49 protein-coding genes (1 of these 49 running past the window's edge) are annotated in these 57,671 nt (G+C 52.8%); 22 read left to right on the top strand and 27 right to left on the bottom strand.

Going from position 1 to position 57,671, the window contains the following annotated elements:
- The 4 genes in view from VFO10_RS13115 to VFO10_RS13100 are tightly spaced (at most 9 nt apart) and all read left to right on the top strand, a layout consistent with a single transcriptional unit that may run on beyond the window.
- Nucleotides 1-2,692: the 3' end of an SDR family NAD(P)-dependent oxidoreductase gene (locus tag VFO10_RS13115; RefSeq protein WP_325140814.1), read on the top strand. The gene continues 6,023 nt to the left of window position 1, outside the view; only the last 2,692 of its 8,715 coding nucleotides appear in the window; its start codon lies off the left edge, out of view; its stop codon occupies nucleotides 2,690-2,692.
- 9 nt (nucleotides 2,693-2,701) lie between these two features.
- Complete coding sequence (locus VFO10_RS13110; protein WP_325140813.1) at nucleotides 2,702-5,221, top strand: beta-ketoacyl synthase N-terminal-like domain-containing protein; 2,520 nt, start codon at nucleotides 2,702-2,704, stop codon at nucleotides 5,219-5,221.
- Nucleotides 5,208-6,017, top strand: coding sequence for a thioesterase II family protein (locus VFO10_RS13105; protein ID WP_325140811.1), 810 nt, complete (start codon nucleotides 5,208-5,210; stop codon nucleotides 6,015-6,017). Before VFO10_RS13110 ends, VFO10_RS13105 begins: the two co-directional genes overlap by 14 nt.
- A complete protein-coding gene (locus VFO10_RS13100; protein WP_325140809.1) occupies nucleotides 6,011-7,051 on the top strand; it encodes a 3-oxoacyl-ACP synthase III family protein in 1,041 nt (346 codons plus the stop codon). Before VFO10_RS13105 ends, VFO10_RS13100 begins: the two co-directional genes overlap by 7 nt.
- 302 nt (nucleotides 7,052-7,353) lie before the next feature.
- Here the strand turns inward: VFO10_RS13100 and VFO10_RS13095 are convergent, their stop codons facing one another.
- Nucleotides 7,354-7,530: a hypothetical protein gene (locus tag VFO10_RS13095; protein ID WP_325140807.1), complete on the bottom strand. Its 177-nt coding sequence runs from the start codon at nucleotides 7,528-7,530 to the stop codon at nucleotides 7,354-7,356.
- An 18-nt stretch (nucleotides 7,531-7,548) separates the two neighbouring features.
- Here VFO10_RS13095 and VFO10_RS13090 point away from each other — a divergent pair, with 18 nt between their 5' ends.
- The 5 genes from VFO10_RS13090 to VFO10_RS13070 all read left to right on the top strand — a co-directional run bounded on the left by VFO10_RS13090 (nucleotide 7,549) and on the right by VFO10_RS13070 (nucleotide 12,159).
- Nucleotides 7,549-8,886, top strand: a complete 1,338-nt coding sequence (locus tag VFO10_RS13090; protein WP_325140805.1) for an HAD-IIIC family phosphatase — start codon at nucleotides 7,549-7,551, stop codon at nucleotides 8,884-8,886.
- Nucleotides 8,887-8,897: 11 nt separating this feature from the next.
- On the top strand, nucleotides 8,898-9,128 hold the full coding sequence (locus tag VFO10_RS13085; protein WP_325140804.1) for an acyl carrier protein: 231 nt from the start codon (nucleotides 8,898-8,900) through the stop codon (nucleotides 9,126-9,128).
- Between the two features lie 226 nt (nucleotides 9,129-9,354).
- A complete protein-coding gene (locus tag VFO10_RS13080) occupies nucleotides 9,355-9,882 on the top strand; it encodes a 2-oxo acid dehydrogenase subunit E2 (protein ID WP_325140802.1) in 528 nt (175 codons plus the stop codon).
- Nucleotides 9,883-9,901: 19 nt separating this feature from the next.
- Complete coding sequence (locus tag VFO10_RS13075) at nucleotides 9,902-11,137, top strand: FAD-dependent monooxygenase (RefSeq protein ID WP_325140800.1); 1,236 nt, start codon at nucleotides 9,902-9,904, stop codon at nucleotides 11,135-11,137.
- 68 nt (nucleotides 11,138-11,205) lie between these two features.
- Nucleotides 11,206-12,159 (top strand): NAD-dependent epimerase/dehydratase family protein, encoded by a 954-nt coding sequence (locus VFO10_RS13070; RefSeq protein ID WP_325140798.1) that lies wholly within the window; start codon nucleotides 11,206-11,208, stop codon nucleotides 12,157-12,159.
- Nucleotides 12,160-12,188: 29 nt separating this feature from the next.
- On the opposite strand, the gene VFO10_RS13065 is transcribed toward VFO10_RS13070, so the two are convergent.
- The 12 genes from VFO10_RS13065 to VFO10_RS13010 form a co-directional block, all read right to left on the bottom strand.
- Nucleotides 12,189-15,209, bottom strand: coding sequence for a response regulator (locus VFO10_RS13065; protein WP_325140796.1), 3,021 nt, complete (start codon nucleotides 15,207-15,209; stop codon nucleotides 12,189-12,191).
- Nucleotides 15,210-15,224: 15 nt separating this feature from the next.
- On the bottom strand, nucleotides 15,225-16,052 hold the full coding sequence (locus VFO10_RS13060; protein WP_325140795.1) for an alpha/beta hydrolase: 828 nt from the start codon (nucleotides 16,050-16,052) through the stop codon (nucleotides 15,225-15,227).
- A gap of 3 nt (nucleotides 16,053-16,055) precedes the next feature.
- Nucleotides 16,056-16,973 carry a hypothetical protein gene (locus tag VFO10_RS13055; protein ID WP_325140793.1) on the bottom strand — a complete coding sequence of 306 codons (918 nt, stop codon included), beginning with the start codon at nucleotides 16,971-16,973 and terminating at the stop codon, nucleotides 16,056-16,058.
- 13 nt (nucleotides 16,974-16,986) lie between these two features.
- The gene (locus VFO10_RS13050) at nucleotides 16,987-17,685 is read right to left on the bottom strand and encodes a hypothetical protein (RefSeq protein ID WP_325140791.1); all 699 of its coding nucleotides are present in this window, start codon (nucleotides 17,683-17,685) and stop codon (nucleotides 16,987-16,989) included.
- A gap of 31 nt (nucleotides 17,686-17,716) precedes the next feature.
- Nucleotides 17,717-18,580 (bottom strand): hypothetical protein, encoded by an 864-nt coding sequence (locus VFO10_RS13045; protein WP_325140789.1) that lies wholly within the window; start codon nucleotides 18,578-18,580, stop codon nucleotides 17,717-17,719.
- Between the two features lie 7 nt (nucleotides 18,581-18,587).
- The gene (locus VFO10_RS13040; RefSeq protein ID WP_325140787.1) at nucleotides 18,588-18,815 is read right to left on the bottom strand and encodes a DUF3802 family protein; all 228 of its coding nucleotides are present in this window, start codon (nucleotides 18,813-18,815) and stop codon (nucleotides 18,588-18,590) included.
- Nucleotides 18,805-20,241, bottom strand: a complete 1,437-nt coding sequence (locus VFO10_RS13035; RefSeq protein WP_325140785.1) for a sigma-54-dependent transcriptional regulator — start codon at nucleotides 20,239-20,241, stop codon at nucleotides 18,805-18,807. The genes VFO10_RS13040 and VFO10_RS13035 overlap by 11 nt, the downstream gene beginning before the upstream one ends.
- A gap of 357 nt (nucleotides 20,242-20,598) precedes the next feature.
- Entirely contained in the window at nucleotides 20,599-21,540 is a 942-nt protein-coding gene (locus VFO10_RS13030; RefSeq protein WP_325140784.1) for a hypothetical protein, read from the bottom strand.
- Between the two features lie 154 nt (nucleotides 21,541-21,694).
- A complete protein-coding gene (locus VFO10_RS13025) occupies nucleotides 21,695-23,686 on the bottom strand; it encodes an acetyl/propionyl/methylcrotonyl-CoA carboxylase subunit alpha (RefSeq protein WP_325140782.1) in 1,992 nt (663 codons plus the stop codon).
- Between the two features lie 11 nt (nucleotides 23,687-23,697).
- Nucleotides 23,698-25,503, bottom strand: coding sequence for an acyclic terpene utilization AtuA family protein (locus VFO10_RS13020; protein ID WP_325140780.1), 1,806 nt, complete (start codon nucleotides 25,501-25,503; stop codon nucleotides 23,698-23,700).
- A gap of 74 nt (nucleotides 25,504-25,577) precedes the next feature.
- Nucleotides 25,578-27,182 carry a carboxyl transferase domain-containing protein gene (locus VFO10_RS13015; protein ID WP_325140778.1) on the bottom strand — a complete coding sequence of 535 codons (1,605 nt, stop codon included), beginning with the start codon at nucleotides 27,180-27,182 and terminating at the stop codon, nucleotides 25,578-25,580.
- A gap of 15 nt (nucleotides 27,183-27,197) precedes the next feature.
- Entirely contained in the window at nucleotides 27,198-27,878 is a 681-nt protein-coding gene (locus VFO10_RS13010) for a 3'-5' exonuclease (RefSeq protein WP_325140776.1), read from the bottom strand.
- Between the two features lie 207 nt (nucleotides 27,879-28,085).
- Between VFO10_RS13010 and VFO10_RS13005 the strand changes: the two genes are divergently transcribed.
- From VFO10_RS13005 to VFO10_RS12985, 5 genes are all read left to right on the top strand, one after another.
- Complete coding sequence (locus VFO10_RS13005) at nucleotides 28,086-29,099, top strand: amino acid ABC transporter substrate-binding protein (RefSeq protein ID WP_325140774.1); 1,014 nt, start codon at nucleotides 28,086-28,088, stop codon at nucleotides 29,097-29,099.
- 11 nt (nucleotides 29,100-29,110) lie between these two features.
- A complete protein-coding gene (locus tag VFO10_RS13000; RefSeq protein ID WP_325140772.1) occupies nucleotides 29,111-30,277 on the top strand; it encodes an ABC transporter permease subunit in 1,167 nt (388 codons plus the stop codon).
- 18 nt (nucleotides 30,278-30,295) lie between these two features.
- Entirely contained in the window at nucleotides 30,296-31,327 is a 1,032-nt protein-coding gene (locus tag VFO10_RS12995) for an amino acid ABC transporter permease (protein WP_414697032.1), read from the top strand.
- Between the two features lie 12 nt (nucleotides 31,328-31,339).
- Nucleotides 31,340-32,071 (top strand): amino acid ABC transporter ATP-binding protein, encoded by a 732-nt coding sequence (locus VFO10_RS12990; RefSeq protein ID WP_325140768.1) that lies wholly within the window; start codon nucleotides 31,340-31,342, stop codon nucleotides 32,069-32,071.
- Between the two features lie 88 nt (nucleotides 32,072-32,159).
- Complete coding sequence (locus VFO10_RS12985) at nucleotides 32,160-32,684, top strand: glutathione peroxidase (RefSeq protein ID WP_325140766.1); 525 nt, start codon at nucleotides 32,160-32,162, stop codon at nucleotides 32,682-32,684.
- Nucleotides 32,685-32,693: 9 nt separating this feature from the next.
- Here VFO10_RS12985 and VFO10_RS12980 read toward each other — a convergent pair whose 3' ends face one another.
- The 3 genes from VFO10_RS12980 to VFO10_RS12970 all read right to left on the bottom strand — a co-directional run bounded on the left by VFO10_RS12980 (nucleotide 32,694) and on the right by VFO10_RS12970 (nucleotide 36,023).
- Nucleotides 32,694-33,404 (bottom strand): hypothetical protein, encoded by a 711-nt coding sequence (locus VFO10_RS12980; protein WP_325140764.1) that lies wholly within the window; start codon nucleotides 33,402-33,404, stop codon nucleotides 32,694-32,696.
- Between the two features lie 100 nt (nucleotides 33,405-33,504).
- Nucleotides 33,505-34,767, bottom strand: a complete 1,263-nt coding sequence (locus VFO10_RS12975; RefSeq protein WP_325140762.1) for a phthiocerol/phthiodiolone dimycocerosyl transferase family protein — start codon at nucleotides 34,765-34,767, stop codon at nucleotides 33,505-33,507.
- A gap of 89 nt (nucleotides 34,768-34,856) precedes the next feature.
- On the bottom strand, nucleotides 34,857-36,023 hold the full coding sequence (locus VFO10_RS12970) for an MFS transporter (RefSeq protein WP_325140760.1): 1,167 nt from the start codon (nucleotides 36,021-36,023) through the stop codon (nucleotides 34,857-34,859).
- A 206-nt stretch (nucleotides 36,024-36,229) separates the two neighbouring features.
- Between VFO10_RS12970 and VFO10_RS12965 the strand changes: the two genes are divergently transcribed.
- From VFO10_RS12965 to VFO10_RS12955, 3 genes are all read left to right on the top strand, one after another.
- Nucleotides 36,230-36,409: an SEC-C metal-binding domain-containing protein gene (locus VFO10_RS12965; protein ID WP_325140758.1), complete on the top strand. Its 180-nt coding sequence runs from the start codon at nucleotides 36,230-36,232 to the stop codon at nucleotides 36,407-36,409.
- A gap of 46 nt (nucleotides 36,410-36,455) precedes the next feature.
- The gene (locus tag VFO10_RS12960) at nucleotides 36,456-36,815 is read left to right on the top strand and encodes a hypothetical protein (RefSeq protein WP_325140756.1); all 360 of its coding nucleotides are present in this window, start codon (nucleotides 36,456-36,458) and stop codon (nucleotides 36,813-36,815) included.
- 90 nt (nucleotides 36,816-36,905) lie between these two features.
- On the top strand, nucleotides 36,906-37,334 hold the full coding sequence (locus tag VFO10_RS12955) for an OsmC family protein (protein WP_325140754.1): 429 nt from the start codon (nucleotides 36,906-36,908) through the stop codon (nucleotides 37,332-37,334).
- Nucleotides 37,335-37,395: 61 nt separating this feature from the next.
- On the opposite strand, the gene VFO10_RS12950 is transcribed toward VFO10_RS12955, so the two are convergent.
- The 4 genes from VFO10_RS12950 to VFO10_RS12935 all read right to left on the bottom strand — a co-directional run bounded on the left by VFO10_RS12950 (nucleotide 37,396) and on the right by VFO10_RS12935 (nucleotide 42,662).
- A complete protein-coding gene (locus VFO10_RS12950) occupies nucleotides 37,396-38,232 on the bottom strand; it encodes a hypothetical protein (protein ID WP_325140752.1) in 837 nt (278 codons plus the stop codon).
- On the bottom strand, nucleotides 38,229-39,137 hold the full coding sequence (locus tag VFO10_RS12945) for a hypothetical protein (protein ID WP_325140750.1): 909 nt from the start codon (nucleotides 39,135-39,137) through the stop codon (nucleotides 38,229-38,231). The genes VFO10_RS12950 and VFO10_RS12945 overlap by 4 nt, the downstream gene beginning before the upstream one ends.
- 22 nt (nucleotides 39,138-39,159) lie before the next feature.
- Entirely contained in the window at nucleotides 39,160-39,990 is an 831-nt protein-coding gene (locus tag VFO10_RS12940) for a hypothetical protein (RefSeq protein WP_325140748.1), read from the bottom strand.
- A 227-nt stretch (nucleotides 39,991-40,217) separates the two neighbouring features.
- The gene (locus VFO10_RS12935; RefSeq protein ID WP_325140747.1) at nucleotides 40,218-42,662 is read right to left on the bottom strand and encodes an AarF/ABC1/UbiB kinase family protein; all 2,445 of its coding nucleotides are present in this window, start codon (nucleotides 42,660-42,662) and stop codon (nucleotides 40,218-40,220) included.
- Between the two features lie 393 nt (nucleotides 42,663-43,055).
- On the opposite strand from VFO10_RS12935, the gene VFO10_RS12930 reads away from it, so the two are divergent.
- Nucleotides 43,056-45,758: an ATP-binding protein gene (locus tag VFO10_RS12930; RefSeq protein WP_325140746.1), complete on the top strand. Its 2,703-nt coding sequence runs from the start codon at nucleotides 43,056-43,058 to the stop codon at nucleotides 45,756-45,758.
- Here the strand turns inward: VFO10_RS12930 and VFO10_RS12925 are convergent.
- Nucleotides 45,749-46,363, bottom strand: coding sequence for a hypothetical protein (locus tag VFO10_RS12925; RefSeq protein WP_325140744.1), 615 nt, complete (start codon nucleotides 46,361-46,363; stop codon nucleotides 45,749-45,751). The two genes, VFO10_RS12930 and VFO10_RS12925, sit on opposite strands and share 10 nt — an antisense overlap.
- Before the next feature lie 393 nt (nucleotides 46,364-46,756).
- Here VFO10_RS12925 and VFO10_RS12920 point away from each other — a divergent pair, with 393 nt between their 5' ends.
- From VFO10_RS12920 to VFO10_RS31445, 3 genes are all read left to right on the top strand, one after another.
- The gene (locus VFO10_RS12920; RefSeq protein ID WP_325140742.1) at nucleotides 46,757-49,597 is read left to right on the top strand and encodes a 7TM diverse intracellular signaling domain-containing protein; all 2,841 of its coding nucleotides are present in this window, start codon (nucleotides 46,757-46,759) and stop codon (nucleotides 49,595-49,597) included.
- Nucleotides 49,598-49,831: 234 nt separating this feature from the next.
- Nucleotides 49,832-50,071: a hypothetical protein gene (locus VFO10_RS12915; RefSeq protein WP_325140740.1), complete on the top strand. Its 240-nt coding sequence runs from the start codon at nucleotides 49,832-49,834 to the stop codon at nucleotides 50,069-50,071.
- Nucleotides 50,068-50,433, top strand: a complete 366-nt coding sequence (locus VFO10_RS31445) for a Fic family protein (protein WP_414697029.1) — start codon at nucleotides 50,068-50,070, stop codon at nucleotides 50,431-50,433. Before VFO10_RS12915 ends, VFO10_RS31445 begins: the two co-directional genes overlap by 4 nt.
- Nucleotides 50,434-50,725: 292 nt before the next feature.
- On the opposite strand, the gene VFO10_RS31530 is transcribed toward VFO10_RS31445, so the two are convergent.
- The 6 genes from VFO10_RS31530 to VFO10_RS12885 all read right to left on the bottom strand — a co-directional run bounded on the left by VFO10_RS31530 (nucleotide 50,726) and on the right by VFO10_RS12885 (nucleotide 55,681).
- A complete protein-coding gene (locus tag VFO10_RS31530) occupies nucleotides 50,726-51,010 on the bottom strand; it encodes a hypothetical protein (RefSeq protein WP_325140738.1) in 285 nt (94 codons plus the stop codon).
- 20 nt (nucleotides 51,011-51,030) lie between these two features.
- Nucleotides 51,031-51,759 carry a hypothetical protein gene (locus VFO10_RS12905; protein ID WP_325140737.1) on the bottom strand — a complete coding sequence of 243 codons (729 nt, stop codon included), beginning with the start codon at nucleotides 51,757-51,759 and terminating at the stop codon, nucleotides 51,031-51,033.
- A 53-nt stretch (nucleotides 51,760-51,812) separates the two neighbouring features.
- Nucleotides 51,813-52,214, bottom strand: a complete 402-nt coding sequence (locus tag VFO10_RS12900) for an HNH endonuclease signature motif containing protein (protein ID WP_325140735.1) — start codon at nucleotides 52,212-52,214, stop codon at nucleotides 51,813-51,815.
- Between the two features lie 51 nt (nucleotides 52,215-52,265).
- On the bottom strand, nucleotides 52,266-52,904 hold the full coding sequence (locus tag VFO10_RS12895; RefSeq protein ID WP_325140734.1) for a hypothetical protein: 639 nt from the start codon (nucleotides 52,902-52,904) through the stop codon (nucleotides 52,266-52,268).
- A gap of 322 nt (nucleotides 52,905-53,226) precedes the next feature.
- Nucleotides 53,227-53,568, bottom strand: a complete 342-nt coding sequence (locus tag VFO10_RS12890) for a hypothetical protein (protein ID WP_325140732.1) — start codon at nucleotides 53,566-53,568, stop codon at nucleotides 53,227-53,229.
- A gap of 772 nt (nucleotides 53,569-54,340) precedes the next feature.
- The gene (locus VFO10_RS12885; RefSeq protein WP_325140731.1) at nucleotides 54,341-55,681 is read right to left on the bottom strand and encodes a dGTP triphosphohydrolase; all 1,341 of its coding nucleotides are present in this window, start codon (nucleotides 55,679-55,681) and stop codon (nucleotides 54,341-54,343) included.
- An 800-nt stretch (nucleotides 55,682-56,481) separates the two neighbouring features.
- Here VFO10_RS12885 and VFO10_RS12880 point away from each other — a divergent pair.
- The gene (locus VFO10_RS12880; RefSeq protein ID WP_325140729.1) at nucleotides 56,482-57,666 is read left to right on the top strand and encodes an ISL3 family transposase; all 1,185 of its coding nucleotides are present in this window, start codon (nucleotides 56,482-56,484) and stop codon (nucleotides 57,664-57,666) included.
- Nucleotides 57,667-57,671: the final 5 nt, after the last annotated feature.

Below are 57,671 nucleotides of genomic sequence, written 5' to 3'. Positions count from 1 at the left end.
ATGGGATCACAAAGTTTACTGGCCAGAGCTGCCCAAGGCGCGCCGTATCTCCGCTCGGGGGCAGGATTTTGTCCATCTCGGCAAGCGATGGCGCCTGCCCGAGTCGCGCGATGAGGTCTTTGCTACAAGCCGGCGAAGCATGGAACCCCTCTATCTCGATGATCACAGACTCTATGGATTTGTTGTCGCTCCAGCGGCTTCGCATATTTCCATGGTGGCTTCGGCCTTCGAGCCTGAGATTTTGCAGGGTCAAGTGCTCGAACTGCAGCATGTCTCCTTTCCGCAAGCTTTGGTCCTCGATGAACAGGATGAAGCTGAGTTGCAACTTTGGATTCAACGCGGGAGCCAAAGTTCAAGCATCAAGTGTCTCAGTAATAAAGGGGACACCTGGGAAACCCATCTGCAGGCAGCGTACCTTTTGCATCCGAGGCCGCGCGCGCAGCATTTCTTCTCGATCGAGGCGTTCCAGCAGAATGCACGGTGTATTGAAGGGCATCGCTTCTATAAATATTTCACGGATCTTGGTTATACGCTGGGGCCGGCTTTCCAATGGATTGAAAGCATCTGGCAAAAAGGAACAACGTCCTTGTCTCGGCTCCGGCTCCCGGATATGCGCGAGGCGGCGGATCCCTATGCTCTTTATCCAGGACTTATCGATTCCTGCTTTCAAACTCTGGCCGGCATGATGTTTCAGGAAGGTGTTACGCAAGCTGATGCCTTGGCCATACCCTTCAGTGCTGATCTCATTCGTATCCATGGGCGGGCGGAAGGCTCCTTATGGTGTTTCGTTCAGGGTCGCAGCACCCATGGGCATGATTATGATGAAGGCGATATTCAACTTTTTGATCAGGAGGGGCGGCTCATTCTCGAAGTTGAGGGCTTTCGCATCAGGCATGCCAAACGCAGTCTGCTCGAAGCCGGTCTGAAAGCCAAGGAAGCCCCTGCTTTTGAGCTGCAATGGGAAGCTCGGCCCGATTCAATTCGGGGAGCACTCCAGCGCACAAACTGGAAGATTTTTACAGGTTCGGAAGAATGGGCTCAAAATCTTATCCAGGCTTTGGAGCAGGGTGGAGCTCTGGCAAAGGCCTGGGATGATCTATCCGCATTCGATAAGGCTCTGCAGGGCGAGAGCGCATCCTTTTCGGTTGTCGACGCTCGGTTTCTGCATGAAACAGCCCCTGCTTTTATCAGCAGCGAAAACTGTGATCAAGCGACCGCTCGGCAGTGGGAACTCTTTTCCAGCATCAAACAAGCCGTCGCGCAAGGCACATTGCAGCGCTATGTCCTGCTCACCCGATCGCGGCAGGACCCCGAGGGAGCGGTGCAGTTTGAAGCCCTCCGAGCCCTCAGTCTTGCTTTGATGGCAGAATTCAAGTCACTGTCTTGCCAGGTGATAAGTATGGAGCCGGCAGTGACGGCTGATGATCTGGCGCGTGAGCTGGATGCCATGGAAGCTGAGATCGCTCTGCAGCTAGGTCCCAGGGGAGCCTCTGTCATGCGGGCCAAGGCGGTGAAGACAGCGTGCACCGAACTTAAATTGCTTGAGAAAGCCAGCTACATCATCACGGGAGGCTTCGGCGCGCTTGGGCAGGAAACAGCACGGGATTTTATTCGGAGAGGCGGGGGGCGGATTTATCTTCTGGGACGCCGACCCTATCAAAGCGAATGGGCAGACGCTCTAGAAAAATTGGGAGGGTCACCTGAGCAAATCTGCTATCGACAGGTCGATATCAGTGAACGCTCTGCGTTGGCTCAGCTGCTGGATGAAATCGCTGCTTCATCGTATCCCCTCAAAGGCGTCGTCCATGCGGCAGGTACCTTGGCTGACAAAAGTTTGCTTGAGCTATCCGCGGATGAATTTAGGGCCGTGCTGGCCGGCAAGGTTTGGGGGGCCTTGCACCTTCATGAACTCACTCGTGATCTGCCACTCGATATGTTTGTTCTCTATTCGTCACAGAGTTCATTCTGTGGAAATGCAGGTCAGGCCAACTACGCCTTTGCCAATGGCATCCTGGATGGAATTGCGCGCATGCGTCAAGGGCAGGGCTTGCCGGGTCTGGCCATAAGCTGGAGCAGCTGGCATGGTGATGGCATGGCTCAGAGTCAGGCGCTGCAGATCCGCATGCAAAGACTTGGAATAACACCCCTGCAGCCCCACGAAGCTCTGCCTGCTTTAAAGCGTGGGCAGCCCAATAATTGTGCCCACCTGCTTGTGGCTCGACTCGATTGGGACCGTTACCTGACGGCACAGTTCCAGAAAGTTCCAAAGCTTTTTGAGGGTTTGTTGAGCCAGGATGTTCAGGGCACCCAGCAGGAAAACGAAGCAGCATGGTTGAAGCAGCTTCAGTCCATGCCAGCGAACGCACGATTGGACTGGTTAAAAAGGAATTTGCAGACCCTTGTGGCGGCCATTTTACGAGAACCGGAATCCCAGCTGTCTTTTGAATATGGTTTCAATCAGCTCGGATTTGACTCGATCATGGTGCTTGATTTGAAAGCCAAGCTTGATCATCTGTTTGCGTCCAACATGCCGGCCACTCTGGGTTTGGATTTCCCTGATATCGATAAACTGGCGAGTTATCTGCTGCAGCGCTTCGGCCTTGAAGTGCCCGTCAGTTCGCAGGCGGAACGTGCAGAACTCAGCGACGAAGAACTTATTAGAATGGCCGCTGCTGAACTCAGCGAATCATGAGGAATAACGATGACAACTGAAACGCTGCAATCCCTTGTACTGAAACAGCATAAACATATCCTTGAACTCAAGGAGCGCTTGAAAACACTTGAAGACCAAAGTGATGATGTCGCCATCATCGGAGTTGGCTTGCGTTTGCCAGGGGACATCGAAACACCTGAAGCCTATTGGCAAGCCCTGATCACCGGCCAGGATCTGACAAGTCCATTACCAGATGATCGTTGGAGCCCGGACTTCATCAATGAAAATCGCCAGGCGCCTGGTACTTTCTACTGGCAGCGAGGTGCTTTTCTACGCTGTCTGAAAGGATTTGATCCCCAGTATTTTGGTATCTCGCGGCGAGAAGCCCTAACCATGGATCCTCAGCAGCGTCTGCTTCTGATGGTGGCCACGGAAGCTTTGGAGCGAGCCGGTGTGGCTTTGGAGCGAAAAAAAGGCGCAAAAATTGGTGTGTTCACCGGAATTATGCGCTCTGAGTATGGTCAGCGTTTGTCCCAATTGCAGGGAACGGAGAGCATCGACTTTTACCAGGGCACGGGTTCAGGTCATGGTTTTACTGCCGGCCGCCTGTCTTATACGCTTGGTTTTACTGGGCCGTCGTTGACAATTGATACAGCATGTTCCTCGTCCTTGGTAGCGCTGCATCTCGCCTGTGAAAGCTTAAAGCGTGGAGAATGCAAAGCTGCCGTGGTAGCAGCCAGTAATGTGATCCTGGATCCGGAGCTGAACATTGCTCTCTGCCAGGCAGGTGCGCTTTCTCCTTCGGGACATTGTGCCAGCTTTGACGAGGCTGCTGACGGTTATACCCGCGGTGAAGGAGCTTTGGCTGTGGTGCTGATGCCCCTGCGCGAGGCGCAAGCCCAAGGTCATCCGATCCTGGGCATCGTAAAAGCCTCCAGTATGAATCATGGAGGACCTGGGAGTGGGTTGACCATACCCAATGGCGAAGCTCAAGCGGAACTCCTGGCCGATTCTTTGAAACGCAGTGGTCTATCCCAGGATGCGATTTCATATATTGAGGCCCATGGTACCGGCACTGCGCTGGGTGATCCCATTGAAATCCAGGCCCTTGCGAGCGTCTATGGATCGGCATCCCGACCTAAACCTCTATTTATAGGATCGGTGAAATCACAGTTAGGACATTTGGAGGCCGCCGCGGGCCTCGCCTCGCTGGTGAAGTGTCTTTTGATGATGCAGCATCGCCTTATTCCTGCTCAGCATGGACTGCGGCGACTGACTACGAAAGTCGATTGGAAAGCCTATCCCTTCCGATTCGCAGACGAAGCTCAGCCTTGGTCGACGGATGAAGGTCCAAGGACGGTCGGTATCAGTGCCTTTGGTATAGCAGGCACCAACGCTCATATTATCGTGAGCGAAGGACCGCGCCCCATAGACAAGGATACAGCGTCGATCGCCGCTATCCTCCCTATCTCAGCTAAAACCGAGGAGGGCCTGTTCGAGTTGCGGGATGCTTACGCGCAACTCGCGGAAGCTGGGCGCCTCGATGCTGCGGTTCTGGTGACAGCGATGTGCGGGCGGGCTCACCATAAACACAGGTTATGTGTCGTGGCAGGCGAGCTCAGAGAATTGAATGATCAAATCAGAGAGAGGCGCATCACAGATCCTGTGCCCTACGCAGGACAGCTGCGTATGACAGTGGCATGGCCTGATGCCAGTCGTATGGCGTATTACGCGAAACTCTTGAAGAGACATCCAGGCTTTAAACAAGACCTTTGCCGTCTGCTTTCTTACGATAAGGCTGACCTTCATATCGAGAAGGAACTGCTGGCATGCGCACAGAAAGGTGAGGGGCCTCAAACTTCAGATTTGGCCATGGCTTGTCTTCTGGCGGAAGCCTATTTATGGCAGGATCTTGGCTTTAAACTGGAGGCGATAGAACGTCATGAGCTGACACGATGCGTGATGTCTGCACTTCTGGATCGGCGTCAAGAAAAGCGGCTGCTGGATGCGATGAAGCAACTCATTCCGTCCCAGGAACGAAATCCTACCCAGCACGCTGATCGAGTTTCTGCTCAAATCTGTTCGATAGGGGGACGTGCGGAGAGTGCCACATACCTCTGGATGCTGAGCATCATAGCTCGGCACTATGAAGCCGGCGCCTTCATCAACTGGGACGCATTTTCTGAGGCGCATTATCCACGTTCGGCTGACAATCCTACGAGTCCTTTTCAACTCGAAGATTTTTGGGTGGATGGACTGATCCAAAGAAGGCGAGCTCAATCGCATGAGCCGGTGGCCCCTGTATCCCCATCAGCAGGGAGTGGCCAGGCGGCTGCACCGCTGCCTCAATCGTCTCCCGAGTTTATCGGCCTCCTTCGGGAGGTCCTATCGGCTGAAATGATTGACACCAGCCTAAGTTTCATTGAGCTGGGTGGTGATTCTTTTACAGCCATGCTGCTCGTACAAAAGTTATCCCAGATTGGTCTTGATGTGAGCATGGAAGAGCTCCTCAGCAGGGAGTCTATTGGCTCGATTTTGGAAAAGGAGCGCGAGAATGCCTGCATCTAGTTTACTCTTCCAGCGCTATGCCCTACGAATGCCGGCTCGTTCTCAGCCGAAGCTGCGTTTTGTCATGTTGCATCATGCGGGTGGATCTGCGGCTTCGTTTATTCGCTGGAGCGAAGTCCTGCCAGCGGACTGGGAGGGTCTGGCCCTCGATTTGCCGGGTCGACGTGCCTCGCATGCCGAACCAGCCTTGGACAGCATTCAGGATTGCGTGGAGCATCTGCAGGAAATCTTAGCCGATTCCCTTGATCTGCCCCTGGTGATCTTTGGTCACAGCATGGGTTCGACGTTAGGTTTTGAACTCACCCGTAGTTTGCTTGCTAATGGACGCGCCGATGTTCGGGCCTTTGTGCCTTCTGCGCGCATGCCTGCACACTATTTTGCAGAGCATCACGTGCGCATGCTTCATCGTCTGCCTCGGGCTGAACTCTTGCAAGAATTGACGGCGATGGGAGGACTGCCGACGGCCTACCTGCGGCACCGTGATGCCATCGATATTCTGGAGCAGCTTGTACGAGCTGATCTCAAGCTGATCGAAACCTATCTGCCTTCCCGGCCCCTGCCGACTCTCAATGTTCCGATTTGGCCATTAGGCGGCGTCAGGGATCACTGCGTGACCTATGCTGGTCTCAAGGCCTGGCAGGACCTGTCACGGCTTCATAAAGAACCTTATCTATTCTCGGGAGGCCATTTCTATCTGGATCAAGAACATAAGCAGGTAGTGCGATACATCGAGCATAATCTTCGTCAACTTGCTGAGAAAAAAATGCCAGAACCGCAAAGGATAAACGTATGTTGAAAATACTCGGACTTGCTTCCTGTCTTCCCGGAGACCCCATCACGAACTTTGATCTGGAACGCTGCTTCGGAGTGAGCGCAGGTTGGCTCAATAAGATGACAGGTAATAGCAAACGTTATTACTGTGCGAAGCTCGATGGGGGATCGACCTTATCCCTGCTTGATATCGCGGAAAAGGCGGCAGCCAAAGCTCTTATGTCAGCGCAGGTGAAGCCTGAAAGTATAGGCTTTGTGATTCTGTCGACAGCGACCCCTGATAACCTCATGCCCGCTACAGTTCACATGCTCTTGGATCGTTTAGGGCTGAATGGTATTCCGGCCTTTCAAATTCAGGGTGGATGTACGGGTGCTTTGCAGGCTTTTTATCTCGCTGAACAACTGGCGGGAAGTCTCAACTGTCGAGGTCTTGTGGTCGGCGCTGACAGCTGTCAGAAGTTCTGGAGCTTTGGCACGCAAGCGCGAGACCTGCAACCGCAGGAACTCGTGAATATGGCCATGTTTGGCGACGGAGCTGGTGCCGCCGTTGTTTCTGCTCGGTTGAGCGATAGCGGTCTGCGCATCGAGCACATACTCTGTCGTACCGAAGGTCTGGGCCGAAAACCGGGACAGATTGCGCGCTGGTTTGGAGCGAGCGGTGCGCCTCTTGTTGCTGCCCCGGGTGGCGCCATGCGAGCCGAAGCTGCCACCGAAGAGGATTATAAAGCCATTGCGGTGGAGGTTCCTCGCCTGGCTTTGCAGGTGCTGAATGAACTCATCGCAGAGTCCCTTCATACTCCAGAAGATTATGATTACTTCCTCGGTCCACAGCTCAATTACGTGATGAGCGAGAAAATTGCCGACACGCTGGCTTTTCCGGCCGAAAAACGCATCCACTGTGTGCAGGATACAGGCAACAACGGCAACGCTTTGCCGTTCATGCAGCTCGAAAAACTGGCCCGAACCATGAAGGCCGGGCAGTCCGCATTGCAGATTGCCATCGAATCCTCCAAATGGATCGTGACCGGGATGCACATCAGCTGTGAGACTGCTTTATGAGTGAACATGAATTGGAGCATTTGAAAAACCTGCGCAGCCTGTTCAAGGCACCGGTTGATGCGCAAAAAGTTGTCGCCTTTGCTCGTCTGCATGCGGATGATGCATTCCTCATGGAAGCTCTGGGTCAGAGCCTGAATCGAGCGAGGCAAAGGGGCATCCTGAGTGATGCGTGGCGACCTCTCCGCTGTCGCATTATGGCCAGTTTCAATCCCGGCTCATTTGCCAACCTTATGATAGCTCAAGGTGCGCTGTCTCAGTTCCTGGTTGCGACTGAGGAAACTGACTACAAGCAGTGGTTTTCTTCATTGATGCAGGGTTCCACGTCGCGTGATGGAGACCCCGAGTTTCAGATCCTGCTCTTCGACGATTCTGTGGTCTTTGATCGGGTCCGATCGGCTGCTTCGTTGGACGACATCAAAAGTGCCATCGACCTTTTCCTGCAGGAGCTGGATCAGGCCCTGCATCATTTTCGGTCGCATTCCGATCACGTGATAGGTATGACCAGCCTGGTTTTAAGCCCGCGCCACTATCGAAGGCTTATCGGCATCAAAGAACGCCAGAGCTTATCAGCGATGTGGCATGAATTGAATCGGCGGATCTATGAGCTCGCCGAGCGGCATAGCAATACCCTGATACTGGATATGGATCAGGTGAGCAGCAAGGAACGCTACGCTTCAGAAAATAGGCGACTGTATGCCGGTCAGATCTTTAGTCTGGATTTCCTTGCCGATCTGAGCAGAGCGTATAGGCAGCTGTGGGAGGCCATGCTTGGCAGGAGTAAAAAATGTATCATTGTCGACCTCGATCATACCCTCTGGGGAGGTGTTTTGGGCGATGATGGAATGGATGGGGTCTTGCTGGGGGGGCTCTATCCAGGAAATGCCTACAAGGAATTGCAGGCAATTTTACGGGTCTTTCGTGAGCAAGGCGTGCTGCTTGCCATCTGCTCGAAGAATGACCGTAACAATGTGCTCCAGATGCTGCGAGAACACGATGAGCAGATTCTCCGAGAAGGAGACTTTGCCTGCATCAAGGCCAACTGGTCGCCAAAATCAGCCAATATCCAGTCCATCGCCCAGAGTCTGAACCTTGGGCTGGATGCCATGGTATTCCTGGACGATAGTTCGTTTGAGAGACAGGAAGTTGCGTTCGCCCTTCCCGAACTGCAGGTGCTGGAACCAAGGATCCTTCCCGATGATTTCGCGGCTCTGCTGCTGAAGGAGGTCAATGTTCTTGCACTGACTGTAACACAGGAAGACAGGGCAAGAACCGCGCTTTATCGATCCGAATCCCAGCGCCAGGATTTGCTCCAGGCCAGCACAAGCTATGAGGACTTTCTGCATCAAATCGGCCTGCAGTTGAAGGTGCGAAGGATGCATAAGCAATCCCTGGGACGCGTGGTTCAATTGTTTCAGAGAACCAACCAATTTAACGTTTCGGGACGGCGATACACAGAAGCGGAGCTCTCCCATGCGGAAGAGCAAGGCGGAGCGGTGTATTGCGCTGAACTCAGCGATCGTTATGGGAGCAGCGGACTCATTGCGGCGGCTGTGCTGAAGCTTGGCAGCGAAGACGGGGTATTGCACCTGGAAAACATGGTGCTCAGCTGCCGTGTATTCAACCGAGGCGTCGAGCAGGCCTTTCTAGCCAAAATATGGCAGGAACTCGCGAGCGAAACGCTGGAGAGGCTCATTGTGCCCTATGTGCCGACCAGCAAGAATGGTCGTGTCCGCGACTTTCTTATGGCCCTGAAATTTGAAGAACAAGCGGATCATCACTATGCCTATCAAAGGCCTGATCCTCTGCAACATGATTCATGGATTACCTATATTTAAAGGATGGACTGATGACAGTTAACGAAATTATGGAAGTATTGGAAACTGTCCTGGATCTCGAGGAAGGCACGACGGAGATCGACCAGGACATCGCTCATCTGTCTGGTTATGACTCTGTGCAGGCGCTCCGCCTTCTGACACATTTGGAGTCGATCTCTGGCCAGAAAATTGACTTTGAACGTTACTACAAAGCACAAACAGTGCGCGACCTTGCGGAGTTATTTCATGCCAGCTCATGTTAACGTTAAAAAAACCATGCGGATCACGGCCGGGAGAGTACCCACTTTATTCTTTCTCAAGGCTGCCAGGCAAACGGCGCATATATATCTGACAAGCGAGATCGACTGCACCCGCTTCCTGGAAAGAAAAACCGAGCTCTCGCGAACTGGTTCACCAAAGATCGGTCATGTGGCTCTCTTTACCCAGCTCGTGGCTCCTGTTCTGAAACGCTTTCCCGTGTCGAGGCAGGTGCTGCGTGAAGGTATAAGGCCAACCATTGCTGAGTATGACGGCTTGCCCATAAAAATCCTGATAAATCAGAAAAATGGGAATGATCAAAATGTGATGGCAGTGGTTATTCCACGAGCAGAAAGCTGCTCGGCAGCCGAGATTCAATCTGTGCTGGATGAGGCCAAGGCGCATGGTCATAGCCCTACAAATGGAGCCCGGCTGAAGCGTTTGCTGGGTCATCTGCCGATGCCCTTGGCCGCTTTACTGAGCAAAAAAATTCTGCAGGACTTCAAAAAGCGGGGAGCATTGCAGGGGAGTGTCGCTATCAGCTCTCTGGGGCATGCCCGGGTCGATACCTTTTTGCCACAAATTTTTGGCAGTTTGGGCTTTGGTTTGGGAACGATCAGCAGACGGGCTGCGGTCATCCACGACCGTATCGAGATAAGGCCCATGATGACGCTCGCTATGGTGTTTGATCATCGTATCATGGATGGGGCGACTGCGGCGGAAATACTGGCGGAAGTAAAATCCACTCTGGAAAATTAAATAAAAAAAGGAAGATTTTATGTCGGGAACAATCATGAAAAATCAGTTTGATGTGGTGATCGTCGGTGGCGGTCCAGGGGGATCGCTCTTATCCTTGATACTGGCTCAGCAGGGACTGCAGGTGGCGCTGGTTGAAAAGCAGAAGCAGCTGGAGCGTTCGTTCCGTGGCGAAACCGTGGCGGCCAGCTCGGTGCGCATTCTGGATCAGCTGGGGCTTCTGAATCGAATTGCGGACAAAGGCTATCTGACAGTGGAAGGTATGGCGATGATGGATAAAGGCCAGACGATCTTCACACTGGATTACGACGCGTTTCCTGGAACCTTCAAACGAGCGATAGATTTGCCGCAGCCTCATCTTTTGAGTGTGCTTCTGGAAGAAGCCTCGAAATTCCAGAACTTCACCTATCTCAATGGCTGTGCCTTCGAATCCCTTATCCGTGATGATGCTCAACGCGTCATAGGGGTTGAGGTCAGTGCTGAAGCAGGGCAATTGCGTCAGCTGTATGCGAAGCAGGTGGTGGCTTCTGACGGACGCTACTCGAAAGTACGGAAAGCAGCCGGTATCCAGGCCCAACTCAAGCCCGTTGAGCGGGATATTATTTGGTTTAAATTGCCAAGACCCAAGGACTGGAATGATCGCGGCAAACTCCTGTTGAAAGGTTCCTCTCATGTCTTCATCATTCCCACCTGGCCTGACTTTTTGCGAGTTGGGCTCAACATACCAAAGGGTGGCTTTCAGCAGCTGCGCAAGCGCGGTATCGAAGCCTTTGTGGAAGATGTCGTCAGCATTGCTCCAGAAATTGCCCCGCTGGTTCGCGAGCATGTCCGTTCCTGGAAAGATGTCACGCTGCTTGACGTCTTTGTTGCCAGCGTCGATCAATGGGCGATCGATGGCCTGCTCTTGATTGGTGATGCGTCTCACACCGTTTCGCCTATTCTTGGACAGGGAGTAAATCTGGCTATTCAGGATGCTTTCGTCCTGGGCCCCTTGCTCACGCAACTTTTGCGGTCGAAATCGACAATTTCTGCTCATGATTTTGCGGCTTACGTTGCGGAGCGGAAGAAGCACAAGACGATTGTCACGAACTATCAGTTGAAGCAGGAACAAAACCTGGCTGCTCATGGTTGGGCAGCCACGATCCGACACTACAAAATGCGGCTTTTCGATCGCTTGCCAATCAAGTATAAAGCTCTTGATCGAGTGCTGAATTACCCGGCCACAGACGCCATTGCTCGCCTCGCCGTTTCCGGTTGAGTGCAGGCTGTATAGTACTGCCTCTTAAGCAGCATTGGCTTGAAACGTCGAATTTTGAAGGACACTCCATGACCGAAAAGAATGCAGAATCCACAGCAGGCCTTCACACGATTTTAGGAGCAGGCGGCGCCATCAGCGATGGGTTGATTCAGGAGCTTACTGATGCGCGTTGCCCCTATCGGCTTGTGCGTCGGACAGCGAGTTCCGCCCCGAACACGTTCACAGCTGATTTGTGTCAAGCTGAGCAGGTTATGGCAGCCGTGGCTGGCTCCAAGGTCGTTTACCTCTTGGCTGGTCTGCCTTACAATAGTAAAGTTTGGCAGGAACAGTGGCCCAGGATTATGCAGAATACCCTTGAGGCTTGTCAGAAACATAAGGCCAAACTTATCTTCTTTGACAATGTTTATATGTATGGAAAAGTTGATGGGGTTATGACCGAAGAAACTCCATGTCGGCCGTCCAGTAAAAAAGGTGAGGTGAGACTTAAAATCGCCAAGATGCTTTTGGAAAGTGCCCAGAAAGGGCAGGTGAAGGCTATGATTGCCCGTTCGGCGGATTTCTATGGCCCTAGCGCTGGGAATGGGATTCCGAACACTCTGGTTTTCGATACTTTGCTTAAGAAGGGAAAAGCCATGTGTCTCGCCAACGCCGATAGTCTGCATGCCTATACCTATACCCCAGATGCTGCAAAAGCCCTGTTTTCGCTGGCGCAAGCTGAAGATGCCTGGGGTCAGGTTTGGCACTTGCCCACGGACCCTAATGCTCTGACAGGCAAAGCTTTTATTGAACAGTCGGCCCAGGCTCTGGGCTTGCCGCCCAAGTTCTTCGTCCTGAAGAAATGGATGTGTCAGCTGGGAAGCTACCTGAATCCTATGATTAAAGAAGTCAACGAAATGCTTTATCAAAATGAAAAGGATTATCTTTTCAGTTCCGCGAAGTTTGAAAAACGCTTTGGCTGGAAGGCTACACCTTATCCAAGTGGCATTCAGGAGACTGCCCGAGTTGCGAAACTCAGGCGCTAAGGTCCTGGTTCATAGGATGGCTGCGCTCGTTATTCTTTCTGAAGATTTTCGACGATCTGTCGGACAGCCTGCTTTGGGTTTTTGGCAACCAGAGTCGCTTGCAGTTCATGAAGCGTCTCTGGAGCTACGCTGCTGTTGGAGCTGATGTATATGGGGTGCTTGAAACCCAGAGTCCGCAGCCAGCGAATGCAGCTGATGCCATCGAAACCATCACTATCCTCAAAACTTAGATCCATGACGATAAAATCAAGGCTGCTATCGGCCAGATCCTGTTCCTTGACCTGATCCCGGAATTCCTTCCCATTCTTATAGCTGGCCATAAGCTGGAGGCCTGGCTGCAGAGACCATTGATAGCGCATCAGCGGGCTGTCTTCGACCAACACAAAATGCTTGATGGCAGGTGAAGGATGCTCTGTCCGTTCCATTGGGCTGAGTTGTGACTTGATGCTATCAAGCAAGGCGGCTCGCGACATGGGCTTTGCCATAAACTCATTGGCCCCCGACTGGTAAGCCTCGGAGTGGCTTTCGATGGTGTCACGGTGGGAATGAATGCCAATATAGGCCTGGCAGCCCTGTTTGCGAAGTTCTTTGACCGCCTCCAATCCGTCCATTCTTTGATGCCCGAAATATATATCCATGAAAATGAGGTCGGGTTTGAACTGCATCCAGGCTTCCAGAGCCTCTTCGGCGCTGGAACAGATATGGAGATGAACTTTTTGTGCGAGAGTGGGAGATTGCAGGATTTGCTTCTGCAGGACGTTGCGGTAAAGGGCTTCATCATCTGCAATAAGAATGCGACAAGGTTTGTTGAGAGACAAAGCCAGCGTCTTTTCCAGCTCCAGTTCAGCTTCGGCCTGTTGCAGTGGCAGCGACAGGGCTTGTTTCGAGAAATACTCTTTAATCTGGCTTGGACTTTGCGGCAGATTGCGGGTTGCCTCGATAGGAGTATCGCACTTTTTCAGAGTAAACAAAAACTCCGTTCCGCGCTCCCGGTCCGACTCACACCAAATGTCACCACCGTGGGCAATGATAATCTTTTTGGCAATGGCAAGACCGAGCCCGGTACCACGACTCTTCCCTTGCGTGTAGAAGGCATCGAAGAGCTGGCGCCTTTCGTCTTCGGCGATATAGCTGCCGGTATTGCCAATGACAAATTCGATGTTTTCTCCGCGATCTGTGGTCTTGAACCACAAACGACCCGGTAAATCAACAGCCTCGGCTGCATTTTTGATAATATTGGTGACAACGCGCGACACCTTTAAGTCGTCGATCAGGACCTTTTGTTTATGCTGAAAATCATAGCTGAAGGTAAGAGGCAAATCCTCGGCGTGCCGGAAATAATTCAGCAGCGCACTTTCAATCAGTGAACTTGGATCGGTGGCTTCGAGTGAGAGGCTGCCCTTGCCTCCCACTTCCATAACATCAGCGATCATGCCGTTCACCTGATACAGCGAGCGCTCAATCTCGGGACCGAATTCACCGATCAGCGACATAAGTTCATTATATGTCCTGGCACGCCGCATCTGATCAAGAAGACTTTGGGTGAGCGAAAATGGTTGTCGCACATCATGAGCCAGCATCTGTGTCGTACGGGCGATGGTCAGCATGGTGGAGACCCCAGCCAGGCGATCGTTCATGGCCCGGATTTGTTTCAGGGACTTATCCAGGCTGACGATATAGGGACTCAGATCAGCCAGGATTTCTTTAATGAAAAGGCTGCGGTCCTCAGTTAAGCCGAGAAAGACAAGGTACCGATCATCGACTTTTATTGCTGGGTCGCTTGAATAAAGGCCAGGCAAATCCTTGACGACATGAATCTCTGGCCAAGCGAAATGCGAGGCCAGAACATCGCGCAGTTGCGACCGGAATATTTCGGGCTGGCTGAGCAGATTTTTCAAATCCAGGATGATACGAGTCAGGAAGAAATGAACGTGTGGCCCAGAAAGATGTTTTGGAATGGGAATAATGGATTCAATCTGCGCAATTCCAGCCGAATCTAGAGCAGCCTGCCTGACTTTCATGTCAAACTTCTTCCAGTTTTGAAAGCCTGTGATATTGCGGTAGCGAATGGCCCGGTTGATGCACTGTAATGCCCCTGGATGCTCGCCGAGATGCAGCTGGATCAAGGCAGAAATACGATAGAACTGGGAGTTGATGGCGTGATCGTAGTTCTCTTCCTTATGCTCCTCGAGTATCGCATGAAACTCACTGGTGATCACATGGGCATAACCGCGCAAAGCGATGGGGAGAAGCTGAATGATTTGAGAAATAGGGGCATAGCGCAGGAGCTTCTTTTCCTGATGCAGTTTTTTGAACTGACTGCAGAGCACCTCGGAGTTCACGATGTCACCGGAATAGGAGGTCCAATACAGGCAGGAAATCTGAAAGATCGTTTGATAGTATGGGTCTTGAGGGAGAACCGGCAGGATCGACTTGATCAGGCCCGGGAGATGCGCGAGTCGGTTGGTAACAAAGTTGGTGTAAGGATACGCGGCAACAATAATGTTTTCGGCAGCTTTCGGAATGGTCCGGTTTTGCTGACGCCGACGCATCACCCAGTGGAACATGAGGCTGGCGAGAGGATAGCCTGCTTTGGGTTTGCCGCCAATGGCCAGCATATGGCCGATCAGGAAGAGACAGGTCATCCAAAACCGCAGACGCGGATACCAAATCGAGATCCAAAGCATCTGAAACAGCGCTCTATAAGCCTGTTTATGGTCCACCCAAAAATAGTGGGAATAGAGTGCATAGTTAAACACCAATCTGGCAAAGCTTCGACGCGGGTAGTGTGGCAAGGGCTTGGGGAGACCCAATCCGATCTTGACACGTAGAAGAATGATGTCGGCTTCGACCAGATCCCTGAGCTGTGGCCTCAGCTCGCTGGTATCCATGCTCTGTGAATGTAAGAACGCTTCGCGCAGCTTCCCAGACCAGGTGAATTCCCAAAGATCTTTGACCGATTGGGGTAGATCGCTTGCGGTCAAGGTTTTTAGATCCTGTTTTGCATAGACCCCAATATATCCCTGGAGGGCATGGCTGCGCTGAAGCATGGGCTCGTTTCCTTTTTACTTGCGTTGGATTCCGACCCGTATGGCGCTCAGCAACTCCTGCTTTTGTTCCAAATAGGGGAGGTGCTCACAGTTATCAATTTCAATCAGCAAGCTCTGCTGAAAGTATTCCTGCAGCTTCAGCGAATTCCCATGAGGCATAAGCCGATCCTGCTTCCCGGAAATGATGGTCAGAGGCACAGGGACTTTCCTGTTCGGGAAGAGCTTTTCTGTAGCGAAGGCTTTAAACGCGCGCATCTGCCCTGCGAATGTCCGCCTTGGAGTGGGCTTTTGCATTTGCCGATCGTGAATGTCCCGCAAGCCAGCTTCCTTGTTTTGGATAACATCCTGTGACGTGCAAAGGCCCCACATGCTCAGAGCCATCTCCCAGGGAGTTTCCCCTTTGGGACTTTCAAGCTGCGCAAGGAAGTCTCGACCGGGGGCAACATAAAGACTGCCGCCACCCGTCGTGGCGAGCAGAAGAAGTGATTGGATCCGTTCGGGGTGGGATGCCGCAAATTGCTGCGCAATACAGCCACCCAGGCTGTAACCTAGCAAATGAAAGGGCTCAAGCTGAAGGTGGCTCACAAGGTCGAAGAGATCATCGGCCATGGTTGGTACTGTAATGTCCTCAATTTGGGCAGGATGGAAACTGTATCCAGTGCCCCGATTATCAAGCAGCAGCAAGTCATAGCTTTGATGCAGCTCATCGAGAAAGTCCTGGCTCCATGACGCTATGCTCCCGGAATAACCCATGACAAGGGCAAGCGTCTCGCGTCCTGGTTCTCCCTTGACCCAATGTTGGAAGTGAATACCACGTGGTGTTTTCCCATCTTGAATGGCCATCTTTTATGCTCCTTGATGAATGAGGGCAAAGCCCTGCAATTGCAAAGCTTGACTAAGTTCGTTGACCAGGTCCAACTGCTCGGTACCCGATAAAATACAGTATAGTCTGTGGTGATAGCTATAGACCGTCAGGGTTATGGACGCATAAGGCACTGCGCTCGGGAACATATAAAGGTCGGTGGCAGCAGCGCTCAGTTGAGGTAGAGCCCCTGATGGACCAGGCAGGGCCCCGACACTGGTAACCAGCGGGCGTAGAGCCAAGGGACCCGGGTCAGGGGATTGCAGGGTCTGCGTGTAGATCTTCTGACCCGCCGCTTCCAAAAAACGCTTCCAAATATTTTTCGGAGCGGATAGCAGCTTTGCGAGTTGCGGAGCTGCCAGGTCAATAGTCACGAACTGGTTTCCAAAACGGGCCTGCATGTTTTCGGGAAGATTCAGATGCTTGACCATGCGTACTCCCGCTGTAAGGAGCGACGGCAAAGTCAACAGAAGTCTTTGGGTAAGGGTTTGATCCGAACTTGAGATATCGACACTATCTTTTCGAAAGACCCAAAAGCGATCGGGGGTATAAGCCTTCTTCGGCAGCTCCTTGGCTTGGGCAGCCGAGGATTCGGATAAGGCGGTATTGATGGCTGCAAGCCCTCTCTGGGCATCGACGAGACAATGCGGGATATTGACCAGAATGGCACTTTCTGTGGGATGGGAATAGTCCAGAACCTGGAGGTCCTCTAATATCTCAGCGCCACTGATGGGCCAGGCGTGCTCGCTTGCATAATGCGTCAACTCACTCTGCAAATTTGCGAAATAGTTTTGGATACGCGCTCTGTCCCGGGCGTCTGCGCCCAGCAGAATATAGCGACAGCCAGATCGGTTGCCGGCTTGATAGAAGAAATTATTGGTGGCCTTCACCCCTATGCTCATGTTCGGATGCGCCTCACATCGCAACGCGGAGGAACTGTTTGAACTGCTGGAGCCATATGCGATCGCAGGCCTCCCGATAAGTCTGGAGGCTTTCCGCGTGGACCATGAAGTTCACCTGGGCTCGTTTCTGGATCTGTTCCACTATATTGTCATGAAGGAACATTTGATGCACCTCCCGGACGACCTGGAAGAGTTCGCTGCGACTGCTTTTTGTGGGCTCATCATGGAGACACTCGGCCATGATAGGTGCAAAATTCAGATGCCGTATTTCATCCAGCTCAACCTCAAGATCCATGGCCAGGATACGCGGATCGCTGCAAGCACTGCGGCGGTATTCAAAGGCTCCCATGGCGAAAGACTCCAGGCATACATGCAGACTGGCGATGAGCTTTAAAGGGGAGTCTGCACTCTCCACCAAAGCTTGCAACTGCCGATAGTAAAGAGGCATCTCTTCTTGGGGAAAATCGACGTCGAGCTCCCTAATGGCTTTCCAATAGAGACGTTCATGTCTTTCCTCGTCCAGAAGTTGGCTATCGATCATGCGCTTGATAGCGGCCTGGTCAAACATTCCGCGGAGCTTCACAAGCGCCGGTTGAATTACCGTTTCACCCCAGGCAGTCTGGGCCAAAAGCACGGCTAATTCCCTGGTGTGAAGATGCTGCTGGTCTTTCTTGCTGCCAACAGCTTTTAACATCGACTGTGATAGAGGCATATAAAGTTTCCTTGCCCGTTGGGTCACGCCCTTAGCCTGAAAAAGCCACCTCGAGATCCTGCTGATAGCCTTTGTTGGGCAAATTCAGCATGAGCAGAGTAAAGTCTCGTAGCATGGCTAGCTTTTGTTGATTGTGCCCAAAACAATTGATGTACCTGGTGCCGCCCTTGTCGCCGTCCCGCCATGGGGTGGAAACCAGGACCGGGCCGCCGCTGTCACGTGTAAGCTCCTTGAGGGATTTCTTATAGCCTTTGGCGAACGCTGCATCGAACAAAGGGGAGCTCGCATCGGGCTTTCCGTAAAAGGCTGGGACACGACATACAGACATGAGAAGATCGCGATACGCGGCTTCAGGGCTCATAAGCTCGCGAGCATTTTGCACAGCATCCTGGCCTTTGATCCCTACAAAGGGTACAAAGTTCTTGCGCAGAGTATGCAGGGGCTGATTCAGGAAATCCTCGGAAAATATGCCGAGCAGCACACGTTCCAAGGCTGCTGGCTTAAACGGACTGCCTTTCTGCAGGCCGAGGCGAGTCAGGGCCTTGGCTGGAGAAGACCATTCAGGATGATGGCACTGGCGGAAAATTTTGTCGAAGCGCCGGTAGAAATGTTCGATGGGCATCGCCAACGCGTCGCCATGCACAGCGTGGAATCCTAAATACGCAAATGCGCCGCCTGAGAAGCCGTAGACAGCCTTCATCCGATGCAGGCGATCCATTCCCAAGGCGCGTAGGAAAAGATAGTGTCGCGTGGCGCTTGGTCCCGTGCTGTCTAGAATGAGGGTGGTGTCCTCGGGACGATGCTGCGCAAAAAACGCATCAATTCGGCCTTTAAACGAGGCTACAAGCCGCTCACGATTGGCTAATTGACTGGCATAGAGCGCTCTGGTCATCATACTGCACTTATCCATTCTCTTTGAGGGTTGAAAGCAATTGCTGAAGCTGTTGAACGATCATTTCCATCTCTTGGATGACGATTGATTTCTGGGTCTTGCTCAGCATGGCGTTGTCCTGGTACATCTCGGCGATATTCTGCAAAGACAGGGCAGAATTGAGCAAATCGTGCACGTGATTCATCGCGTTCCTCTCAAATTCGTTCGAATTGAATGCTGCACCGCTGTCAGATCCCAAACTTCTTGCGCTTCATGTCGATGTTGCTGCGCGATATTCCCAGCGCCTTGCAGGCATCAGCAATGGTCGCGTGACGTCGTAAGGTCCTCGCAATAATCCATTTTTCGACAGCTGCCAGAGCATCATCCAGCAAGGAGTCTTCGAATTCATAGCTCTTAAGCCGCTCGCAGAGAGCGGTGAAATCATCCGTTCTCTCATTGGATGTATCCCCAGGACGGTACATGGTCTTATAAATGGGAATACGCTCCGCCTGCAGGGGCTCATCGTTCATCGTTGACATGATGAGAAACACTTGCAAGACCTTGTAGAGCTGCCGGATGTTGCCCTGCCAATAAAAACTTTCGCAGATTGCGATCAGTTTTTTCTTTTCTTCTTGAGAAATCGCGACCGGCTTTTCCTGTTTGGCTAGAAACAAATTGACGAAGTCAGCCATATCCTGCAGACGGTCGCGCAGTGGGGAAAGTTTGATTTCCAGACCTATGAGCCGCATACGAAGGTCAATCAGGAAAGAGCCGTTTTCAACTTCCTGATCAAGATCCTTTGTGCTGGCAATCAGTATTTGGAATGAAGACTTGAGTTCCTTGCTATCGCCGATGCGTTTATAGGAACCGTCGTTCAACACGCGGAGCAGGAGCTCCTGAGCTTTCATCGGCAAACGATGAATCTCATCGAGAAAAAGGATGCCGCCATCCGACTGGCCGATCGCTCCTACGGTATTTTCGTTGGCCCCTGTAAACGCACCTTTTTTGTGCCCGAACAGGGTGGAGATCAGAAGATCGCCTTGAAGATTAGCGCAGTTTATGGAAACGAAAGGCGTTGGACCATGCTGCGAGCGGCGGCGGTGGATGAGTTTGGCAATCTCTTCTTTGCCTGTTCCCGTTTCACCGTAAATGCAGACCACCAGTTCTGGATTATCAGCTGCGAGTTCAACATAGCGCAAATGCTGATCAGAGATGACAATCCCATCGGGATGCTTTTTTCGAATGGCTTCGAGACTGGCATCTATTTTTTGGGGCCAGGCTGAGGTCAGCGGGGGGGCTGGAGGTTCCAAAATTCTCTTGATAATAATTGCCAGTTCGTCAGCCGATTTTATCGGCTTTCGAATCATCTGGTCCGCTCCCCGCTTTCTGGCCTCCTCGGCAATGGTCAGGCGCGGATCGGAAGACATGGCAATAACGGGAAGTTTTGGTATTTCATCACGGGCATAGGCGATGAGATCGAGCCCATCAATGGCCTGGGCGTTTGATCCGAGGTAAAGGTCGGTGAGAATCAAGTCGAGATGCTGATGGCTGACAATAGCCTTCGCTTCGTCCAAGGTTCTGGCACCTATGGCATCGTAGTTAAACTCGCGCAGATAACGCAAATATTTTTCGAGTTCCGATCCTAAGTCGTCAACCACCAAGACGACAGGTCTGCGACGCGCCATTTAGGCTCCTATGGGTGCAGGTAGTTTTTTTCCTAAAGATGCTTTGTTAAGCAGACTAACTATTCGTGTCTGTATATCAAATCAACTTGACACACGCAAATGCAATAAACATTATTGGTGTATTAAAAAAAGTATAAAAAACAGATAGATACGAAAAATGTAGAGTTGCGCAGCGCGCTCCTTTGAGTTGTCTATGCCTTTCGACAATCGACGGATACGAAATGGACATGCTCCCCGTGAGCCAGCACGGTTGAAGACGCAAATGCCGATGATTTATTGAGGATAACTGTTGAGAAAAAGGTAGGGCATATGGGCAGAAGGACTGGGGCAGGAGCCGCTGATCGCGGCCCCTCTCTTTTAATCCTGATGGGGCTTTTTCTTGAAGATGGTCCCCGACGAAGTCACGGGCAGCATCAGAAAGCTGTTCTGCGCGAAGAATTCCGTCAGATGCGGATAACGACCGCGGGATTGATAGGCCCAGAAGAGCTGACGCCGCGGATGCCGATGATTGAAGAGCATTTCCAGAACGCTGACTTCCTCGTCGGTTAATTTCATCTCCTGCTTTTGCTGCAGAAGAAGCTCGACGGAATCACGCAGACGGTGATCGAGTTCGATATGCTTATGCCGGGCTTCCAGGATATCGACTTTCTCGGTCTCTTCCTCGAACAGAGTCTGGTAGTGATGCCAGGCACTGGCCAGAAGACTGAGGGTTGGAATCCGGGTTCCAAAATGCCGAACCACGATCAGCACCTGATCCACAGGATGCGTGTCGACCAGAATTTTCGCATCGCGCTCGGCGTTCTGAATTTCCTGATCGTTCACATCATCACGTCCTTCCATAAACGCTTCCAGGATGCGCTTCCAGGTCGGCAGGGGATGCTTGATCGTGGGGGTGATATCGCTTTGATCACGGTCATGCAGATAACGGACGTTGCTTTCCCGTTTGAAGGGGAAAAGGACCGCATCGTGGCTCGTCACGTCCTTATCGAAGTTGAGCTGCCACAGATGAATGTTGTACTGCAGGCCAATGCGCAGAGACTGACGACCTTTGGGTTGGCCGGAATCGTGCACTTTTACATGCACAATATTGCGATCGATCAGATTCTGCATGGCTTCGTGCAGAACCTCCTCTTCCGCACCGACCAGCGACGCGAATTCCTTTTCGGTCGTAATCAGTTCGTGCATGTTGGATACGGCACAGTTCAAAAGATAGAGGCAAATACTGTATTCACATGATCCGAGTCGCGCCATCGCCAGCACTTTAAAGCCGGACTCGGTCATGAATGTTTGAAATGGCATGGGGCCTCCTTTCCCATTGGGTTCTCTCGTGAGAGCCTGATTCCTGCTGCTGCGGACAATAATGCCATAATGTCTTGTTCCGCGCGGATTGTCCAGCACGGAGCATATTCGGGACTTAGGGAGCCACGCTCTGCCAAGACTCAGATGGCTTGGATCACGGCGTAACCTGCCAGCGGGCGAGCAGCTCATCGGCCTGAACCTGCTGACCCGTTGTCACGAGGACTTCGCCCACGACACCGGAGCGGCTGGCCTGGACCTCGAATTCCATTTTCATGGATTCCAGAATGGCAACGATCTGCCGCTCTTTGACATTATCACCTGTTTTCACCAGAACTTTCACAACTTTTCCTGGAACCGGGGCAGAAATATCAGCACTTTGTGCGGATGAACGGCCGGAAGCCAGGACGTCATCAGGTTTTTCCTCCCGCCAATAGGGCAAACCATCCAGACTCACCCAGGTCAGGCGATGACCTTGATATCTGGCCTGACAGAAGCAAAAACTCTGCCGATGACCCTGCTCAAAAATAAGCCCACGCCCGAGCACAGCCTGGCGACTCCGGAAGCGATGCGGCACCGACACCTGCTGAACATGCGGCAGGTGCATTTCCAGATCGGTCAGCTGGGATTCCTTTTGGAAGATATCGCGCGTCAGTTCCAGAAGTCCGGGGGCATGATGGGACCTTGGCTTATCCTTTTGTTCGATCTTCTGCAGAATTCGATCGGCGGTTTTCTGATGCCTTGCAATCCGGGTGTCCAGCCATTCGGTGATTTCGCCCTGATGCTCATCAATGAAGCGCGTGGTGGGAATGGATTCCGCAAAGGCCTTATGATGCAGAACAGCGAGCAGGAAAGGAATGTTGCTGGTCGGAATCGCGAGAGCCGTATGGGTCAAGGTCTGGATCAGACGCTGAATGGCCTGAGTCCGGTCCGCGCCCGTGGCCACGAGTTTCGCCATCATCGGATCGAAACGCGGCGTGACCTCATCAATCGCATCGATGCCCACTTCCCAGCGAATGCCCGGACCATGAAAGGGCAGAAAGCCATGCACGGGACCGGGAGCGGGGAGAAATTTATTGCGGGTATCTTCGGCGTAAAGACGTAGCTCAATACTGTGACCGATCGGGGTCTGGTGCATGCGATCCTTGATCGTCTCACCATTGGCCACGCGGAACTGCCAGGCCACCAGATCTTCGTTGAAGATCTGCTCGGTCACGGGATGCTCGACCTGAAGGCGCGTGTTCATTTCCAGGAAATAAAAGGGCTGGTCGGCCTTGGTTCTTTGTTCCGGTGACCAATCGACCAAAAATTCCACGGTGCCGGCCGAGCGATAGTTTACCGCTTTGGCCAGACGAATCGCGGCATCATGCATGGCGGCGCGGGTATCGGCGCTCAGGCCGGGTGCCGGGGCTTCCTCGATGATTTTCTGATGACGTCTTTGCACCGAGCAGTCGCGATCGCCCAGGGCCAGGACCTGACCATGACTGTCGCCGAAGATCTGAACTTCGACGTGACGGGGATATTCCAGATAGCGTTCGACGATCAGCGTGCCATCGGCGAAGGCATTGATCGCTTCGGATTGTGCGCGGGTGATGGCCTCGGCGACTTCATCATCGCTCCGCACCACGCGCATGCCTTTGCCGCCGCCGCCCATCGCTGCTTTCAAAAGGATGGGAAAGCCATACTGCTTGGCAAAGTCCTTGACGATTTTCAGATGACTGCCGTCTTCGCTGATCGGCAGGCGTTCGATACCGGGAACGACCGGAACTTTATGGTTTTTGGCAATCTCGCGCGCTTCCGCTTTCGAAGCCATCTCCGAGATCGAGCAGGCCGAAGGTCCGACCCAGATCATGCCCGCGTCTTCCACGAGGCTGGCGAAACGGGCGTTTTCCGACAGAAAACCAAAGCCCGGATGCACGGCATCGCATTCGCTTTGCTGCGCGATCTGAACCATGAGTTCAGCGTTCAGATAGAGCGCGGGGTTTTCTTCGGGCACTTTGATGAAGCGATGGACGAGGCCTTCCAGAAAAGCCGGAGGCGCCTCGCCGCTATAGATGGCTGCGGATTCAATGCCCAGGGTGCGCGCACCCAGAGCGATACGCCGCGCGATTTCCCCGCGGTTGGCGATAAAAACTCGTTTGATCGACATGTCAGCTTCCTTCAGGACAAAAGATTCTGCGGTAGAGCCACGCGCTGTGCAAGAAGACCCTGAGCAAAGGTTTTACCCTGGGCATCAATGCGAAGAGTCATGGTTCCCCCACCGCCCAAGGCCTGATCCAAAAGGAAGTTGAAGCCTTGCATGTTAGGGAGACTGTGACGCGTGACCGTGCCGTGACAGAGTTCCTGGAACATATCCTTCACGCGCTGTGCGGTCAGGTATGTATCCAGGAATTCATAAGCCGCCTGGCTGCGGGCCATCACACCGATATTCGCCATATCGCCTTTGTCACCGCTGCGCGCGAGGCAGATGCGGCTGAGAGGCAGAAGCTGCTCGCCTTCGTATTCCTTGACGACTTCGGCAATCGGTTTCGAGACTTTGGTGGCGACCTGAGCCTTGGCTTCCGTCGGTGCATAGTGTCCGACCGGAGTCGAGGTGACGATTTTCTCGCCCGAGATTTCGCCTTTTTCATAGAGTGCGATGCGCGGATGCACAATGTCCTTCGGCATCAGAGCCGGCCAGTAGCTCATCACCTTCTGCGCCTTCGGCACGCCGCCGATGACAGCGACGCCGGGAGGGCCGCTCAGAATCAATGAAGGAATCATTTTACCGAAGAGGCGCAGCTCTTTTTCATCCTTGGCGCGCGCTCCCAGACGGAGAAGGATTTCATTGCCTTCCTCGCGATGGATGAGCGAGCGATGGCAGGCGTTGAAGCCGACATATTCGGTCAGGGTTTCGATGAAAGGACCCGGGCAGCGTTTCCAGAAAATTTCTGAGAACGCCTCAGCCTTGCGCCTTGCATTCGGACCCGAGATCATGATGGAGCCTATGGATTTATAGCCATCTTCGTAGGCCATGGAAACTTTGTAAAGAGGTGTGGGTTCAAAACCTTTCACACCGAAGACACGCACGCGGTCCTGACCATCCTGGGCGAGCTGAATGCTGCTGAAGTTGGCGACGACGTCCGGGGTGATATAGGCTTCGGGATGACCCATTTCATAGAAGAGCTGCTCACGCACGGTGTCGACCGTCACGAGGCCGCCGCTTTCGGGGTGTTTGGTGACGACGAAGCTTCCATCTTCATTCACTTCGACGATGGGGTAGCCGATGTTATCGAAGCTCGGCACTTTTTCCCAGTCCGAGAAGTTGCCGCCGGTCGACTGCGAGCCGCATTCGATGATGTGGCCGGCGACGATGCCGCTGGCGAGGCGATCCCAATCGTTCAGTTTCCAGCCGAATTCATGGATCATCGCCGCGATCGTGATGCCGGTATCCGTCACGCGACCCGTGACGATGATGTCCGGTTTCCATTTCAGGGCTTCCACCACCGGGGCCGCACCGAAGTAAATATTCGCGGCCTGGATTTTATTTTGAACCGTGGCGAAATCCTCGCCGTTTTCCATATTCGCAAACTTGCAGCCCTTGGCCTGAAGATCTTTCAAATCAGGCAAGATATCGTCGCCATAGACGATGGCAATCCGCGGCTGAAGGCCCATGTCGTTGGCGAGTTTGGCGATCGCGCGGGCGCAGCTCTGCGGATTCACGCCACCGGCGTTGGTGATGACTGTGGTTTTATCGGCCAGCAGTTTGGGCAGAACGCCCTTCAGCATGCCGAGGAAGTCCTTGGCATAACCCATCTCGGGATCGGTGGAACGCTGCTTTTGCAGGATGGACATGGTGATTTCCGCAAGGAAGTCCATGCTGATGTAATCCAGACGACCGCCCTTGACCTGACGTTCCAAGGCGTTTGGATCGTCGCCCCAGTAGCCTCCGGCATTTCCGATACGAATGACTTTTTTCTGACTCATAATGTGATGCCCCTCTTGAGATTACGTTCTACGTTCGCTTACCTGCGGAAGACGGCGTTCGCCGTCTCGCTCGCTTACATGCGGAAGACGCCGTTGACGGTCTTGTCCCAGTTATGATGCAGCGTACTCGCCAAAGCCATGGCCAGAACCTGCCGGGTCTTCCTCGGATCGATCACGCCGTCATCCCACAGCCGGGCGCTGGAATAATAGGCGGAACTCTCTTTTTCATATTTCTTCAAAATCGGCTCGCGAATCGCGGCGAGTTCATCCGACGTCAGAGTCTTGCCCTGCTTCGCCAGCTGCTGCACCTTCACGGTCGCAAGAACATCGGCAGCCTGCTCACCTCCCATCACGGAAATGCGAGCGTTCGGCCACATGAAAAGATAACGAGGTTCATAGGCGCGACCACACATCCCGTAGTTGCCCGCTCCGAAACTGCCGCCGACCACGCAGGTGACCTTCGGAACATTGGCATTCGCCACGGCATGGACGAGTTTCGCACCGTCCTTGGCTATGCCGCCGTGCTCGTATTTTTTTCCGACGATAAAGCCGGTGATGTTCTGAAGGAAGAGCAGCGGAATTTTTTCCTGGGAGCAGAGCTCGATGAAGTGCGTGCCTTTCAGAGCGCTTTCCGAGAAGAGCACACCGTTATTGGCAATGATGCCGACGGGAATGCCGCAGATATGCGCGAAACCCGTGACCAGGGTCGTTCCGTAGTTGGGTTTGAATTCGAAAAGCCGCGAGCCATCAACCACACGGGCTATGACTTCCCTTATATCATAGGCTTTGCGCGCATCCATGGGGACGACGCCCAAAAGTTCCTCGGGATCATAATGCGGTTCGTCCGGTGTTTCGAGTTTCACCGGACACTGATCGGACTTGCCGAGATACTTGACGATCTGCCGCACGATCTGCAGCGCGTGATCATCATTTTCCGCCATGTGATCAGCCACGCCGCTGATCGAGGTGTGAACTTTCGCGCCGCCCAGTTCTTCGGCGGTGACTTCTTCCCCGGTTGCTGCTTTCACCAAAGGAGGGCCGGCCAGGAAAATCGTGCCGGTGCCGCGTACGATCACGCTTTGATCGGACATGGCAGGAATATACGCGCCGCCCGCCGTACAGAATCCGTGGACGGAACTGATCTGCTGAATGCCGAGGCTGCTCATGCGCGCCTGGTTATAGAAAATGCGGCCGAAGTCATCCTTATCGGGAAAGACTTCATCCTGCATCGGCAGGAAGGCTCCGCCCGAATCCACGAGGTAAATGCAGGGCAGATGATTCTGGGCCGCGATTTCCTGGGCCCTCAGATGTTTTTTCACAGTGATCGGAAAATAGGTTCCACCTTTCACCGAGGCGTCGTTGGCGACGATCATGCAAGGACGGCCCTGGATCATGCCGACCCCGGTGACGATGCCGCCCGATGGAACGGCGGAATCGTAGAGTTCATGACCGGCGAGCGAGGAAAGTTCGAGGAAATCAGAACCCGGATCGACCAGTTTCTGTATCCTTTCCCGCGCCGGCAGTTTCCCTTGTTTGCGCAGGCCTTCGATGACCTGCGTTCCGCCGCCGAGTCGAACCTCTTCAAGGCGGGCGTTCAATTCCTGCGTCAGCTGCTGATGCCAGGCAACGTTCTGCTGGAAGTGTTCACTGTTCCGATCAATCTTGGATGAGATGCGCATAGACCCCCACGAATATCAGGCAACTTGGAAGGGAGAAAAATCCTTCCATTGCTGCAGCCCGGCCCCCTCGCCGCGCAGCAGAGAATTAAGCACAGCGCCGGTCACCTCGCAGTCACCGATGGACCGGTGACGGGCCGCGAAGCTGAGGCCGTAATGCTGTGCCAAACTATCAAGATTTTTGGACTCAAGATCCGGCAGGAGCTGCCGGGCGAGTTTCAAAGTACAGAAGCAGGACCACTCGATCTGATAGCCGAGCCGATGACAGGCGTGCTTCAGAAAGGCCATATCGAACTCGGCGTTGTGAGCCACGAGCAAGGTGTGGTCGATGAACTGGAGGAACTTCGGCAGCACCTCGTCGATCGTTGGCTGATTTTCGAGCATGTCGGCTGTGATGCCGGTGATGCGGCTCGCCACCTCGGGCAGCGGGATATCGGGTTTGATGAGCGTGGAAAAATCAGCGACACGCTCGCCGTTTTGATATTTAATGGCCCCCACTTCGATGATGCGATCGCGCAGGGAGTCGAGGCCCGTGGTTTCAAAGTCGAAGATGACCAGGGTCGAATCCCGAACGATGGAATCACCGGCAAGTTGATGACGAAGGACCTTTTGCAGGAACAACTGGCTATTGCCTTGGGCATCATCCTCATCTGCGGGAAAGAGGATGTCAAAGAACATGGAGTTTTGTAATTGTGTCATGCTCGAAACCTGCTCCCTGTCAGCTCGTATGGGCACTTTCAGGCCGGAAAAAATGTCCCTCGAACTTAACCGATATAACCCCGGGGGGCAAGGCCCGCTGGAAGAGCCGGGACGTTCGCTCAAACTCAGCTCATGGTTTGCCTCGCGGCAGGCTTGTGCTATAAGACTGCAACTTAACGAAACGGAATGCGACAAGGAGGATAGTGAATGAAATCCTTTTGGCCCAGTATATGCGGACTCTCTCTTTTGATCACCAGCAGCTGGCTGCAAGCCGACACGCTCGATGAGGTCAAAAAACGCGGATTTCTCAAGTGTGGCGTGAGCCAGGGACTGGCAGGCTTTTCCAGTCCTGATAAAGCGGGCCAATGGCGCGGGATCGACGTCGACCTCTGTCGCGGTGTGGCGGCGGCAACCCTGGGCGACGCGAACAAGGTGAAGTACACCTCGCTCTCGGCCAAGGAACGTTTCACAGCCCTGCAATCGGGCGAAATTGATCTTCTGTCCCGCAATACCTCGTGGACCATCGTCCGGGATACGTCGCTGGCCGTTGATTTTCCTGGCGTGCTTTATTATGACGGCCAGGGTTTTATGGCTCCGAAAAAACTGAACGTGAAGACGCTGAAGGACCTGAATGGTGCGACAGTTTGCGTCAATTTGGGAACGACGACCGAGCTGAACCTGGCCGATTATTTCCGCTCGCAGAAGATGACCTATAAGCTCGTGGCCTTTGAAAAGAACGATGAGGTCGTAGCCGCTTATGATGCGGGCCGTTGTGATGTGATGAGTTCGGATCAGTCAGGACTTTACGCGGATCGCACGCGTCTGAAAAAACCCGAGGATCATGTGATCCTGCCGGAAATTATTTCCAAGGAACCCCTGGGCCCTGCCGTTCGCCACGGCGACAACCGTTGGGGTGATATCGTGCGCTGGACTCTTTTTGCCATGATCGAAGCCGAGGAATTGAAGATCACCTCCGCGAACGTGGATCAGCAGAAAGCCAACTCCAATCCCGCCGTCCGTCGTCTGCTCGGCATGGAAGGCGATCTTGGAAAAAACCTTGGTTTAAAGGCGGATTGGGCACTGCAGGTCGTCAAGCAGGTCGGCAGCTATCAGGAGATTTTCGAAAGGAATCTGGGTGCGAACACGCCGCTGAAAATCGCGCGTGGGCAGAATGCTCTCTGGCGTGATGGAGGTCTTCAGTACTCCATGCCCTTCCGTTGATGGATGGGTCCATGGCTCAAGCCGCTCGCAAAAAAACGCAGGGACGTGGCCTTCTTCTGCAGGCTTTGGCTCTTCTGATCGTGGTCCTGATTCTGGGCCTCATCATCCATAATACCGTTCTCAATCTTGAAGCCCGCGGCATCGCCTCGGGTTTTGGCTTTCTCAGCCAGCCGGCGGGATTTGATCTCGCCTTTCATCTTCTGCCCTATGATGAGACCACGACCTTTGGTCAGCTCTTCATCATCGCGCTTTTGAATACGCTTTTGGTTTCCGCGATAGGCGTGGTGTTCGCGAGTCTTCTGGGGCTGCTCGTGGCCCTGGCGCGGCTGTCACAGAATCCTTTGATCCGTTTGCTCGGAACGATTTACGTCGAGACGCTCCGCAATATTCCTCTCCTCCTGCAGCTCTTTTTCTGGTATTTCGCCGTTCTCAGGAATCTGCCGGGCCCGCGTGAGAGCCTTGAATTCTTCGGGGTCGTCTATCTGAATAACCGTGGGCTTTCCATTCCTTTTCCCATGGAACCGGCTGCGGCTTTTTACATAGCTTTGGCTTTGATACTCGGTCTGATCGTTGGGCATTACCTGCGTCAGGCGGCGGTGAAAAAGCGGGTGGAAGCGGGGCGTTTTCCGGCCTGGCATCTTCTGCCTTATGCGATCCCCGTGATCTTTCCCCTGCTCACACTGCTTCTGCTCGGTCAGCGTTGGCAGATCAGCTGGCCCGAACTCCAGGGTTTCAATTTCAGCGGTGGTCTGCAGCTGATTCCTGAATTCGTTTCCCTGGTCGCAGCGCTCAGCCTTTATACGGCGGCCTTTGTCGCAGAGATTGTCAGGGCCGGTATTCTCTCCGTGCAGAAGGGGCAAATGGAAGCCTCGGAGGCTTTGGGTTTGACCCGCCTTGATACCATGCGCCTTGTGATCCTGCCGCAGGCCCTGCGTGTGATCCTTCCACCTTTGACATCGCAGTATCTGAATCTTGTGAAGAACTCGTCCTTAGCCGCGGCTATCGCCTTTCCCGATCTGGTCCTGGTCTTTTCCGGAACCGCGATCAATATCACCGGCCAGGCCGTCGAAATCATGGCGATGGTGATGATGGTGTATCTCCTTTTGAGTTTGTCCATCAGCGCCGCGATGAATCGCTATCAAAGCAAAACTTTGCATTATCTTGGCCAAAGGAGTTGAAGCATGGCGACCTCATCCATGGCATGGACTCGTTTTGCCAAAAAATCGCCATTGCAGCTCGTCATCACGGGCGTGCTGCTGGCTCTTTTGATTTACTGGGCGTGGCCGGTCTTCGATTGGCTTTTTTTCAAGGCTCAATTCACTGGCACTGATCGCAGCGCCTGTACGGGCGAAGGCGCATGCTGGCTCTTCGTCCGCGCGCGCTTCGATCAGTTCATCTTCGGCTTCTATGAACCGAGTGAGCGCTGGCGCCCCATCCTCGTGGCCATACTTTGGATCCTTGGATTTATTCCAGTGCGCTTGGCAAGGTTTCCGGCTCGGAAAGCCTTGATCCCCTTTCTTCTCGTGGTCTTGCCTGTCAGCAGCTGGTTCATCCTTCGCGGTGGATTTTGGGGTTTGCCTTCGGTCGAGACCTCGCGCTGGGGCGGGCTGATGCTCACGCTTTTGATTTCGGCGATCGGCATTTCCCTGTCGCTGCCTTTGGGGATACTTCTGGCTCTGGGACGCCGCTCGGAGCTTCCGCTCTTGCGCTGGATCACAGTGGCCTTCATCGAGCTCTGGCGTGGTGTCCCGCTCATTACCGTTCTTTTCATGGCCTCGGTGATGCTGCCTTTTTTTCTGCCGCCCGGAGTGGAATTCGATAAACTCCTGCGTTGCCTCGTCGGTGTCGTGCTCTTTACCAGCGCGTACATGGCTGAAGTCGTGCGGGCTGGACTGCAGGCTGTTCCGAAAGGTCAGCATGAAGCCGCAGCAGCTTTGGGCTTTGGATACTGGCAAAGCATGGGCCTTGTGGTGCTGCCGCAGGCTTTGCGTCAGGTGATTCCTGGGATCGTGAACACCTTTATCAGTCTGTTCAAGGATACCAGCCTTGTCCTTATCATCGGCATGTTCGATCTTTTGGGTATGGTTCAGGCCGCCAGCACCGATCCCGAATGGATGGGCTATGCGATGGAAGGCTATGTGTTTGCGGGTTTTGTATTTTGGCTCTTCTGCTTTTCGATGTCGCGGACCAGTCTGCGCCTGGAAAAACGTCTGGAGCAGGCTCGTTAAGGAGGCAGATTCATGCTGCAGTTGCAGTCCGTTCATAAATGGTTTGGCAGTTTCCATGCTCTGAAGGGCATCAATCTTACGGTGGAATCCGGGGAAAAACTCGTGATCTGCGGTCCCTCGGGTTCCGGCAAATCAACCTTGATTCGCTGCATCAACCGCCTGGAGGCGCATGATCAGGGTGAAATCACCGTCGATGGCGTCCGCCTTGATGATTCCCCGAAATCCATTGAAGCCGTTCGCCGGCAGGTGGGTATGGTCTTTCAGCAGTTCAATCTGTTCCCGCACCTGACGGTCCTGGAAAACCTCTGCCTCGCTCCGATCTGGGTGCAGGGCCGGCCCAAAAAGGAAATCGAAGCCCAGGCCATGGAATACCTGCAGCGGGTGAAGATTCCGGATCAGGCGCATAAATATCCGTCGCAGCTGTCCGGCGGGCAGCAGCAGCGCGTGGCCATCGCGCGGGCCTTGTGTATGAACCCGCGCGTCATGCTCTTTGATGAGCCGACCTCGGCCCTTGACCCCGAGATGATCAAAGAGGTCCTGGACGTGATGGTGGAGCTAGCCGGCAGCGGGATGACCATGGTCTGCGTCACGCATGAAATGGGTTTTGCGCGGCAGGTGGCCGATCGCGTGATCTTTATGGATCAGGGTGAGATCATCGAAGAGGCGGCGCCGCAGGAGTTCTTCACCCAACCGAAATCAGAACGCACGAGAGCCTTCATTGCACAGGTTCTTCATCATGCATAAGTGAATTCCATCCTGGCAGTCCTTCCGCGGATTGACTAAGATGGTGGCCAGTGGATGAAGCCTCGCATCTCTCACGAAAGGTTTTCGGATGAAAAAGTTTTTTGTGACTCTGGCTCTTATGTTCATGGCCGCGACGGGTTTTGCCTCGGATAAATTCTATGGGCTGAAATACACCAGCATTCAGGGCAAGCCTCAGCCCCTGGACGCCTATAAGGGTAAGGTTCTTTTGATAGTGAACACCGCCTCGGAATGCGGGTATACCAGTCAGTACGAGGGCCTTGAGAAGCTTTATAAAAAGTACGAAGCCAAAGGTCTGACCGTCATCGGCTTTCCTTCACCGAGCTTCGATCAGGAGCTGGGATCGGATAAGGAAGTCGCCAATTTCTGTAAGTTGCGCTACGGCGTGACCTTTCCTTTGGCCAAGCGCGCATCCGTCAAAGGCAAGGATATTGACCCTGTCTTTGATTACCTGATTCAGAATGCCCCGGAAAAAGGCGATGTGAAATGGAACTTCGAAAAGTTCCTGGTCAATCGCAAGGGCGAAGTCGTCGGTCGCTTCCGCTCGGACGTCAAGCCTGAAGAGCTGGCGCCCCAGGTTGAGAAACTGCTGTGACGCTCCAGGTCAGGGGCGACGTTTGAACCTGACTTCAGTCGAACGCTGCGAGACTCCAGGTCCGCTTTTAACGATCAGATCGGACCTCTCGTTGCGAACGGTCATGGACACGAGATTGCTTGTAATGGGAAACAGAAGGAACATCAGGCCGGAAGCCCGCAGGCTGTCGCTATAAGCTTCCGCGGGTATCGCCTCGAATTTCTTTCGAACCTCGTCTTCCTTCAGATGCAGAATCGAATTCAAACGCTCGGGCTCCCACGGGCCCGGGATATCATAGCGTTTCAAAAGTTCCACATCCCTGGCCCTCAGATAGACCTGATGAACAGTCACACCCACATCTTTGTACATCATATAGGATCGGTTGCCGCCATCCAGCCTTTGAATTAAATCCGGTCGGCCCTGCACCGTTCTTACAAACACCGGCCGCGAGCATGCGGAGTCTTCAAACTTCTGCAGCTCCACAGCCAGGCGCACGCCATCAAAAGTATAGATGGGTTTGGTATAAAATGCGCTTTGGGGGCTGCCTGCCTCGCCGAGGCATCCGCCTTCATAACTGCCATTGACAATAAACCAGTCGCGCTGGGGATCACCCGCGAACCACATGCCGCTATCGAATTCCTCGCCCGGACCGGGCTTATGGGAACCTGCGGTGCTATCACCACAGGCCTGCAGAATAAAGCTGGATAGAAGGATCGTGGTCATGAGGCGGTGCGTGAACATGCTGTTCCCCTTGGGGTTTATGAAGTTTCTCTATTTAAACCGGAGCAGCATCCGATCCAAGGGTTATTCCACACAGCATGAAAGATTTCGTTCTCAGGGCTCAAGCCCGCGATTTTTCAATTTTTGTGCTGGGTATCAGCGACAGCATTTTCGCCTCCAAATGTCGTACGATCAACAGCCCCGCCTCGGCCCCCATCTTTTCAAGAGAGGTCTGAAGATCGACGTATAGCCTGTTTTGATAGGAGATCAGCACAAATGCAAAAGGATCCTTCACCGACTGCGCACTCAGCGCATGATGCTCGTAAACTTCGGCCCCATCCATCTGCGGAAAGTCATCAACGCGTCCAAGGTTACTGATGCTCACCGTCGGCCGGTGCTGGGACGCATAAGCGGAATCCTGCGGCGGCTTTGGTTTCCTGGACGCGCGGGCCAGCAGAGCCAAACGATAAGGCCACTCTTCCTCCACACCTTTCCGCAAAGTCTCATGACACTGTCGGGCCAGTTCCCACACATCCATCTCAGGATGGAGCTGATAAAGCGCCAGATGCCCGGCAATGAAAAGCCCCACTTCATCCGGCCCGGCACCCACACCCGCACGTAAACTCACGGGCGTATTCAGCGAAATATTCTGCGTTCCGCCGTTCCCATAAAGCTCATGCATCGTCTGCAGAGCGAGCGCACAGAACACACCAAAAAGATTGGTGCCATGATTCCGAGCCAGCGCGTTCAATTCCTGCGCGTGATCAAACACAAAACCCGTGGAAAGAGTCGTCCTGGTCCACGCCGCAGCCCCGATCTGCAAGGCAGGCCCCAATTTCCCGAGCTGAAAGATAAAGCGAAACGCCGACCACCAGCCGCGAATTCCACGAAAACGGGGTGGAAAACGCTCTTCCATGGGCAAGGATGGTTTGGCGAACGGCAGCTTTTCCCCTTGATAAAGAAGGAGCAGCGCCCGACAAAGATAACTTGATGACAGGCCATCGGCGAGCGCGTGATTCAAACTCAAAAGTATATCCGAAGTCTTATCACCTTCCAGGAGATGCACGCAGGCAAGACCTTCACCCGGTCCATACTGCCGATGCATTTCCTTTTCCAATAACCGCCGCCAGTGTTCATCCTTTTCCATAGGCTTTTGATAAAAAGGAATAGCCTCTGGCGCGTGAGTCATCGAGAAACGCAGATAAGGATCCGCGACAATCGAAGCCCTGAGAAGCGGGAACAGATCCCCAAGTTCCCGTGTCGCCCGCATGAGCCGGGCCCTATCCACAGAACCACGCAGTCTTAAAACCGTGCATATATTCGTCGAGCCCACCAGATTCTGCTGGTAGAACTGCCGCTCAAGTCCGCCTAGATAACGTTCCATGACCCACTCTTTTTTGATGATGATGCTCCCGCACGCTAAGAGTCCATCACGCGAAAGTCCATACGAAAAAAGTGAAGCCACGATGAAGGCTACTTCCAGCGCAGCACCAGAACTGCACTAACAGTAATGGCTGCGGTCACAGCTCCCAAGGCCGGCAGACCGTGTTCAATGAAAGGTGCAACCAGAGCCGTGCCCACGGCTGACGTTCCCATGATGGCCAAAACCACCAGGGCGGATCCCCGCGCGTCATCACCTTTGGCTGCCACGATAGCCTGGAAAAATCCGGGAGGCCCCCGCAGGCCGAGCCCTATATTCATCGGAATAAAGAGCGGAATCAGCATCCAGGGATTTTGACCGCCCGCAAGGCCATACACAAAAAGCGCAAGCCCCGACAGCGCCGCGAGCCAGGTTCCGAAACGGATCATCGACTCGCTTCCAAAACGCGCCACCGCTTTCTGCGCGAAATTCGCCGCGAGGATATACATGAAAACAGCTGTCATCTGCATGCGAATAAAGTCAGACAGCTGTCCGCCCCAACTCTGCACGATCACTGTCGGCGCTCCGAAGACAAAGGTCAGAAGACCCCCGAGGACAAAGGCCTGGCTCAGCGCATAACGCAGATAATGCCGATCACGCAGAAGGCGCCCATAACTTCCGGGTGTGGTCATGGCTGGAACTTCAGGCAGATATTTCAGAGCCAGGAAGGCCGCCAGGGCCAAAAGCCCGGACAGCACAGCGCTCAGATGGAAAGTCGAAGGCCAGCCCCAGCGCACCAAAAGAAAAGCTCCCAGGACGGGCGCGAATGCGGGTACCAAGGATTCAATACTGCCGATCAATCCAATCATCTGTACGGCCTTGTCGGGTGCCAGCATTCGCCGAATAAATCCGGGACTGAAGACCACAGCAGCGGAACCGCTCGCCCCCTGCACAAAGCGCAGCGCAATCAGAGTCGGCAGATCCCGCGCCATCCCACAGCCGAAGGACACCAGTGCATAAAGGATGAGGGAAATGACAAGAAGCCAACGCTGATCGAAGCGGTGACTCAGATGTCCAAAGAGGAGAAGCCCGCCAGCCGTTCCTGCCACGAAGCTCGCGAGTACCAGCTGGGCCTCGGCCGCAGTGCCGTTCAGGGCCTGAGGCAACCCGGGGATTGCGGGAAGCACCAGGTCAATTCCCGCCAGGCCGAGAACGTTGCCAAGCGCCAGGAGAACCAGGGAGAACCAAACCCCGGGATGTATTCGCTTTTCAGAAACCATGTTCGTCATCCTAACCGACCTTAAGAAAGTGAGGGGCGAGTGTAACCCGCCTCTCTGCCTCGTACCAGCTCCGTTGCGGCGATTGTAACCCGCCTCTCTGTCACTTCCTAGCGCCGCCGTGACCAAGAGGACACTATCTCGGACTTGCCGTCATTGGCGCATCAGGGTAGAGTGCGGGTCCGTCCCATTTTAGTCAGGAGACTCCCATGGAAGAGCAGAAACAAACCCAGGAAAAAATCGAGCACGGCCATGTGCATGGTCCCGGCTGTTCGCATCACCATCACCAGGAACCATTCGTGCGGAAAGACGTCAAGGTCGGGCGCAATGATCCCTGCCCCTGCGGGTCCGAGCAGAAATACAAGAAATGCTGTGGCAAGGGTTCGTGAAGCCGGGTATTTTTAAGGGAAACCTTTTTTAATACCTGGGATAAGCATGAAGCTGGAAATTGACTTTCACGGTTCTGAAATTGCCGATGTCAAAACGGGTAAAAACGAGCTGGAAATCATTTTCAGTCATGCTGTGATCGTGCAGGCCGGCGCCGCGCCTGTCTCGGTGCCCGCCACCATCAAAGTGGGGCAGCCGAAATATTCGAAGCTCCCGAAAAAAGGTCGATTGACCGACGGCGAGCTTTATGGAGTGCCGGGAAAAGCCTTGAATGGCCGTATTCCCGTCGACTTGAAATGCGAACGCGAATGCGAGCTCTCGCTCTCGTTCGAAGACAAGGACTACACGATTCATGGCAAAAGCTTTCACGTCATTGCAGATTTGACGAAGCTGCCCGCGCCGCATTAAGACCCATCCTGCCTAATAACACCCAGAATCATGGCCTTTGGCTCTGGATCATGTGATACTCCCGCGAGGTTTCAACAACGGAGTATTCCCATGATCACGAAAGAAGCTAATATCGTCTGGCGTGGAGACGGCAAATCCGGTCAGGGTGAAATCACCACTCAAAGCAAGGCCCTCACGAGCGTTCCCTATGGCTTTCGATCCCGTTTTGAACAGGGCCCCGGCACCAATCCCGAGGAACTGATCGCGGCCGCCCATGCCGGCTGCTTTTCGATGGCGCTGGCCTTTAAGCTGGCGGAAGCCGGATTTCAGGCCCGTGAATTAAAAACCAAAGCGGTCATTGCCATGGATAAGGAAGGCAGTGGATTCACGATCAAGGAATCAAGGCTGACTTTGGAAGCCTCCATTCCTGAAATCACCGAGCAGAAATTCAAAGAACTGGCCGCCGATGCGAAGGCCAATTGCCCGGTCTCCAAACTCCTGAATGCCAAGATCACCTTGGACGCGCAGCTGACGAAGTGATGGAAAAAAGAAAAACCCTATCAACCGCAGCATCCCTGGGTTGATAGGGAAATAGCAGAGTCTACTGTTTCAGACCCTCGTACATATTGTTAGCGAGGGCCTGGGCCACAGAAGTCATGGTCTCAATCGCAGTATTGGGGAAACCCTGGTTATTGAAGTCGAAGCGAAGGATATTGATCACAATCGTTCCGCCCTTCCCATCGTTATATCCATCCCCATCATTGAACGAAAAATTCACCAGGTTTGAAACCTTATAGGTCTGATCAGGTGAAGCCACCAGATGCTCCACACCCATTCCCATCTCCTCATTACCGGACAAAACCTGGTAAAGGTTATACTGCGTTTTGCGATCATTGGTAATCGCAAGGGAAGGCAGAGCGTTCACGCGCAGGGCGTAGTCCATCTCCGTCGTCCAAAGATGAAGGCCCGAATCCAAAGGCGCATCCATGAGGCGGTTGGCTTTCACCGCAAAGCTCACATCCGCGTTCTGATAGCCTTTCGCTATGTAATCATAAAGCGGACGCGCTTTCACTATGAAGGGCCGGATGGGCACATGAAAGGCCCAGATCACGGTAAATTCCGAGCGATCGGTTTCCTCGGTGCTTTTCTGCTGCAGGAATTTGATGTCGATCTTCCCCGGTTCTTGAGCCAAGGCCCGGGTCCGATATTCCTGCATCAGCTCCGTGGGCTTGCCGTCCTTGCAGATCAGGTCGATTTCCGTCGTGATATCCGTCCTGAGTTTCAGCTTCACCGCATTCGCACAGTAAAGCGCCGCGTAATCAATCCCGGCGGCTCCGATCGGGGCCTGGGCTGCCGCCTTCGGCACGGATTCCGTCTTGGGCTTTTGAGCCCCGCAGGCGGCCATGAGAAAGAGGACGAGTATATGCGCGTGTTTCATTTGGGGGCTCCTTTGCTCGTGAAGAAGTTATACATTTTCTTTTGCATGCCTTGACTCAAAGCGATCAGAGTCCGCTGCAGGCGCAAAGGATCTATACGGTTTTTAATGGTGAAGTCATTGATGAAGACGAGGTAGGTATAACCCGGCTCCGCCTTCAGACCCAGCAAAAGCCCCTTGTAATCATGATAGGTCTTGTTCGTCTCGGCCCCCAGAAGTTCCTCGGTGGCCAGCACCACATCGGTGCTCGACTCATTCAAGAGATAGGTATTGAATTCCGTCCGGCGTTTATCGAAAAGGCCCCCGCCTTCTGATTTATTCAGGGAATAATTCAGAATGATCTCCTCTACGCTGCGGCGACCCGGGAAATTCTTCCTCGATTCCACAAGGCCCACGACCTCGGAGTTTTTCTCCTGAATCCCTGACGCCAGGGCATCATGGACCTTCAGGGAGTAGAACATGCTGGGATCCGCCAAAGGCACTTTCATCGCGTAAGCCACGATCATGCGGGTGACGAAGAGATCACCGACTTTGAACTGAACCAGCTTCACATTGGGATCACCTGTCCCTGCATAGGCTTTGCCGATCAGCTCCTGAAACAGGGCCGTGGTTTTATCGGGCGTGCAGGCGAGGCTGAAATCCTCGTTCAGGCTGCTGCTTTTCTCGATCAGCTTCAGGAGTTTGAAACCATCCTCACAGAGAACCTGTTCAATCGGACGATCCCCCACGCTGATGGGAATGATGGGCTTCTCGGCTGGCGCCGACCCAGGAGCATTGCCGCCCGCCGGACTGGTTTCAGCTCCTGCCGCCGCGCCTTCCTTTTTCTGTCCTTCAAAACTGCTGCTTTTCCCGCAGGCGCACAGCATCATCAGCCCCAGGCTGACTCCATACTTCATAAACCTTGACATATATGCTCCCTCGCTTGCCTCGTTAAGGTTTGATTTGTTCCTGATAGAGCTTGCTGACGTCGGTCGTCAGAAAATTGCTGAACGCCAGCACCAGCTGCTCGTGCTGATCGCGGCTGTTCATCAGAAAATGCGCCACGGTCACGACCAGGGTTTTGGTGGCATCAGCGGGATCAGTCATGAAACCCCGGACCACGACTGATTTTTTGAATTGTTCCGTAGGGGCCACAAGCGTGCGGCCGGCCATGAAGAAATCAAAGTTATCAGGATGCAGAATATACTGTCTCAGCTCATGGTTGCTGACATCCTTGAAGTTCACGGCGACGCTCCGGGTGTCCACGGTCTGCTGCAAAGCAAAAGTGGTATCCGCATCCCCTTCATTTTTGGGCGGCTCCATGAACTGAAAGCTCATCTTCATATTCGCGAGCTGATTGCCCAAGGGCGGCGGCTGGGCTTCCGAATCATAGGGCACGATCGCGTGCTTTTCCTCGACCAAAAGCGTATTCACGGCTGTTTTGGGAATGCGCATGGCAAAGGCCACCATGATTTCACTGGTCCTGGCATTGTTATCGGCCCGTGGGGCAAAGACCTGGGTCAGGGCTGGTGTTCCGGTGCCGGCATAGGGCGCGGCGATCAGGTTTTTAAAGAGCGTCGTGGCGGTATTCCCCGTGCAAAGAACCGCCAGCTCATCCGTTAAAACCTGCTTCGCCGTTTTCAGAACATTCTGCGCCCCAAGACAGAAGTTGTCCGGTGTGATCGGCAGCTTTTGAGCGACCGGCAGAAGATTCGCAGGGGACGCCCCAGCGGCTGCTGCGTTTAAGCAAAAGAGTGTAGCCACGACCCATGGTCTTTGCATGCTTGCATCTCCCAAACAATGTTGTAGGGAGTGAGTTGCAATAAAAGAACCGTCCCGGTAAGGCTGTAAAAATGGATGTTTAGCGCGGTGGGCCTTTGCAGCAGCGGCAGCAGCCGGAACTGGCTTCGCGAATCAAAGCGCTGATCTTTCTGGGGATTTTAGGGGGCTTGACAGTTGGTCCTGATAAACGTCCGTCAGAACCCCTGTCAAGCGCCGATAAAGACAGATCAAATTTCCCCGAGAATGGTTTTCATTTCCTGATGCCAGTTCAGTTCCGCACCGAAGCAGGTGAAGATGTCGGGCAAATAACTCCAGACGATCACCGGAAAGAATGTTGTGTCGTCCACAGCCAGGACCTTTTCCTTGCCATATTCCTGAAGATAGGTTTGAAGCGTCATCTGCCCCGGCATCACATAGGGTCGCACGCTATCATCGGCTACGGGATTGATCAGTATGGGGCCGATGCGTTCCTTGAAGCGCTCCAGGCTCACGGCTTTCGGATCGATGTGCCGCAGCTCAACCATCTGTTCATAGAGGCTCGGAATGTTGCCACCGGCCCTGAAGTGTTCAAAGCGCCGATAGCCTTCGAGAAGATTCTGCGGCAGATGATAGACAGCACCGAAGTCCAGGATCACGAGCTTATCGCCCTGCACGAGGAAATTTCCAAGATGCGGATCTATGTGCATCACGCCGTATTTCATCGGGCCAAGGACGGAGAATTTGAAAAAACGCGCAGCCATTGCGTTGCGCTCTTCCTGGCTCGCTTCGCGGATGAACTGATCCATCCGTGGGCCGTCGACGTATTCCGTCATCAGCACATTCTCCGTGCTGTACTCAGGGATCACCGCCGGGATGATGAAGCCCGGTTCATGGGCAAAGAGCTGGCGTATTTCCATCTGCTGCCGCGCTTCACGCACGTAATCGCATTCTCGATAGAAGCGTTGCTCGACTTCCTTCAGGACGCGGGCGAGTTCATCACCATCCAAATAATTTCGATAGAACGGGGTCAGGAGCTTCATGAGAAACATATCCGTGCGCACGATTTTTTCAATGCCGGGATACTTCACCTTCACAGCCACGTCCCGGCCATCGTGCAGACGCGCGCGGAAAACCTCGCCGATACTGGCGACGGCTATGGGGGTCGTATTGAATTCAGCAAAGACGTCGTCGATGCTTTTGCCCAGATCTTTTTCCAGGCGTTCCTGCATCACGGCAAAGGGCAGGGCAGGAGCGGTGGACAGTATCTTCTGCATGATTTCGCGGTGAGTCGGCGTCAGGCGACCATTGAAGGCCAGCCTTTGCCCGAATTTCATGATGGGACCTTTGAGTTCCCCCATGGCCTTTTCCAGCTCATGCAAGAATTCCTCGGGCACATGCTCCTGGGCCGGGCCTCGCATTTTCGAGGAAATATACGCCGAGCGCGCCATGAGCCGGGTGATTTTCAGAATACGCGGGGTGCGGCCGACATAAAGCTGATGATCATCCTGCTCATCATTGCGGCTGGACACGACCGGCAGAACGTTCACGATCTCATTGATCAGGCCGAGTCCATCTTCGGTCTGGCCATCGGAGTAACGGAGCGACAGCGCACGGTATTCATCGGTCAGGACAGTCGCGAACTGATTCTGGCGACCGCGGTAGAGCCAGCGGATCACGGCGGCCAGGAAGACGAGTGAGAGTTCCGGATCGGCCAGCTCATGAAGATCCTTCAGATGCCGCCCGATCCTTTCGATCTTATGCAGCATGGCCAGATCGGAGTTATAGAGCTGCTCCATGAATTGAACGAGTCGACTGGCCTGGCTCTCCAAAAGATAGAGCGCTTCGGTTTTTTCCTTGGCCTTTTGCCGAACTGAACCGGTTAAATCCTTCCAGGGCTCACGCTGCTTCGAGGCGAAGAGCCAGAGCTGACCCAGGAACATATCCAGAGGATCGAGCTTATTCTTGTTCCGCTTCAGGCAGAGCATCAGGTTTTTCGGATCTCCGGTCTGACGCATGTGCGTGACAGCTTCCTCGTACTCCAAGGCCAGAGCCTTATCTGCGTCCTGGCGGAAGATATTCTGCAGAAGGTGAAGACGGGCTTCGAGCTGCTCCGCGTCCCCGCTCAAACGCTGAAGGCGCAGGAGAAGACGCATCGCCTGCCAATGCTCCTCGCGATCCTCGGGCACATCGTGATCGTAGACGGCAAGGGTCACCTGCGCGACCCGGATATGACCAAGACGCCAGGATTGAGTGCCTCGCAAAAGCGGTGAGAGCTCCACACAGTCGCGACCATCCCGCCCCATGTGATCAGCGATCATGCTGTGCACGAAACTTTCCCAGTGGGCCCCGCCCTGGAGTTTATGCTCGGCGAATTTCAGGTGGAGTTTGGAATAGAGCCAGCTGTTCTGCGAGGAGACGGGTTGAATTTGACAGAAAAGAAGGCAGCGCTCCGCCGTTTCCCTCAGCTGCTGCTTGTCCCTTTCTTTCAGGGCCTGCAGGCTGATATCGAGGTCCATGATTTTCAGGACCGTGAAAAAGGCTTCCAGGGCCGCGGTGGGAGTATCGATTGGATGAAGGGCAAGGTTTCCCAGCAGTGTCTGCAGAAGGTCGACGCGCGTGCCCGAGAAGGCTGCGCAGCTATTTTCCGTCTTCTGTTCCACCGAACGGATAAAATCACCGCTGATCTTTTTCATGATAAGTTCCCTCGCCAGGCTTGACTGTCCTTCAAAAAGAGCAATGTTCGTACCGTTCTCATGCCCTCCAGCCCCCTGAAATCCTGGATCTATTCAGCCTTCGATCGTCTTGAATCAAAGGGTTCCGGCCAAAAGAAACAGAGGCAGCCTGGGCATTTGGTGTAAGCCAACATAAATGCAGAGTAAAAAAGCGAATTCATAAGTCCAGTGCCGCTTCGCTTGCGGCCTTTGTGAATCTTTTTCCATTAAGCCCCTGAAATCCTGGAAAAATTGCGAGAAGTCCATTTGGAATAGCGATTCAACACGGGCCGACTTTGAACCCTTTGATTCCCCGCTGACCGCTTTTCTGTTAGAACCAGCGTCAGGGTACGGAGAATGTGGAGGAGAGGGGTCATGGAATCGCAAGAGCCCATCAGCAGTCCAAGTGCTGCCGCGCTTCTGCGGCCGATGAAGCACCAGATTCTAGCCGATTTTACCGAGACGCTGCAGGCGCACAGCATTCCAGCGTCGTGCCTTGCGCCTGCTCTCCCTGAGCTGCTCGATTGTCTGCTTGACGCTTTGGATCATGAGGATCACCGTGAATGTGTGCCTCCTCCTGCCTGGATGAAGCTGCCTTTGGCGTCTCTCATCAGCGAACTCAGCCTTCTGAGGGCTGTGCTGAGCCGTTTCCTTCCAGGACGTATCATGAGCGATCGCATGCATCGCTTTCTGGACCGTTATCTGGAGGCTGCTGCTGCCACCCATGAGCACATCGAACACGCTACTCAGCAGCGTTTGTTTGATTTTTTCCAGCTCGTTCCCACGCCGGTCTGCATTTTGTCCGGTGCTGAAAAACTTATCACATTTGCCAATCATGCTTATGAAAGTTTCATCGGCCGCTCTGTTTTGGGCAAGACCCTTGATGAAATTTTTGCGCCAGATGAGCTGAAGTATTACCTGCCCATCATCGAAAACGTCTATTGCTCCGGCATGCCCTGCTATGCGAACGAGGTGGCCGTTCCACCATCCCTTGATCCCCGAGGCCAGTTCCGTTGGGTGGATATCAGTTATTTCCCGCTCGGCGAGGCGGGTGCGCCGGCTCATGGCGTGATCGCCGTGCATTATGATGTGACCGATAGGGTCGTGAATCGCACGAAGCGTGAGCGCAGCGAAAAAAGGCTCAGGCAGACCGAAGAGCAGCTCCATCGGGCGATGAAGGTTTCCAAGGTTGGTTTCTTTGATTGGGATCTGCAGCAGGATGTAATTCATCTGAATCGACAGATGCGGCTCGACTGGGGAACCGAGGCCGAGACTCTGACGCCGGATGAGCTGGAAAGTATGATCCATCCGGACGATCGTGAGGCCACTCATGTCGAAGGTCGGCGGGCTGTGATGCATCGTGAGCCTTATGCGGCCCAGTGCCGGGTCATAAGACCTTCGGATGGGCGTTTGGTCTGGATCGAGGTGCAGGGTGAAATCACCTGCGATGATGAAAACAAGCCTCTGCGTTTTTTCGGAACGTCACGCAATATCACCGAACGGAAAGAAGCCGAGCTGAAGCTCGCCGCGGAGAAACATAAATTTGAAGTGATTTTCCGCGATTCGCCAGCGCCGATGGCGCTTTGGAAAGGGCCTGATTTTATTTTCGAACTGGTCAATCCGCAGTTCGAGTTTTTTTTCCAAAATCGAAAATTTGTCGGAAAGCCCTTGACCGAAGCGATGCCGGAGCTGATCAACCAGCCCATCGTCGACATTCTGCGCCGGGTTTTTGAAACCGGCGAAACCTTCACGGCCCATGAATTTCAATCCAGGTTCTCCCGCTCACTGGGTGGGCCCCTGGAAGACTGCTTCGTGGATTTCAGCGTAACGCGCATCCATGATGCCGAAGGCAAGCCCTATGGTGTCTTCAGTCATTCGATCAATGTCACGGATAAGGTGAAGGCCCGGGATGAAGCGCGGGCCGCGAGTCTTTCCAAGAGCCATTTTCTCGCCAACATGAGCCATGAGATCCGCACGCCCCTGGCGGCGATCCTGGGCTTCAGCGCGCTGCTTCGCGACCCCAATCTGCCTGAGTCCGAGCGGGAAGTTTTTGTGGATACCATCGTCCGCAACGGCCAGGCTCTGACGCGCATCATTGATGATATTTTGGATCTGGCCAAGGTCGAGGCCGGGCGCCTGGAAATGGATGTGCTCGATTTCTCGCTGCCGACGCTGATTCAGGACGTCCTCGCGCTTCTTAAAGAGCGCGCGCATGAAAAGCATCTTCTTCTGACGGCCGATATCAGGCCCGGTGTTCCTGAACGCATTGCGTCGGATCCCCTGCGTTTAAGGCAGATCCTGGTCAACCTCGTGAGCAATGCCGTGAAGTTCACTCCGAAAGGTCGCGTGGATCTGATTATCGAGGCGGCGCGAACTGCTGACCAGTGGCGCCTCAAGATCGAGGTCCGTGATACCGGCATCGGCCTGACTGCGGAGCAGAGCGCGCGACTGTTTCAACCGTTTACGCAGGCCGATCAGACGACGATGCGAAAATTCGGAGGCACGGGCCTTGGTCTGGCTCTTTCGCAGAGGCTCGCCGAGGCATTGGGTGGGCGCATCAGCATTCCCTATACGGAACCGGAGAAAGGTTCGATCTTCTGCGTGGAATTCTCGGCCCATGAAGCGCAGACCACCGAGGATCAGGCCCAAAGCCCTGCACCCGTGCCGCTTGATTCGGTTCAGTTGCGGGGCCTGCGTGTGCTGGCCGTCGATGATTCGCCGGACAATCTTTTCCTGGTCAAAAGTTTTCTGGCTCGCAGCGGGGCTCTCGTGGCCACGGCCGCCAATGGCGTTCACGCGATTGAACTGGCCATGTCACAGGCCTATGACATTATCCTGCTCGATATCCAGATGCCCGAGATGGACGGCTACCAAGCGATTCAAATCCTCCGCGAGCGCGGCTTTCACAGGCCGATTGTGGCTCTGACGGCGCATGCCATGGCCGATGAACGGCAGCATACCCAGAGGGCCGGCTTCGATGCGCATCTCACCAAACCTCTGGATGCTCTTGACCTTGTGGCGACCGTAGCCCGCCTCGCGCATCCGGCTGCGAACTTCATGGAAAATATTCAGTTCTGACGGCAACCCCAGGCCACGGCTGTGGATTCCACATGCGCGCTGCCGTATCCGATCACAACAGCCGAGCCGGTGGCGATGGCGTTGCAGCCTTCAACCGTCGCGGTGCCCGAGCCCGAGCCGGATCCTGAGACGGAAACGTTCACCGACGCATAGCCACCGGAATGCTGTGGATCATTGGTTTCCACAAGGCAGTGAACGCCGCGGCCATTCTTATATTCGATGCAGTAGGCAGGATCCGCGGGTTCTTGAGGTGGACGGGTTTCAGGGCGAGTGGGGACGTAGTCCGGTGTTTTCAGTGTCATGCCGGCTGGTACTTCGTAAAGTTTGCGCTGGTCGTAGCTGATGATCGCACTATTGGCGAACGTGTAGTTGGCGTTATAGGGCAAAGCCACCTGGGTGCCGGCTCCAAAGAAGATGGAGTCGCTGTAGCCGTTAATGCTCCAAAGGAGTGTGGTGTCGTTATAAAAGGTCCAGTTGGTGGAAAGAAACTCACCAGCCGGATGCTTCTCCGCTTTCACCAGCACATCCGCCTGTCCTTGAACCGCAAGCCCCGTAAGGCCCACCCAGCTCGCAAAAACCCATGAAAAAGCCGCACGAATTGTCATAATAAAACCTCTGTAATGAAGATTCCTCATAATGCAGGGCTCGAATAGTCCTGCTTTGAGAGTGATGGCTGACAAGTATCCAGTGCGCACATTGAAGTCAAACTTTGCTTGTTAAGCGTTTTAACAAAGGATGTGCTGCCGTGAGCAATCGGGCTTTGTGCGGGCTTCATGCAGTCGCGGCTCCGTCTGTGCTTGAAAAGATAATGGAAGATGCCGCGTGCCTGTTCATCATGAATTAATTCTTTGGGCGATCATTTTGTGGGGCTTGGAAGGGTCAGCTCTACGGCATACGGTCATCCGCAGTTTGGCATGACGAAGGGGGGAAGCGGGAATAGGAACGCCAGAGTTCATGGTATGATCATGACAGAGGGCGTACCCGTGAAAATTCTTCCCATGTTACGCATTTTGCTGCCACCTGCACTGCTCCTTTGGGGATTGGTGTGGTTCACGTCGCGGTCGTCCCATCAGAGGAACCACACAGCGCCCCGTGCTGTGAGCGGAGTCCTGGACCTCAGCCAGTGGGACTTTTCCGTGGATGGGGCTATCAGTCTCGATGGAGAATGGCTCTTCTTTTGGAATCAATTTCTGACGGAGAGTGTGGCGTCACGGGATTGGGCCGAGCTTCAAAACGAGGCCGTAGGCATCAAAATACCAGGATTTTTTGCGGATGCTCGCAGTGCCCAAGGCGAGCCCTTGCCCATGCAAGGATATGGCACTTTTCTTCTGCGCGTGAAAGGCAGCGCGAAGCAAATTTTACCAAGCCTATCACGGACGCGCCTCCACGCCAGCTCCCGCATTCTCGTTTTCAATGTCGCGGATCCTGTCGCCACACGCAATGTCATCAACCAGGGGCAGCCGGGGGTGGATTCAGAGCATTCCATTCCGTATATCCAGACTCTGCCGCCGACCCATCTCACGATTCGGAATACGGAAGATTTTTATGTGCTTATTCAGATGAGCAACTTCCATTTTTCCAAAGGAGGGATTTCACCGGCCCCGGTCCTGAATGAAATGCATCAGGAAATCGAAGAGGCTTTGCAGGAACGCACGCTTTCCACGATCATCAGCGGCATCATCCTGGCCTTGGCCTTCTATAACCTTACATTTTTCATGCGAAACCGCCGGGATAAGGCCAGTCTTTATCTTTGCATCTTTTGCGTGATCGTCGTCTGGAGAAGCCTTTGCCCGCTCTTTTTCGATGGACCTGGACAGTTCAATCTGGATGTCCAGTACAAGACTTTCTATAGCTCGATGGTTTTGCCTCTTATTTTCATCACGGGATTTCTACGCGAAACTTTCGCGTCACACCTTTCGCTCCGTGCGTTTCTAACCCTGACGCTGGTCTGCCTCCTCTATGGAGCCTTTGTCTTTCTGACTCCGACAGGTGTATTTTCCAGGACGGCTTTCCTTGGGCAAATCATCCTTCTCAGCGGATGTGCCATGGTTGTGATCACTGCGGCCCGGGCCGCCTGGTCGCGCGAGCTCGGAGGAGTATTCTCGCTGATTGGCTGTTTCTGTCTCGTCGGCGCGACGACTCTTGATGTCCTGATCGCGCGGGGCATCCTGCCGGGATCCATCGTGAACACACAGTATGGTCTCGCCATCTTCCTTTTCATGCAGAGTCAGATCGTGGGGATTCGCTTCGCTTCGGCGTTTCGGACAGCTGAGCATCTGAGCCGCCAGCTCCGCGACGAAGTCGATCGCCAGACTCGGGATATCAAATCCATACTGAGCAGCATTCGACAAGGGATATTTTCCCTACGCGCCTCCAATTCGAAATCGGATGATCAAACTTCAGCCTATCTTGAGCAGCTGCTCGCCAGGAGTGATGTCACGGATCGGACGATCGACGAGCTGCTTTTGGATTCCAGCAATCTGACCGCTGACGAGAAAAATCAAGTCCGCGAGGCTATCCGAGCCTGCCTGGGCGAGGACGTTCTCAGTTTTGGATTGAATGAAGGCAACCTTGTCAAAGAAATCAGCCTCACCATCCCCCAGGCCGCGCTGGACCGGATTCTTGAAGTGGACTGGGCGCCTATCCTGGACAAGAGTCAGAAAATCGAGAAGCTCCTGGTGAGCATTCGGGATGTCACGGATATTCGAGGATTTCAGCGCGAGGCCCAGCAAAAGGATCGGGATCTTCGCATGCTGCTGGAAGTGCTGAATGTGCCGGAAGACCGCTTTCAGCGCTTTACGAAGCAGGCTCGCAGTTTCATTGAAGAGAACAGGACCCTGCTGCTGGATGCAAGCGCGATGGGGCATGAACTTCTCAAACGGCTCTTTGTTAATATGCACACTTTGAAAGGCGGTGCTCGCAGTTATCAACTGAAGAGCCTCGCCGATGCCAGCCATATGGTTGAACAGACTTATGTCGAACTCCGGCAGGACTTGAGCCGCTGGAACAAAGAATCTCTGCTTTTTGAGATTGATCAGCTGGAATTCATTCTTCAAACCTATCTTAAGCTGGCTGAAGAAAAGCTTGGATGGGATTTGGAGCAACGTGATATCCGAATGTCGAAGCGAGTCGTCGAGCGGGCCATCAATCAGCTGGAACTGATTCAAACCGGGCATCTGGATCATACGGAACAGGACGCTCTCAATACAACCCGAAGCCTCCTGGTGACGCATTGTTCGGTTCGCCTCTCGCACATCGTCGATGAGCTGAAACCCGGTTTGGATTCCATGGCGCGTGATCTGGGCAAACACATGCCGAGCATTCTCATCGACGAGGGCGAGGTCTGGTTGATGGAGAAAGCCGGTGATGTTCTGCATAGCTGTCTCCTCCATCTGTTCCGTAACGCCATGGATCATGGTCTGGAAAAGCCGGACGAGCGCCTCCTTGCTGGCAAAGACCCGACGGGACATATCAAGTTCCGTGTCTCGTGCGAGGCCGACGGCCTCGTGATTTACTTCGCGGATGATGGCCGCGGGATGAACTTAAAACGCATCCTGGAGAAAGGCGTCGAGCGAGGCCTCATATCAGAAGATACTCAGGATCCCAGGATCATAGCCGACCTGATCGTGCAGCCAGGATTTTCCACCAAAGATGAAGTCAGCGAAATCTCCGGTCGTGGTGTTGGAATGGACGCCGTTCGCACATTCCTGCAGGACCAGGGCGGTTGGCTTTTTATTGAGCTTCTGGATGTCAAGGATCCCGAGCACGTGGCGTTTACTTTGAAGATGGTCCTGCCGCGAGCGCTTTATGTGGATATGTCTCTCGCCAAAGTCGTATAGGTCTGGCTGCACGGAAACATGAATCCGCCTACTGCAGGAAGATGCAAAGACCTTTCAGACGTTTTCTCGCTTGTCCAAAGCTCCCCACAAGGCCCGCAGGGTGTCAGGTGATAATCCCCCTTTCTCGGATTTCATTAAGTTATTGAAAAAATGGAGTTAATTGGGATTCTCTAAAGTATTACTGGATATTACCCGATAATACTGATAGATCTGGTGGTGGAAGGAGCTTCGGTTATGAATATGCCCATCAAGAAAAGCTTTAATATCAGCCCTGATCTTGCTCAGAAGGTCGATGACATTATCCAAAAGAACCCAGGCCTTTCGTTCACTTTCATCATGAATCAAGCTCTAGAAGCGTGGCTCATAGATCCTCGTTTGCGCCTTACGGCTCAGCAAAGGGGACCTGTAACAGATGATGAAATGGACAAGTTTCTGCGGGATAACAGTTCGCTCATGGACAAACTGGCAAAATGATAAGGCTCATCGAACTCCAGTCCCGGGAGGTGGAAGGCCTGAACCGCCGAGCAATTGAGGATGTGCACCGAAAAGACCCTGCTTGCAAACAGCAGCATAGGCTTGTAAGAGCCGGGGATTTGAGTGGCTGTCTTGCGGGGATTTTCTATCAGTCGCAAGCAGGATATATGCATCTGCCAATTGAGAGAATGGCTGGACTTTTGTTGTATCGAATCGCAGAGGGCCAATTCTTCATGGATGGTAACAAACGCACGGCTATCTTTGCTGCTTGGTTTTTTCTGGCTAACAATGGCTATTCGCTCTATATGGACGAAAACCGCCTGAACAAAAGACCCAATCACAGGTCTTGCGAAATATTCTGAGAACGAGGCTATTCAATATATTTTTGATAGCATTATACCGTGAGCGTATTTTAAATTAGAGCGTGGCAGCACAATTGTTTGGAAAGTCCTTGCTAAGGTTTTCAGAAAAATAATCATAGCAACGTGAGAGTAGGGCCGTGGCCGGCTAGACAGGTCGCTCCCGCCTCAGCGAGTGCCTCGCGATCTTCGACTGGAACTGCCCAAAATATTTCGCAGCACACGAACGCGATGGGTTCTTGAAATACCTTCAGGAAGGCCAGTACCCGTAGTTCATCGTGACAAATGGCCAACATCAGGTCTGCTTGTCTGATTTAGTTTTGCAATAGAAAAAAATGTCGCTGAACTGGCACGGGGTATAGTTTGCAGTTATGTCCATCACCAGGGCGTTGGTCGGCTTCTTTTTACGCAGCGCCTGGATGCGACAAAGAAGGCTGGAGCCAATGCAATCATCATGGACACCAGCCAGCACAGTCTGGGTTTTTACCAAAGCCTTGGATTCGAGGTGGTGAGCAGGAAACCTGATGGTTATGGACCGGGCTTGGATCGGATTGACCTCCGGCTTGACCTCAAATAACATTTAAAAAAATGCGCTATGATTTAGGTGTGCTGTTTTTGATGAGTGGGCCGGAATGAGAAGGGTTTTTTGAGTTTCCTCTGACAGATCATGCGTCTGCGGTTGGAAGACAAACCAATGCTTCCGTCAGATGATGAACCTGAGTCTATATGCTCTTCGTAGTATTCAGAATCAGCTTCTGCGCAACTTCTTGCAAAGTAGTCGTGGGCTTCATAAACATCCATTTCCCTCCGACGCAACTTATTTATGGCACTCTCGACATCGGTTTCAGGGGAATCCTTCAAAACATTGCGAATCGCTACTTCCAGGTCTTCTTTGAAAGTTGCAGAGATAGCTGGATCTCCCCACAGTTTCATTGTGATGATGTCCATGTTCAGATTGCAGAACTGCTCATCCTGCGCATTGCCAGGTTGCATCCTATTTACTTCATACCACTGTTCGTAGAAGAGTTGCCACTTTCTGCCGTAAACCGAATCCAGGTTCCAGAACACTGTGATGACGAGGCCGACGTAAGTTAAAAAGCTGGTCCCAACAGCACCAACGATCCAATCGGCCAGACGCTTCGGGTCCAGAGGATAAATTATAAAGCATAGGCTGAAGAAAAACATGACGATAAGCAAGAGGACAATTCTAGGATGGAAAATGAACTGGTGAACTCTCCCAAAAGCGTGATCTAAGCGAGTCACGAATCGGGGATCGTTGTCCCAGTTCTCAGCCCCATCGAAATACACTCGCTGTCGTTCTTTAGGCATTGGCAACTGATCCTGCTCAATAGACGTTTGCAATTGAGAATATTTAATCGAGACTACTTCGAGCGTTTCATAGATCCCTTTGATAGGCTGCCTTTTGATGCGCCATGAGTTTTATCGTGGCATTCAATACACATTGGCACCAAGTTCTCTGGTTCGTGCTGCCCTGGGAAACCACGTTTCTTATGATGGTAGTGGATTTCCTTTCCCACCAAAGAACATCCACATTCGGCTCCCTGACATTTGTTTTGGTGGAATTCCAGGCTTGCCTTTTTATCCTTGGCTGAAGCATTTGTCCGATAGGGATTAGACGCTCCCTCATGAAAATAGCGAAGTTCAAGAACTACAGCCTCGGGTGGGTGTTTTGTTTCCTCCGAAAATGCCACGACCATTTCCATCAATTTTGCTCTGAACTGTAAGCGCTGCGCTTCAGTGAAACCCGACTTAGTGGTTTTCATATTCGTTTCTCCATGTGAATGCCGCTTTCCCCTATCTTCATCCCCTGGAAGTTAGGCACCTTCGCCATGCCGACGACGCTGTTGCGTATGGATTTCTGCGTTACCGGTGCAGGCTCTAAACGTGACGTTATCCCGAAAGGCATTGGTCGAAGTCCGACTAAAATCGTGAAAGGTCTGGCTTATCTGCTCCTCACCAATACTTGACTTGCTAAATACCACAAAAAAGCAATGAACCATACCTGTAGGTCCTTGGCGGTGTAATCGCTGAAACAATCCCTGGATTTTTTCCAAATCTTTCCAAACGCCAGCAAGTTGAGACTTGGATGGCCCTTTCACAAAGCGAAAAAACTTTAACTCGAACATGATCGCACTACCTCTTCCAGCGAAGCCTTTGCTTGGAAGCTTCATCCCTGGCCGATCGAATAGCTGCAGGTTCTCGGTTTCAAAAATTGATATGTCAGGTTTTATCGCCAGTCGTTCATCCTGGTCGTACCAGCTTACCTCGCCGTGGACTGGAGAGGCTCTGTATCCTTCCACAGTTCTCCCCCTTGTGAAAGCCTGCGAGAGACGCGAATGCAGAATGCATTGAAGGTCATTTTCCGTAAGGATTAGCCCTGGTGCTTGTTGATAGTCTGCTTCGATTTCCTGTACTATTCGCAAACAGGCCGCTCGATTGAGATCACTGTTCATCAAGGTCACTCCTTGGATATATTGCTCATGCTTTCCAGTTCACAAATCTACCCGTTCGAGAGAATTGATCAGAGGCGCAAAAGCCTTTGCGATTGGACTTGGGTGACGGATGGCTGGTCACCAGCGCCTCATGCGGCTTTAGAACATCTCCAACAACCTTTTCAGCATGTCGGCCCCATACCAGAAATATTACCGGACTGCTTTTCTACTTCAGTGCATCAATTGCGGCTCCAGTCATCGCTTGCCATCCCCAATGGCGATGAGATCCTGCTTTCCCCGCTCCGAAGTCCGCCGTGAGGATCGAGTTCAGGAGCAGTACCCCCTACTGCGCCCAGCCTTCGAGTTCAGTATCCTGTGGCCGTGTGCCAGTGCTGGCTTCGATACGACGAAAGATATTCTTAAGGCTTGGGCGGATTTTCTTTTTCCGCTTCACTGCAAAAGCCAAGCCTGTAGCCTCACCACGCGTATACGGATCTTGCCCAACGATGACGACTTTCACACTCTCAAACGGGCAAAGATGAAACGCTTTGAAGATATCATCCCTTTCAGGACAAATTTTTCCGGCATACGCAAGGTTTCTTTCGATCTTTTGAATATCCTTTGGATCAACCCGTTCACTTATTTTTTCACGCCAATCTGCAGGAAGTTCATCCAGAAGTCCCATTTTTTTTAGACTCACCTGAGGGGTTCAATGCTTTGGCTGTAAATGAAAATGGTGGCACATGCTTCTGGACCTTTCAACTCCGCTTAGGTTAATTTTTTCTGGGCGATTGAATTTTGAAAAATTTGAAGGTGCAGTGAAAATCCTGGTGCTCTTAAAAGGGACTACCGTAGTAGCCACCTGTGTGCCAGGATTCGGACCAGATAGGCTGCTGGTCAACGCAGGTCGATCACAAAGTCGGCTCTCAAGAATCCGAAACCATATTGTGCACAATAGAGTTTATCACGATGGGTTTTCCCGGGTTTTTTGGGAAGCGGTTTTTTTGGGAAGCGGTTTTTTGGGAAGCGGTTTTTTTCGGGAAGCGGGTTTTTTTGGGAAGCGGGTTTTTTTGGGAAGCGGGTTTTTGGATAGCGGACTCAATTTCCTTTGCCCTGGCCATGAGGCCCTACAAGGAATCATTATGATACCATGTTTTTTTTGAGGTCGATGCGGGGATACCCTAGGCCGGTTCTATCTGGACAAAAAATCACGTTCCTGTCTCGCCATCGTGCTGATGGTCCCTACTGACCGCAAGGTCTGCTCCAGGACATCAGAACCCAATTCACGGATTGGGCCAAAAGCCACCCGCGTGGATTCGCGGAGCATCAAGACTTGGCCCGTTTAAGCGAGATATTGGTGCTTCTGCTTCCGAAAGCCGACTCATCGACAATTGGGGTGCTGTGGAATTTAGGAGAATATGGAAGGATCGGAACAGTCCTTCTATTTCTCGGTTGATCTAGGTGAATTTAAGCGTAGAGGGATCAAATATCTTACGCCATATGCTGATTGCATAGCGGTCTGTCATTCCAGAAATATAGTCAGCTACGATCTGATATTTTTGACTTTCATAGTCTTGATTCTGATGAGCGGCTTTGATGTGGTTTTGAACATGGACGGGCATTAGTTTGAAGAGACCTTGTTTTTCAAAGTCCTTCTTTAGGAGGCTTTCCGATGCAGCATTCCACAAGTCGCGGATGACTTTTTCTGCCAGAATCTCATTTCTGGCGATTTCTGAATCCATCAAAATATGGTCTTTATATATTCTCTTCTTGGTTTCTTTGAGATTTTCAGAATGATTTGCATACAATATATTCAGATCACATTTTTTCTCACTGAAGTATCTGTCCATCAAGGCTGGTAGCTCATTGATGTCGGTGCCTTTGGATACCGACTGAATAAATCCTTCAAGATTGGTTCGGCACGATTTTACCAGAGATCGAAGAACGTAAGTTAAGACTTTTGCATAATCATTCTCGCTTTGACACTCCCTAAGGATTGCGGCCCAGGTTTGGCTGACGAAACTAAAGTCAGGATTGAGACGTTGGATATTGGTCAGAATGTTCTCGGCTGCGCCTTCAGTTATTAAACCGAGTTTCAATGCGTCTTGAATGTCGCCAGAAATGTACGAAATATCATCTGCCGCCTCCATGATGTAACAGGCTGGATGCCGCAGTCGGAGCGTATTGTTCTCTTCAAAAATCTGAGTGACTATACCCTTTTCATGACAATAGTGTCCTGGGTATTTTTTTGCTTCTGATTCAAAGGAACTCGCTTTGTATTTCATTACGGCATCTACAAGGGCGCAAGTCACCCCGAATGGTTGTCTGGCAATACTTCCCAGAAGGATGCGAACGTTTTGCTTGTTGGCTTCAAAGTGATTGGTTTCTTGCCCTTTCACTCTGTCCTTCATGAGTTCATTGAGGACGGTTTCACCTTTGTGCCCAAATGGCGCTTGCCCTATGTCATGTGCCAGGGATGCTGCGGCTACCAGATCTTCAAAATCCCGCGCGAAACCATCGGGAACGTTAGAGAACCGTTCTGGGATTTTTCCAGCAAAGTACCTTGCCAGTTGTCGTCCAACTTGTTCCACTTCGATAGCATGCGTTAGGCGGGTTCTTGGGAAATCAAGCTCAGGGTTCAGGAATACTTGGGTTTTAAACGACTGGCGTCGGAATTGAGATCGGTAAATTATAGAGCCATAATCCCTTAAAAATGTCGAGCGATCGATGAGACCAGTTTGCGACGCCTCTATTCCCTTGAATGTTACGCGCTTCTCGGACATCCATTTAATTGTCATAGTGTTCTCTCTTTGAATAGATTCAAATTAACTGCTATGACCTGCTCGGTAAGCCCGCAACAGTCTTCAGGGTAAACAAAATATATCTTATAATACTAGATATTACATATAGTTATGTCTGATTCGGTTGCGGTTGATATTTCTGCAGGGCCAGGCGCGTACCGCAAGAGTTCCTACAGCGGTGTGAACAAAAAGCACTGGCCATGCTTCAAATGCTGTTGGCCCCGATGCTGACACCGGCAGGAACTTCATGAAAATCATACGTCATTGGGCAGAAAAAACCATGGTGACTGGAACTTCAGAATCCCGAGAAGAAATCTGGTGAAGGCGTGGTTCCGGTTTTATGTGTCGGAAGTGATACGTTGGCCAGTAAGAGTCGCTGAACATTGCACGGGTCATTAAATCCAGATTTCCTTCATACGCCATGACCCGTCGGGATATAGCGTTAAAAAGAAATTGCCGCGCTTCATGAAAATTTCAGATTCTCCGCCAACAGAAGTGTGACTTTTGACCGCATTCACTTCTTGCTTCATTGGACGTGCATCAACGACAGCCGAGCCGTTTCCTTAATTCGACAGATACCCACCTATCAGTCTCGCCATCCTGCATAGTGGTTCCGTATTGAGCGTAACCTTGAAAGCCACTATTTGCCCATCCTCCGTCGCTCGCTGCTTCACGGCAGTATTTGCGGGTCTTCTCGGTTGAGTGTGGGTGCGATTAAGAAAAGGAAAATAGGAACATGGGGAATCTCCAATTAGGTTGGGTTTGCCACAACATCAACCAAATCAGGGATTTACCCCATGTCTTTGGACAATCTAGCACGGATCATTCTCCTTCCTGAACTGCAAATTACTGAAGTCAAAGACACCTACGGCAACACGATTACGATGACCTGCAAAAAGACTTCTGACTTCGAAGTCTGTCCAAAGTGCGCATCAAAGGCTGATAGAATTTACGACCATCGCAACGTGCGGGTCAAGGATGAGCCGCTGCGTTCAAAGAGTGTTTTTTTGCTGATTCGCAAGCGAAGATTTTTTTGCAGCACCTGTCGCAAGCCTTTTATGGAACCGGTCCCGGGAATTGGCAAAGGCCGACGTACGACTTATAGATTTCAGGCGAGCGTATGCCGTGCGGCCGAGCTTTATTCAGATCTCAAATCGGTCCAGAGAACCCATCGTTGCTCAGCAGATACCGTTTACAGGGCGACTTACAGTCAGCTTGAACTCAATCAACGTAAACGTCAGTATCCCTTGCCTGCTGCGATCGGGATCGACGAACATTCGATCCGCAAGCCCCGCTTCAAGGGCACCATCTATGCGACGATGATTGTGGATCATAAAAACCGGCGGGTCTATGAACTTATCGAAGGACGTTCACGGGCCGAGCTTGAGCCAGGACTGAAGAAGTTGAAAGGCTGTCAGAACGTAAAACAGGTCACCCTGGATCTTTCACCAACCTACCGGGCCCTTGCCAGGAACTGGTTTCCGAACGCGGATCTGATTGCGGATCGTTTTCATGTTCAAAGACTCTTCACAAAGAAAGTCAATCGGCTGCGCAAACGTATCACTGGAGATAAAAGATCACATCCGATGCGCAAGCTTCTTCTTCGCAACCTGGAGGATCTTGAATGCCATGAAAGACGTGTCGTCTGGCAATGGCTTTCGCATCATCCTGAGCTTAAGGAGATGTATGAATACAAGGAAGCCATTCGCCGTTTTTACAGGCTGCGTGGATACGAACGAGCTCAAACAGCATTGGGCAGGATCTGTGATCTGATGGGACGCTCGAAGCAGAAGGAGGTTCGCGAGCTCAGAAAAGTCCTGCTCGATTGGCGTGAGGAGATATTGAATTATCACCGACATAAAGGCATGAGCAACGGTCGCGTTGAGGGCTTTAATCGAAAGGCAAAGCTTTGCCAGAGAAGGGCTTACGGGTTCAAGGAGTTCAAAAACTATAGACTAAGGCTTTTGAATCTGTGCGCATGAAGGGC

It is taken from the genome of Oligoflexus sp. (assembly GCF_035712445.1).
In the GTDB taxonomy this organism is placed as follows: domain Bacteria; phylum Bdellovibrionota_B; class Oligoflexia; order Oligoflexales; family Oligoflexaceae; genus Oligoflexus.
Note: the sequence above shows the minus strand (reverse complement) of the source record. Positions and strands in the feature narration are given on the sequence as shown.

Coding starts and splice junctions, on each gene's coding strand:
- VFO10_RS13045 (WP_325140789.1), bottom strand. CDS start 18,580: ATGATGACCAGAGCGCTCTATGCCAGTCAATTAGCCAATCGTGAGCGG.
- VFO10_RS13050 (WP_325140791.1), bottom strand. CDS start 17,685: ATGCCTCTATCACAGTCGATGTTAAAAGCTGTTGGCAGCAAGAAAGAC.
- VFO10_RS13005 (WP_325140774.1), top strand. CDS start 28,086: ATGAAATCCTTTTGGCCCAGTATATGCGGACTCTCTCTTTTGATCACC.
- VFO10_RS12945 (WP_325140750.1), bottom strand. CDS start 39,137: ATGTCAAGGTTTATGAAGTATGGAGTCAGCCTGGGGCTGATGATGCTG.
- VFO10_RS12890 (WP_325140732.1), bottom strand. CDS start 53,568: ATGGGACTTCTGGATGAACTTCCTGCAGATTGGCGTGAAAAAATAAGT.
- VFO10_RS13095 (WP_325140807.1), bottom strand. CDS start 7,530: ATGCGACCGAAAATGATGCAGGGCCTGATCCAGCTCCTGCAGGAAAAG.
- VFO10_RS31530 (WP_325140738.1), bottom strand. CDS start 51,010: ATGTTATTTGAGGTCAAGCCGGAGGTCAATCCGATCCAAGCCCGGTCC.
- VFO10_RS13015 (WP_325140778.1), bottom strand. CDS start 27,182: ATGCGCATCTCATCCAAGATTGATCGGAACAGTGAACACTTCCAGCAG.
- VFO10_RS12955 (WP_325140754.1), top strand. CDS start 36,906: ATGATCACGAAAGAAGCTAATATCGTCTGGCGTGGAGACGGCAAATCC.
- VFO10_RS13070 (WP_325140798.1), top strand. CDS start 11,206: ATGACCGAAAAGAATGCAGAATCCACAGCAGGCCTTCACACGATTTTA.
- VFO10_RS13085 (WP_325140804.1), top strand. CDS start 8,898: ATGACAGTTAACGAAATTATGGAAGTATTGGAAACTGTCCTGGATCTC.
- VFO10_RS12900 (WP_325140735.1), bottom strand. CDS start 52,214: ATGAAAACCACTAAGTCGGGTTTCACTGAAGCGCAGCGCTTACAGTTC.
- VFO10_RS13100 (WP_325140809.1), top strand. CDS start 6,011: ATGTTGAAAATACTCGGACTTGCTTCCTGTCTTCCCGGAGACCCCATC.
- VFO10_RS12930 (WP_325140746.1), top strand. CDS start 43,056: ATGGAATCGCAAGAGCCCATCAGCAGTCCAAGTGCTGCCGCGCTTCTG.
- VFO10_RS13010 (WP_325140776.1), bottom strand. CDS start 27,878: ATGACACAATTACAAAACTCCATGTTCTTTGACATCCTCTTTCCCGCA.
- VFO10_RS12920 (WP_325140742.1), top strand. CDS start 46,757: ATGTTACGCATTTTGCTGCCACCTGCACTGCTCCTTTGGGGATTGGTG.
- VFO10_RS13000 (WP_325140772.1), top strand. CDS start 29,111: ATGGCTCAAGCCGCTCGCAAAAAAACGCAGGGACGTGGCCTTCTTCTG.
- VFO10_RS13075 (WP_325140800.1), top strand. CDS start 9,902: ATGTCGGGAACAATCATGAAAAATCAGTTTGATGTGGTGATCGTCGGT.
- VFO10_RS12935 (WP_325140747.1), bottom strand. CDS start 42,662: ATGAAAAAGATCAGCGGTGATTTTATCCGTTCGGTGGAACAGAAGACG.
- VFO10_RS12950 (WP_325140752.1), bottom strand. CDS start 38,232: ATGAAACACGCGCATATACTCGTCCTCTTTCTCATGGCCGCCTGCGGG.
- VFO10_RS13020 (WP_325140780.1), bottom strand. CDS start 25,503: ATGAGTCAGAAAAAAGTCATTCGTATCGGAAATGCCGGAGGCTACTGG.
- VFO10_RS13090 (WP_325140805.1), top strand. CDS start 7,549: ATGACCAGCCTGGTTTTAAGCCCGCGCCACTATCGAAGGCTTATCGGC.
- VFO10_RS12925 (WP_325140744.1), bottom strand. CDS start 46,363: ATGACAATTCGTGCGGCTTTTTCATGGGTTTTTGCGAGCTGGGTGGGC.
- VFO10_RS13030 (WP_325140784.1), bottom strand. CDS start 21,540: ATGCCATTTCAAACATTCATGACCGAGTCCGGCTTTAAAGTGCTGGCG.
- VFO10_RS13065 (WP_325140796.1), bottom strand. CDS start 15,209: ATGCTTCAGCGCAGCCATGCCCTCCAGGGATATATTGGGGTCTATGCA.
- VFO10_RS12880 (WP_325140729.1), top strand. CDS start 56,482: ATGTCTTTGGACAATCTAGCACGGATCATTCTCCTTCCTGAACTGCAA.
- VFO10_RS13060 (WP_325140795.1), bottom strand. CDS start 16,052: ATGGCCATTCAAGATGGGAAAACACCACGTGGTATTCACTTCCAACAT.
- VFO10_RS13110 (WP_325140813.1), top strand. CDS start 2,702: ATGACAACTGAAACGCTGCAATCCCTTGTACTGAAACAGCATAAACAT.
- VFO10_RS13035 (WP_325140785.1), bottom strand. CDS start 20,241: ATGGCGCGTCGCAGACCTGTCGTCTTGGTGGTTGACGACTTAGGATCG.
- VFO10_RS12905 (WP_325140737.1), bottom strand. CDS start 51,759: ATGCCTAAAGAACGACAGCGAGTGTATTTCGATGGGGCTGAGAACTGG.
- VFO10_RS12985 (WP_325140766.1), top strand. CDS start 32,160: ATGAAAAAGTTTTTTGTGACTCTGGCTCTTATGTTCATGGCCGCGACG.
- VFO10_RS31445 (WP_414697029.1), top strand. CDS start 50,068: ATGATAAGGCTCATCGAACTCCAGTCCCGGGAGGTGGAAGGCCTGAAC.
- VFO10_RS12970 (WP_325140760.1), bottom strand. CDS start 36,023: ATGGTTTCTGAAAAGCGAATACATCCCGGGGTTTGGTTCTCCCTGGTT.
- VFO10_RS12990 (WP_325140768.1), top strand. CDS start 31,340: ATGCTGCAGTTGCAGTCCGTTCATAAATGGTTTGGCAGTTTCCATGCT.
- VFO10_RS12960 (WP_325140756.1), top strand. CDS start 36,456: ATGAAGCTGGAAATTGACTTTCACGGTTCTGAAATTGCCGATGTCAAA.
- VFO10_RS12965 (WP_325140758.1), top strand. CDS start 36,230: ATGGAAGAGCAGAAACAAACCCAGGAAAAAATCGAGCACGGCCATGTG.
- VFO10_RS12995 (WP_414697032.1), top strand. CDS start 30,296: ATGGCATGGACTCGTTTTGCCAAAAAATCGCCATTGCAGCTCGTCATC.
- VFO10_RS12915 (WP_325140740.1), top strand. CDS start 49,832: ATGAATATGCCCATCAAGAAAAGCTTTAATATCAGCCCTGATCTTGCT.
- VFO10_RS12885 (WP_325140731.1), bottom strand. CDS start 55,681: ATGACAATTAAATGGATGTCCGAGAAGCGCGTAACATTCAAGGGAATA.
- VFO10_RS13025 (WP_325140782.1), bottom strand. CDS start 23,686: ATGTCGATCAAACGAGTTTTTATCGCCAACCGCGGGGAAATCGCGCGG.
- VFO10_RS13105 (WP_325140811.1), top strand. CDS start 5,208: ATGCCTGCATCTAGTTTACTCTTCCAGCGCTATGCCCTACGAATGCCG.
- VFO10_RS13055 (WP_325140793.1), bottom strand. CDS start 16,973: ATGAGCATAGGGGTGAAGGCCACCAATAATTTCTTCTATCAAGCCGGC.
- VFO10_RS12940 (WP_325140748.1), bottom strand. CDS start 39,990: ATGCAAAGACCATGGGTCGTGGCTACACTCTTTTGCTTAAACGCAGCA.
- VFO10_RS12975 (WP_325140762.1), bottom strand. CDS start 34,767: ATGGAACGTTATCTAGGCGGACTTGAGCGGCAGTTCTACCAGCAGAAT.
- VFO10_RS12980 (WP_325140764.1), bottom strand. CDS start 33,404: ATGTTCACGCACCGCCTCATGACCACGATCCTTCTATCCAGCTTTATT.
- VFO10_RS12895 (WP_325140734.1), bottom strand. CDS start 52,904: ATGAACAGTGATCTCAATCGAGCGGCCTGTTTGCGAATAGTACAGGAA.